The organism is Streptosporangium nanhuense, assembly GCF_059358815.1.
Window position 1 is genome coordinate 115,344 of the sequence record NZ_JCADBG010000021.1, and the last position, 57,671, is coordinate 173,014.

The following is a 57,671-nucleotide window of genomic DNA, read 5'->3' on the forward strand; positions in this document are numbered from 1 at the left end:
GTCATCGGCACGCTGATCACCATGGTCTTCCGTTTCTGGGCGTTCCGGAAGTGGGTCTTCCCCGACGAGGAGGCCCGGTCCGGCGGCGTGCGGCCGGCTCCCGCTCCCGCTCCCGATTCCACGGAAGAGGCGGCTTGATGACGGCGAAACCAGAAGCCGTTTCGGAGGTTGGACTACCCCATGCCATCGCCGCGCCCCACGGGCCCGGCTCCTCGAATGACCGACGACCAGAAGTCCCGCAAGTCCGACATCACGGAGCGTCGTCAAAGCTCACGATCATGCGGATCCGCCCGGACAGTACTCATGATCGGCCGCACTTGCCCATGGAATCGCGGATCCCGCACGTGAGCTCTAGTGAGGAGCCATGTCGACGAAACGGCTGTAGTGGCCCTGGAAGGCCACGGTGACCGTGGCGGTGGGACCGTTACGGTGCTTGGCCACGATCAGGTCGGCCTCGCCCGCCCTGGGCGACTCGCGCTCGTAGGCGTCTTCCCGGTGCAGCAGGATGACCATGTCAGCATCTTGCTCGATACTTCCGGATTCGCGCAGGTCGCTGACCATGGGCCTTTTGTCCGTACGCTGCTCGGGACCACGGTTGAGCTGGGAGATCGCGATCACCGGGACCTCCAGCTCCTTGGCGAGGAGCTTGATGGCCCGGGAGATCTCGGAGACCTCGTTCTGGCGGCTCTCGGTCTTCTTCGGCGAGGACATCAGCTGCAGGTAGTCGATGATGACGAACCGCAGGTCGTTGCGCTGCTTGAGACGGCGGCACTTGGCCCTGATCTCCATCATCGACATGTTGGGCGAGTCGTCGATGAACAGCGGGGCCTCGGCCACCTCGCCCATCCGCCGGGCCAGCTTCGCCCAGTCGTCGTCGGTCATCGTGCCCGACCGCATGGCGTGCAGGGCCACCCGCGCCTCGGCCGACAGCAGACGCATCGTGATCTCATTACGCGACATTTCCAGCGAGAACACCACAGTGGTCATACCGTGCTTGATAGCGGCAGATCTCGCGAAATCCAGGCCAAGCGTGCTGTTGTGCGTTGGAATAGAGGTCCTTCCGGCAAGGTACATATGGTCGGCACTGTCGACTTCCACGCATCTCACCGGTGTCGAGGGCACCGGCCGCACGTCGACGATGTACCGGACGAGCGTCGACGGATGGACCGTGGTCACCTGCCGGACGGCCTTGCGGGACAGGCGGAACACCTTGTCCGCCGCCATAAAGTTGATCATGTAGTAGGTGGAGGAGTCGACGTTCCTGCCCTTGACCGCCCGTGTCCTCATCGTCGCCCGGTAACCGAGACTCAGAACCAGTTCGTAGGCGTCTTCGGCAAGTCTCCTGTTGGTGACCCCGAGCTGGATCTGACCGTTGCGGCTGATGTATCCATCGGTGTCGAGGAGACCTGCGAGCAGGGCACGCCGCTGCTTCTCGGAGGCTCGCAGGTAGATCTGGGGAATGTGCTTGTCGCCGAGGACACCGAGGGTGCGCAGGATGGCCTGTACCGTGCCATGACGGTTCCGGCATGCCTGGCACTGCCTCAGACCGCTGGACGGACCACCGCAGTCGGGGCACGTGGGTGCCGGAACCGGACCCGACACCAGGCGAGCCCTTCCTCCGCAAGAGCGGCCACACGTGCGTATCTGGGATGTCTGGGGCACGAACAGGGCACCGCAGACCGCGCAGGGCCTCTCCGCCACGGGCGGCGGATGTGGCAGACCGAGTGAGTAGAGGAGATCGGAGCCCGTACGGGTGACCCGCAACCCTTCGGCTTCCAGGTTGAGAACGATCTCCGAATCGATGGTGGTGAACCGGGCACCGTCGGTGTGGCCGTCACCGAGCCATACTCCGAGGGCGTAGGCGGGCAACGGCAGATCCCGCTCGGGCAGGTCGAACGCCGCCGCGAGGGCAACCGCGTGGTTCGGCCGCTTGTCCGCCGAAGCACAACGCAATGTGCGGGCGATCTCCTCGGTCGTCACGACGTCCTTGTGGGCAGCGGTCGTGGAAGCGTTCATCGGCTGGGAGACCCGTGCGTACAGCGCTCCGAAAAGCTCCTTGCATGAGTATGCCGGGGCGTTCCACGTGTAGCGACGAACCGGGCCTGTGACGGACGTGGGCATCTTGCCCGACACGCCGATCTCCTTCTGCACGGTGTGGAGAACGTTGCGAAACTCGTCACCGAGAACCGACAGAGCCTCCCGATGCGTGATGAGCCGGTCCGGCTCCGCCATCGACGTCTCGTATACGCGCCTAACGTGCTCGATGGACGTGAGGGGCCAGTAAAGGGCTCGCTTGCTCTCGGCATCCTGGCGACGACGCGCACGCGTGGTCGTCCGCCATTGGTGCTGGGAGTCCGCGACGATCACGGTGCCGTCGCTGAACTCAACCTCGTAACAAGGTCGTCCGTGCATCACCTCGGTCGCCGCGACCACCCGTGTCGGCTTGCCGTCCGCACCGATCAGGTGGTCACCTGGCTCGACCTCTCCCATGGTCGTCCAGCCGTCGGGAGTGGGCAGCGGCGTGTCGAGCGCGAGCGCCTTGCCGATGGCGGGACGGGCCGCCACGACGATCATCTGGCCGGGGTGCAGGCCGTTGGTGAGGGAGTCGAGGTCCTGGAAGCCGGTGGGGACCCCGACCATCTGGCCGCTCCGGCCGCCGATGGCCTCCAGCTCGTCGAGGGCTCCGGGCATGATGTCGGCCAGCGGGACGTAGTCCTCGGAGGTGCGGCGCTCGGTGACCTTGTAGATCTCCGCCTGGGCGCGGTCGACGAGGTCGTCGACCTCCTCGTCCTGACCGCCGTAGCCGTAGGAGACGATGCGGGTGCCGGCCTCGATCAGGCGGCGGAGGATGGCCTGCTCGCGGACGATCCTCGCGTAGTAACCGGCGTTGGCCGCGGTCGGGACGACGGCGGTCAGCGTGTGGAGGTAGGCACCGCCGCCGATCCTGGCGACCTCGCCCCGCTTCTGCAGCTCGTCGAGGATGGTGACGGCGTCGGCGGGGTCGCCGCGGCCGTAGAGGTCGGTGATGATGTCGTAGATGATCTGGTGGGCCGGACGGTAGAAGTCGTCGGACCGCAGGATCTCGACCACGTCGGCGATGGCGTCCTTGGACAGCAGCATGCCGCCGAGGACCGACTGCTCGGCTTCGATGTTGTTCGGTGGGGTGCGCTCGAATCTCGGCTCGAAGACCGGCGGCTCCGCGATGCTCACCACACACCCCCTCTTTCGAACACAGTTACGTTATCTCTATTTGTAGCCGATCGGTGTGACAGTTTCGCGGCTCCGCGCCCGCCTGGCAACGCGGCCTGTCGACAGAGGTGTGGATAAGCTGTGCACTTCTTCCCCAGAGGTGTGGGCACCCTGGGGACAGTACTGTGGATAACTCTTGTCCACAGCTGTGGATAACCCTTTGACCAGGGAAAACGTCATCCACCGCCTGTGGAGAAAAGAAAGTTGGGGTGACACGCCGAAAGTCGCCCCAGATGGCATGTCCTGACGGGTTCATCCCGCCGGAGATCCATCCAGAGGTAAGAGGCACAATAGACAAGTGCCTCTTACTCCTCGCCCCGGTCGGTCCGGCGGGTCCGGTCGGTCCGATCGGCCCGTTGAATCCGATCGGCCCGGTGAGCCCAACCGGTCAGGTCGGCCCGTCAGGTCCGATCGGTCCGGTGAGCCCGATCGGTCCGGTGAGCCCGATCGGTCCGGTGGGTCCGGGCAGTCCGGTGGGTCAGGTCGCGATCACGACAGGCAGATCCTGCGGCTGGCGCTGCCCGCGTTCGGCGCCCTGGTGGCCGAACCGCTGTTCCTGCTGACCGACACGGTCGTCGTCGGCCGCCTGCCCGCCCCCGCGCTCGGCGCCCTGGGGGTGGCGAGCACGGTGCTGAGCTTCCTGGTGGGACTGTGCGTGTTCCTGGCGTACGGCACGACCGCGGCGGTGGCCAGGCAGATCGGGGCGGGCGAGACCGGGCGGGCGCTTCGGCAGGGGGTGGACGGCCTCTGGCTGGCCGCCGGGGTGGGACTGACGATCATCGTGGTCGTCTGGCCCCTGGCACCCACGCTGGTCCACCTGCTCGGTGCCGAGGGCGAGCTCGCCCGGCAGGCGGTGACCTACCTGCGGATCAGCCTGCTGGGCGTCCCCGCCATGCTGCTGGTGCTCGCGGGCACGGGCGTGCTGCGCGGCATGCAGGACACCGCGACCCCGCTGCTGGTCTCGGTGGGGGCCTTCGCGCTGAACGCCGTTCTCAACGTCGTGTTCGTCCTGGGACTGGGCTGGGGCGTCGCGGGCTCGGCCTGGGGAACGGTGCTGGCCCAGTCGCTCGCCGCCGCCGTCTACCTCCTCCTGATCCTCGTCCGGCACCGCGCGCCGTTCCGCCCCGACCTGGCGGGCGTGCGGGCGGCGGGCTCGGCCGGGGTCGCTCTCATCATCCGTACAGCCTGCCTCCAGCTGGTGCTCGCCGTCGCGACCGCCGCGGCCACCCGCATGGGAGAGCAGCAGATCGAGGCGCACACCGTCGCCATCAGGATCTGGACCCTGATGGCGTTCGCCCTGGACGCGATCGCCATCGCGGGGCAGGCGATCACCGGCCGCGCGCTGGGGGCCGGCGACGTGGCGGGAGCCCGCGGCGCGACCTGGAGGATGGTGGTCTGGGGAATCGGCTCGGGTGTGCTGCTCGGCCTCCTCATCGTGCTGGCCAGGCCGTTCGTGCCGGCGCTGTTCGACGCCGGCCCCGTCGTCGCCGCGGAGCTGCTCGACGTGCTCTGGGTGGTGGCCGTCCTGCAGCCCGTCGCCGGGGTGGTGTTCGTGCTGGACGGCGTGCTGATCGGTGCCGGGGACCAGCGCTACCTCGCCTGGGCGGGGGTGTGGACGACGATCGCCTACCTGCCCGCCGCGTTCCTGGTGGACCTGCGGGGCGGCGGCCTGGTGGCACTCTGGCTGGCGCTCGGGCTGTGGATGGCGGCCCGGCTGGTCACCCTGTCGACGCGGGCGTACGGCAGGGCGTGGCTGGTGGTCGGCGGCTGAAGCGGCCGAGGCGGCCGGAACAGCCGAAGCGACCGGAACGGCCAAGGCGGCCGGAGCGGCCGGAGCGGCCAAGGCGGTTGGAGCAGCCAAGCGACCGGAACAGCCGAGGCGACCGGAACAGCCGAGGCGGCCGGGCGGACACCGGGGCGGCGGGTGGTTCGCCCGTGACGGACGGTGCCCACCGGGCAGGTGATCCCGGCGTGACACGGTGGTGTCCACGACGTGACCGGATAGCCCTTGTCCGGTGCAACTCCCCTGCGGCACTGTGAAACGAGTCCAACAATATAGGGTTATCAGCCCACCACGATTGGTCACGTCGTGCCCGAAGGTGCTTCTTCGTCGATCGTTCGCCGCATGCCGCCGGGCCATGCCACAAGCCGGTTGACCGGGGCGCGCCACGGCCTGCCCACGGTCTACCGCGGGGCGGACCTCATCGTCCTCGGCGTCGGTGTCATGATCGGCGCGGGCATCTTCAGCCTCGCCGGCCGCCAGGCGGGGACCATGGCCGGACCGGGCGTGATCCTCTCATTCATGATCGCGGGAATCACCAGCCTGCTCGTGGCCTTCTGCTTCGCGGAGCTGTCCTCGGCCATGCCGAGCTCGGGAAGCGCCTACACCTTCGCCTACGTCATCTTCGGCGAGGTCTGGGCCTGGGTCGTGGGCTGGGCGCTGGTCCTGGAACTCCTGCTGGCCACCGCCGCGGTGGCCCGCGCCTGGTCCCTGTACGCCGCCCAGATGCTCACCGACCTCGGCGTGCGCCTTCCCGAGGTGATCGCGGGCATGGTCGGCCAGACCACGGGCTTCGACCTGTTCACACTGTTCATCCTGGTGGTCCTCACGGCCGTGGTGGCCCTGGGCGCCCGCGTCGGGCTGCGCACCCTGTGGGTCATCGTGATCGCCAAGCTGCTGGCCGTCGGCGCGGTCATCGTGGTCGGCGCCCTCCACTTCGACCAGCGCAACCTCGCGGCCATCCCGGTACCGGCGGTGCCGGCGGGCAAGGCCGAGGAGGCCCTGGACTCCCCGCTGCTCGGACTTCTCCTCGGCCAGACGGGCACGTTCGGCTGGTTCGGCATCTTCGCCGCCTCGGCGGCCATCACCTTCGCCTACATCGGCTTCGACGTCGTGGCCACCGCGGCAGAGGAGTCCGAGGACGCCCCGCGGTCGATCCCCAAGGGCATCATCCGCGGGCTGGTGCTCACCACGGTCATCTACATCGCGGTCGCGGTGATCATGGTCGGGATGACCCCGTACGACAAGATCGCCGCGAACGCTCCGCTCGCCAGCGCCTTCCGCGAGGCGGGCGAGGGCTTCATGGTGCACGTCATCAACATCGGGGCGGTGCTCGGTCTCACCACCGTCGTGCTGGTGCTGCTCGTCGGCCTGACCCGCGTGCTGTTCTCCATGGCGCGCGACGGGCTGATCCCGCGCTCGCTCTCCAGGATCAACCGCAGCTACCGCAGCCCGACGAGGGTCACGGTGATCATCGGCTTCCTCGCGATCCTGCTGGCCGAGTTCGTGGACGTGCTGACGCTCGAACCGCTGGTCGTGATCGGCGCCCTGTTCGTGTTCATCGCCGTGGCCGGCGGGGTGGTCAGGATGCGGCAGACGATGCCGGACCTGCCCCGGGGCTTTCGCACCCCGCTCTCTCCCGGCGTGCCGATCGCCTCGATCCTCGCCTGCCTGTGGCTCATGGTGAACCTGCAGCTCATCACCTGGCTGTACTTCATCATCTGGATGGCCTTCGGCGTGCTGGTCTACCTGGTGTACGGAAGGCGCAACAGCGTGCTCGCCGCGGCGGCGCAACCTGTCCCCGAACCCCCCGCGCCGCCGCCCCCGGGACGCTACCCCTTCGGTCCCGGGGACGGCTGGACGAGCCCGCCCGGACCGCCGGGTCCTCCCTCCGGCCCTCCCGGCCCTCCCGGCGGCCCCGGATCCGCGGCCGGGTCCCGTGGCAGGCACCGCCGCTGAGCCCCTCGGCACGCCCACCGGGGGCGGGAGAGGAGGTCAGAGGCGCCGGGCGTCGATCACGCTCTGCACGAACTCCCTGGTGCGGGGCTCGCGAGGGTCGGTGAAGATCTGCTCGGGAGTGCCCCGTTCCAGGAGCACGCCGCCGTCGAGGAAGCAGACGGTGTCGGCGATCTCGCGGCAGAAACCCATCTCGTGGGTGGTCAGGACCATGGTCATGCCCCCCTCCTTGAGCTCCCGTATGATCCCGAGCACCTCCTTGACCAGCGCCGGGTCCAGGGCCGAGGTGACCTCGTCCAGCAGCATCAGGCGGGGCTGGGTGGCCAGGGCCCTGATGATGGCGGCACGCTGCTGCTGGCCGCCGGAGAGCTGGTCGGGGTAGGCGTCCGCCTTGTCCGCGAGGCCGAACCTGGCCAGCAGGTCGCGGGCCTGCGCCTCGGCCTGTTTCCCGCCCACCTTGTGCACCTTGCGCGGCGCCAGCGTGATGTTGTCCAGCACGCTCATGTGCGGGAACAGGTTGAACGCCTGGAAGACGATGCCCATGCGCTTGCGTACGTCGTCGGGGTCGGTGCCGGTGTCGGTGATCTCCACGCCGTCCAGGGTGATCGTGCCGTCGTCGGCGGTCTCCAGCAGGTTGACGCAGCGCAGCAGGGTGGACTTCCCCGAGCCGGAGGCGCCGATCAGGCAGACCACCTCGTGCGGCTCGACCTCCAGGTCGATGCCGCGCAGCACGCTGTGGCCGCGGTAGTTCTTCCACAGGCCCTCGATGGACAGCAGGCTCATGCTCTCTCCTCCCGCGACGCCGCCGTCTCACCGGGCGGCGGGACACTGCCGTCGTACGCCCGCATCCGCCCGCTCACTGGCCCCGCCGCCGCTGCGAGCGGGCCGCCAGGTAGTCGGTGAAGCGGGCCATGGGGATGGTGAGCAGGATGAACAGCAGCGCCGCCGCCAGGTAGGGGGTGTAGTTGAAGGTGCTGGCGACGTGGATCTGCGCCTGCCGCAGCGCCTCCAGGGGACCGATCGTGGCGACGAGGGCGGTGTCCTTCTGCAGCGAGACGAAGTCGTTGAGCAGCGGCGGCACCACCCTGCGCACGGCCTGCGGCACCACCACGTGGCGCATGGTCTGACCGTGGCTCAGCCCGAGGGACCGGGCCGCGGCCCGCTGGCTGGGGTGCACCGACTCGATGCCGGCCCGGAAGACCTCCGCCACGTACGCGCCGTACGAGAGGGTGAGCGCGATGATGCCCAGCGTCGCGAGGTCCGTCGGCGTGCCCTGCAGGCCGAGCGCGGGCAGGCCGAAGCCGACGAGATAGATGACGAGGATCGTGGGCACGCCCCGGAAGACGTCGGTGTAGATCACCGCCAGGGCGCGCAGCGGGAAGAACACCGGCGCCGTGAGGTTGCGGGCCAGCGCGACGAGCATTCCCACCACGAGGATCAGCGGCTCGGCGATCAGAAAGATCTTGATGTTGAGCAGGAACCCGCTCAGCACGTCCGGCAGGGCCTCGGTGAACTGGTCGAGGTCGAAGAACGTGTCGCGGACCCGGGGCCAGCCGGGCGAGGCGGTGAAGAGCCAGAGCAGCAGGACGATCACGAGGATCGTCGAGACCGTCGCGACGGAGCCCGAACGGACCGACGACCTCCTGCGGAGCCGCTCCCTCTCGACCTGCCGCTCGCTCTTCTCCCAGCCGGCCGGGACCGGCAGGCGCTCGTCGTCCCTCATCGAACGCCGCCGCGGCGCGGGCCGTACGCGCTCCGCGCCCTCGGCGAGACCTCTTTCACGGCCCCGGCCGTGGCTGTGGCCTCGTGCGTGAGCGTGGACGACGTCGAAGGGTGGTGCTCCAGGGTCACTTCAGCTCCGGTGCGCCCGCGGCGGAGCCGAGCCACTCGGTCTCGATCTTCGCCAGCTCACCGGAGGCGGTCAGCTTGTCGATGGCCTCGTCGACGCAGCTCACCAGCGGGCTGCCCTTCTCGAAGACCGCGCCGAAGACCTCGGGCTCCCCGGAGGCCGCGCCGAACTGGCCGACGATCTTGGAGTTCTCGACCTGGGCCGCGGTCACGTAGAAGGCGGTGGGCAGGTCCACCACCACGGCGTCGACCTGCTTGTTCTTCAGCGCGTTGACGGCGTCGATCTGCTCGTTGTAGACGTTGGGGTCGGACGACGGCTTGATGACGTCCTTGACCGCCTGCAGCGAGGTGGTGCCGATCTGCACGCCGATCTTGGCGTCCTTCAGGCTCGCCAGGTCCGTGGCCGAGGCGACCTTGGAACCGTCCAGCGCGACCACGGCCTGCTTGACCGTGTAGTAGCCCTTGCTGAAGTCGACGACCTTGGCCCGGTCGGGGGTCACCGACACCTGGTTGACGTCGAAGTCGAACTGCTTGGCGCCCGGCGCGAACGCGGAGTCGAACTTCACCGTGGCCCAGGTGACGTCGTCCTTGGCGAAGCCAAGCTGTCCCGCGACGGCGTAGGCGACCGCGCTCTCGAAGCCCTTGCCGTTGGCCGGGTCGTCGTCGCTGAACCACGGGTCGTAGGCGGGCTTGTCGGTGCCGATGGTCAGCTTGCCGGGGGTCTTCAGCGCGAGGCCGTCCTTGGCGCAGGCGTCGGCGGACGTGGAGGCGCCGCCGGAGGCGCTTGACGCGGGGCTCGCCTGGGTCGTGGTTTCCGAGGCCGGCGCACAGGCCACCGCGGTCGCCGCGAGGGCACCGAGCGCGAACAGCGTCGAGGGACGGACCATGACAAAACCTCCAGGGCGAAGCAACGGTTCCCGAATTGTATGTACTCGCAGTGACCTGGGGTAATGGGGTACCAGAATATGAAATTTCCCCGGCGGAAAAGAAGGTTTTCACCGGCCTCCCGGCCCGGCCGGAGACCGGGAAGGCCGTTCTCACCGGCCTTCGGGCCCACGGAAGGCGTTCGCACCCACCTCCGAGCCCGGGGAAGATCGGGAACGCCGTTCTCAACCGGTCTCGCGGGGGTGGGAGAGAACCGGGAAGGGCGGCTACCGCCAGCCTCCCGAAAACTCGCGGGAGGGTCGGGAAAGGGCGGCTCTCGCCTCCCTTCCGAGCTCGCGGGAGGGCCGGACAAGGACAAGGGCCCCTCCCCGAGCGGGGAGGGGCCCTTGTCGCACGGGGCCTGTCAGGCCGCGACGACCTCGACATCGAGGGACGCGGAGACCTCCGGGTGCAGCTTGACGCTGACCCGGTGGGAACCGAGGCTCTTGATCGCGGAGGCGATCTCGATGCGACGGCGGTCGAGCAGGGGGCCACCGGCGGCCTTGACGGCGTCGGCGACGTCACCCGTGGTGATGGAGCCGAAGAGGCGGCCGGACTCGCCGGCCTTCGTCTTCAGGACCACCTTCAGGGCCTGCAGCTGGCCGGCGACTTCCTTGGCGGTGCCGAGGTCGCGAATCTCGCGGGCGTCACGGGCCTTCTTGATCGAGGAGATCTGCTTCTCGCCGCCGCGCGTCCAGAGGATCGCGAAGCCGCGGGGAAGCAGGTAGTTGCGGCCGTAGCCGCTCTTGACCTCGACGATGTCGCCGGGGGCGCCGAGGCCGGTGACCTCACTGGTGAGAATGAGCTTCATCTGTCCGGACCTCCTTAGCGCGCGGTGCTCATGTACGGCAGGAGCGCCATCTCACGAGCGTTCTTGATAGCGGTCGCCACGTCACGCTGGTGCTGGGTGCAGTTGCCCGTCACCCGGCGGGCACGGATCTTGCCGCGGTCGGAGATGAACTTCCGAAGCAGCGCCGTGTCCTTGTAGTCGACGTAGGAGATCTTGTCGTGGCAGAACAGGCAAACCTTCTTCTTAGGCTTGCGCAGTGCCGGCTTGGCCATCGTGGTGCTCCTTTCAGAGCCCCGCCGTCAGGCGGGAATGGTCGCTGCGGATATGGACTGGGATTTCGGGACGCGGTCGTGCCGCCCCGAAGGGGCGTCCCTAGAAAGGCGGTTCGTCGCTGAAGTCGCCGCCGCCGAAGCCGCCGCCACCCTGCTGCTGCTGCTGACCGCCGCCGCCACCGTAGTTGTTGCCACCGCCGCCGCCGAAGCCGCCACCTTGCGGTGCGGCCGGCGCCGCGGAGGCCCACGGGTCGTTGGCGGGGCCGCCACCGAAGCCGCCACCGCCGCCACCGCCCTGACGGGCGGTCTTGTTGACCTTGGCGGTCGCGTTGCGCAGGGAGGGGCCGACCTCGTCGACCTCGACCTCGTAGACGGTGCGCTTCTCGCCTTCCTTGGTCTCGTAAGACCTCTGACGGAGCCGTCCCTGAACGATGACCCGCATACCGCGCTGGAGGCTCTCGGCGGCGTTCTCCGCCGCCTGCCGCCACACGTTGCAGGTCAGGAACAGGCCTTCGCCGTCTTTCCACTCGTTGGTCGTCTTGTCGAGGAACCTCGGAGTGGACGCGATGCGAAACCGGGCCACCGCTTGCCCCGTGGGGGTGAAGCGCAGCTCCGGATCGTCGACGAGGTTGCCGACGATGGTGATCGTGGTGTCGCCTGCTGCCATGGCTAGCGCTGCCCTTCCTGCGGCCTTCGCTGGTTATCGGCTCAGAGTACGGCTGCCGTCCGACAAAATGCCGGAGATTAGTGCACGTCCGGGCGCAGGACCTTGGTGCGCAGGATTCCCTCGTTGAGGTTCATCTGCCGGTCGAGCTCCTTGACCGTGGCGGGCTCGGCGCTCAGGTCGATGACGGCGTAGATGCCCTCGGGCTTCTTCGCGATGTCGTAGGACAGCCTGCGGCGACCCCACACGTCGACCTTCTCCACGGTGCCGCCGTCGTTGCGGACGACCGTGAGGAACTGGTCGAGGGAAGGGGCGACCGTACGCTCATCGAGCGAGGGGTCAAGAATGACCATCACTTCGTAACGGCGCATGCTGACTTCCAACCTCCTCTGGACTCTTGCGGTCACGACACCGTGCCGTGACAGGAGGACGCTGACGTACTTCACCCCGGGTTCCCATTTCGGCGCTCGGGGTGGAGGGTGGGCCATGACACACCCATTCGACGTAGCCGTGCCAGCCTACCAGTCCGGCAAGGGTTGGGCCGTCACCTCGCCGGGCACGTCCCCATCAGGGAAAACGGGCACGTCCGCAGGGGAGAGGGGGCGGTGGGGATGTCACCCGCGTCCGGGAACAGGCGAAGCGGGCCCTCCCGGTTCAGGCTGAACAGCGACGGGCGGCGCCACCCCCTGGAGAACGTGCTGAGCGTCGGCACGATCCTTTGCGGGCTGATCGCCTTCGTGGCCGGGCTCATCCCCTCCGCGCACTCCGTCGCGTCGTTCCTGGGGGTGCTGGGGTTCGTCGGCGGGCTCTACTCCCAGTACGTCTCCGCGACGACGTCGGAGCGCGCGCTGAACATCGTGGGCATCGTGGCCTCGTTCGTCGGTGTGGCCTTCGGCATCCGCAATGGGGGTTTTTTCCCATAGGGTCCCGAATCTGCCGAGGGCCACACCGGCGAGGGTCCGGCCACGCGGGCCGGGGGGGCCGGGCCGGCGAGCGGCACGCGGACGGGCGACGGCTAACCGGCCAGGCGCAGGTCCACACCCAGCAGGATGAGGAACCACAGGAAGACCGCGAGCAGTGCCTCGGCGATGTCCTTCAGGAGTGCGGGGGTGATGTAGTCGTACACCCAGGCGACGTAGATGCCGATCAGGATGTAGATGAGGCCGATGAGACTGATCCCTCTGCGATAGCGAGCAGCCACTTGGAACTCCTTGGGGTTGGCCCGTGGGGGCGGGCGGTGGGGCGCGACCTGCGACTGCCCATGCCCTCGGCGTTGAAACGGCTACTCTCGGATACATGCCGCTTATCGGAGCTCATGTCGATCAGGACGACCCGCTGGCGCACGCCAGGGCGCGCGGCGCGGAGGTCGTGCAGTTCTTCCTCGGTGACCCCAAGGGGTGGAAGGCCCCGGTCATCGGCGAGAAGACGCGGGAGATCAAGGACTCGGACGTGGAGGTCTACGTCCACGCCCCGTACGTGATCAACGTGGCGACGGTCAACAACCGGGTGCGCATCCCCAGCCGCAAGCTGCTGAGCGCGCACCTCGCGGCGGCGGCCAAGCTGGGCGCCCGGGGGCTGATCGTCCACGGCGGGCACGTCGGCGCCGGGGACGACCCGCAGAAGGGCTTCGACAACTGGCGCAAGGTGTTCGAGCGCCTGGAGGAGCACGAGGTGCCCGTGCTCATCGAGAACACCGCGGGCGGCGGCAACGCGATGGCGCGCAAGCTCGAGCGGATCGCCCGGCTGTGGGACGCGCTCGACGGCTTCGACGTGGGCTTCTGCCTCGACACCTGCCACGCCCACGCGGGCGGCGAGGACCTGGCGGACGTGGTCGAGCGGGTCATGGCGATCACCGGCAGGATCGACCTGATCCACTGCAACGACTCGCGCGACGCCTTCGACTCCGGCGCCGACCGGCACGCGAGCCTCGGCGCGGGCCAGATCGACCCCGAGCTCATCCTCGGGGTCTGCCGGAGCGCGAACGCCCCGATCGTGGTGGAGACCCCCTTCGACGGTCAGGCCGAGGACATCGCCTTCCTCAGGACGAAGCTCTAGCAGGAAATCCTGGGATGCTCCGGGACGAATCCACAGCCTGTGGATAACTTCATGGGATTACTTTTCCCGAAGAGTGGGTAAGGGGGACGTCCCCGCGGCTCAGCCCACCCAGGCGCCGTCGGCGAAGATCAATACGTTGAGCGCCATCAACGGGCCCACCACCAGGGCGTAGACGATGATGATCCATCGTCGCCACGGCGCCGGCCCGCTGCTCGCCCTGGCGATCAGGATGAAGAGCGGCCACCACAGCAGCGCCGAACGCGGGACCGACAGATAGTAGGCGGAGCACAACAGGGCGCCCACCTGCAGTCCCACGTAGACCAGTTCGCTCCACCTCCGCAGGTAGAGCAGGACCAGCACGAGCACCACCCCGACGATCGCCCCCGCGATCTCCAGCCGGAACGCCCAGGCGGACCGTCCGTCCCCCATGCTCGCGTTCAAGGTCGTCATCAGCGACTCCCAGGGCCACACCATGTGACGTCCCCAGCCGGCCTCCTGCGCGGTCTTCCAGGCCAGCCAGTCGCCCGTACGGGAGTACTGGTAGGCGGAGTAGAGCGCCAGCGGCACGAACGGGAGGAGCAGCCACCCCGCCTGCCGCACGGGCTGCCTGCGGACGAGGAACTCCACGATCAGCGCGACGGCCAGGAAAAGGCCGGTGATGCGCACGCAGGAGGCGCCCGCCGCCAGGGCCGCGGCGAGCGGCCAGCGGCCCTGACGCGCCGCGAGCCAGGCGGGAACGGCGAAGGCCAGGAAGAGCGACTCGCTGTAGCCCGCGAACAGGAACACCGCCATCGGCCAGAGCAGCAGCGCCAGCACCGCGCGCCGGCCGGTTCCCTCCGGCCCCTCGAACTCGGCCAGTTTGGCGAGCGCCGCCATCGCGACGGCACCGGCCACCAGGGAGATCAGCAGACCGGCGAGCGTCCAGTCGTCGATCACGAGATGCACCGCGCGGAGCATCAGCGGCATCCCGGGGAAGAAGGCGGGCAGCCCCCTGTCGGGTTCGCTGCCCGGGACACCGTCGTAGCCGTGCTCGGCGATGGTGACGAGGAGGTTCGCGTCCCAGTTGCGCCAGCGCTCCAGGAACGGCCTCGGTACGGCGTCCCCCTCCATCAGCGCCTGGGCGCCGACGACGACCAGGACGACGATTCCCAGCCGGGAGGCCAGCCAGAGCAGCAGCCCTTCCGTCGCGGTGTCGCGCGGAGGGGTGTCGCGCGGGGGAGCTGGAGGAGTGGTCACAAGGTCGGATTGTCCCGGATCATCTCGGCGGACCGCCAGACTCGGACGCTCGCTGAACAGCCCCACTCCGCCTCCTGCCATCTCGCCGGACCCGCCGGGCGCTCGCCCCGGCCCGTTTCACCTCGGCGGACGCACCGCCGCCTCCTCCCGTCACCCCACCGGGCACGCCGGGCGCGCCGGACCCGCTCGGCGCGAACGTTTCAGCCCGGCGCTAGGCGAGCGCGAGCCGGAAGCGGTCGGGTGCCCCGTCGAAGACGCCACCCGCCTGGTCGTCGGTCCCGTCCTCGCGGATCACGTCCTTGTCCGGGACGAAGATGTCCCGTACGACGAACGCCATCATGATCAGGATGGTGATCGCGCGGGCCCACACGGCGGTGAAGTAGGTGTCACCCGCGATGCCCAGCGCCTCGTTGCCCGGCTGGATGCCGACGAGATAGAGCCAGATCGCGAAGAAGTACCAGCACTCGGCGAGCTGCCAGAGCGCGATCGGCTTCCAGCCCGGCCTGGCCAGCACCGCGAAGGGGATCAGCCAGAGCACGTACTGCGGCGACCACACCTTGTTGGTCAGCATGAACGCCGCCAGGGTGAGGAAGCACAGCTGCATCAGGCGGGGACGGGTCTTGGCCGTCAGGGTGATCACGGCGATCGCCAGGCAGAACGCGGCGAGCGAGACGACGCCCAGCTTGTCGAGGAGCTCGGAGTCGCCCAGGATCGGCCACTGCTTCTGGTTGAAGAAGTACCAGATGGAGCCCCAGTCGGCCGGGCGCTCCTGGCTGAAGACGTAGAACCGCTTCCAGCCGTCGAAGGCGAAGACCATGATCGGCACGTTGACGACGAGCCAGGCGCCCGCGACGCCGCCGACCGTCTTGAGGAACGGCATCCACCTGCCGGTGCGCAACGTCAGCAGGAACAGCGGGCCGAGGAACATCAGCGGGTAGAACTTGGTGGCGATCGCCAGGCCCAGCAGGATGCCCGCGAGCCACTGCTTCCGCTTCGACCAGGCCAGCAGCGCGCCCAGCGCGAGGGCGTTGGCCGCCAGGTCCCAGTTGATGTACGCGGTGAGGATCAGCGCGGGGGCCAGGGCGTACCATAGCGCGTCCCAGCGCCTGGCGGGACCGGCCAGCGTGGCCATCAGCAGCACGCCGACGACCAGGCAGACCGCCATGAGGATGACGGTGAGGTCGTAGAACGCCGTCCCCTGGTCGCTCATCGGGGTGACGATCCGGCGGAAGAACTCCATGATCCCGCCGATGCCGACGGGGTACTCGACCGGATAGTCGAAATAGGGGATCTTGCCCTCGTTGAGCTTCTCGTTCCACCACAGGGGATAGATGTCGGTGTAACAGAAGTTCGTGAACTGCAGGGTCCCGTGGTTCCACGCCCCGTCGACGCGGCACGGCCACTTCCAGAACCAGGCCAGGACCGCCCCCAGCCCCGCGAACAGGGCCAGGGGCACGTACGGGATGGCCCGGGTGCCGAACTCGGGCAGCGGGCTCCGCGGCGACAGGAGGTTCTTCATCAGGGACGCCGTCCGCTCGGCGAGGGTGTCGGGGCCAGGGCCGCGCCCGGGGTGCCGGGGGCGCCGAACGTGTCGGGCCCGCCGTTCTGTTCCACCTCGCCGGTCGGCGGGTCGTTGCCCGGACCGCCGTCGTCGCCGACGTCGCACGAGCCGTCCCAGGGCAGGCACTCGCGGCCCTCGGGCTCGCCCTGCTCGCCGCCGCCGTCGTTGTTGTTGTCGTCCGACCAGCCGCCGTCGTCGCCGTTCTCGTCGGGGAACGGGTTGGTGTCCTCCATCGTCGGCTCCGGGGTGGGCGTCGGCGTGGGAGTGACCAGGTTGTTCCGCGTACCGGTGTTGGCCCTCGGCGGGAACTGCAGGACCTCGTCCTTGGCGGTCACGGCCTGCATGTAGTCGTGCCAGATCTGGGTCGGGGTGCCGCCACCGCCGATGAACTCGGGCATCGGCTGTTCTTTCCAGAGGATCTGCTCGTCCTTGAGCTTCTTGCTCGGCAGGCCGTACTTGTTGACCTTGAGCTTGCGCGTCCCGGCCCTGTTGTAGGGCACGTCGTTGGACATTCCGACCGCGGTGACGATCTGCGGGGTGAAGCCGACGAACCAGGCGTCCTTGTAGCCGTTGTTCGTGCCGGTCTTGCCGGCCACCGGCCGCGTGCCGAGGTTGGCGGCGCCGCCGGTGCCGCCCCTGACGACCTGCTGCAGCGCGACAGTCGTGTCGGCGGCGGTCTCGGGCGTGATGACCTGCTTCTCGACGACCTGCTCGGAGAGCACGACGTCGCCTTCGACCGTGGTCACCTTGGTGACGGTGTGCCAGTCGAAGTGCTTGCCCTCGTTGGCGAAGATCCCGTAGCCGGCGGCCTGCTCGACCGCGGTGACCGAGGCGCTGCCGATGGTGACCTGGTACTTCTGCTCCGCGACCGCGTAGTCGACCGCGTTCTTGCCCCCGTAGGAGGGGTTGTACTTGGCCGTCTCGCCGACGCCCGCCTCCTTGGCGATCCTCGCCACCTCCTCGAGGGTCACCTCCTCGCCCATCTGCACGAAGACGGTGTTGACCGAGCTGGCCATGGCCCTGACCATGTCGATCGGCCCGAACGCCTGGTTCCCCGAGTTGCTGATCGGGGTGGTGCCGGGCATCTTGATCGTCTTCATGCCGTCGACGAGGCTGTCGAGCGACTTGTCGTTCTCCAGCCAGGCCGCGAGCACGTAGGGCTTGAACGCCGACGCCGCCTGCTTGGTGGAGTCGAACGCGCGGTTGTTGAAGTCGTTGACGAAGTCGTCGCCGCTGTAGAAGGCGAGCACCCGTCCGTTCTTCGGGTCCACCGAGGCGAGCCTGGCGTGGATGGTCCGCTCCAGGCCGGCGGTGCGGGCCTTCACCGCCTTCTGCGCCTGCTCCATCATCTTCTCGTCGAAGGTGGTGTAGACCTTGTAGCCCTCGGTGTCGAGGTCCTCCCGCTCGATGCCCCGCGCCTTGAGCTCCCGGAGGACGATGTTGAGCATGTAGCCCTTGAGGCCCTTGTAGGTGTTGGCGGTCGACCTCTCCTTGAACTTCAGGTCCTCGAAGGGGCTCGCCGCGTACTTGCCGTACGCGGCGGGGTCCATCTCCGCCATGTTCTTGAGCGCGGCGCCGAACCGCCACTTGATCGCGGAGTAGTCCTTGGCCTGCTCCTGGACGTCGAAGGCGTTCGGGTTCTGGACCCGGGCGGCCAGGTAGGCGCCCTCCGGCACGGTCAGCTGGCCGACGTTCTTGTTGAAGAACGTCTTCGCGGCCGCCTGGATGCCGTACGCGCCGCGACCGAAGTAGATGAGGTTGAAGTACTCCTCCAGGATCTCGTCCTTGGTCTTCTCCTTGCTCAGCTTGACCGAGACGAAGATCTCCTTGATCTTGCGCTGGATCGAGACCTCCTGGCTGAGACCCTCGTAGTAGCCGCGCGCCATCTGCTGGGTGATGGTCGAGGCGCCCTGGAGCTGGGTGCCGCTCACGGTGCTCCAGACCGAGCGGGCCATGCCCGCGAGGTCGATGCCGCTGTCGGTGCGGAAGGTCTGGTTCTCCAGGGCGATCGCCGCGTCCTGGACGTGCATGGGGATCTGCTTGAGCTTCACCGGGACGCGCTGGACGCCGAGTCGCGCGATCGGGGTCTTCTTGTCGCGGTAGTAGATCACGCTGCCCCGGTCGTCCGCGCTGGCCTGCGTGGTCGAGGGAATGGGCGTGTTGGCGTAGGCGACCGCGATCATGCCGAAGACGCCGGCGCTGAGCACCACGAAGCTGGCCATGACGATCTTCCAGTTGGGCAGGAAGCGCGTCCACCTCCTGGCCTGGGGCTCGTCGTCGTCATCGGGGCCGTCTCCCCCGGGTCCTCCGGGGCCCTCGGGGCCCCCCGGTCCGCCCGGGACGGGACCGCCCGCGCCGCGCCCGCGGCGCCTGCGTCCGCCGTCGCCCGGCCTCGAACCGGCGGAACGCCCGCCGCCCGCCTGGGCGGCGAGCATCGACTGGGTGTCCTCGAAGGCGGCCTCGGCGCGGCGGCCGGTCGGGTCGGTGTCGCGGCGGCGCGTCTCGCCGGGGGCGCCGGGGGCGCCGGGGCCGCGCTGGGGCGTCCCGCCGGGCCCCCCGGGGCCACCGGGGCCGCGCGCAGGCATGCTCCCAGGGCCGCCGGGGGCGCCCGCGTCGCGCCGGGGCGGTCCGCCGGGCTGCTGGGACGCGCCGCCGGAATAGGGCATCCCGCCCTGCTGGGGCATCATCGCGGTCCGGGGATCGGCTCCCGCCCGCGGCGGCCCGGCCTGCTGGGAAGAATCCCAGCTCGCACCGGTTTGGGGATTTTGCGGAGGGGGAACTGCACGGGGAGCGGCTCCTGGGCTTGAGCGACGGCGCCGCCCCTGACGAGCCGACCCGTCGGCGCCCTCATGGCGCCCGTCCGGCTCCGGGTCATTGCTGTGGCTGTAACTCACGCGTCCTCGTTCGGTCATCGGGGTCTACGACGGCGTGCAGGCGGGCGAGACTACATCCTGATCACCGGAGATCCCGCCGCCTTGGCTCACTGGTAGCCGGCCTATTCGGGTGGATCTCCATTCCCGGCGACGAACGAGATCGTCGGGTGGTTCCGGCAACAACCTTGGCAGACCTCTCCCAGGTTGACGCGGGATTCCGGGTATTGGAAAGCGGTCCACGCCGCGCGAGGACCGTGTCCCACGACCGCCTGCTGTGACCACATACGCGCCAGACTACGGCCTTTTTGTCGTTTGCTCCCAACCACTTGGGAAAGTCGCTGATTGCAGCCTTATGTTGGATGGACGTATCCTGTCGATGTATCGGTTCGATACATCGACGCGAGAGGTGGTGGTTTCCAGTGGCCGGCGGACGAGGCGGCGTGCTGGAGCTGGCCGTGCTCGGGTCGTTGCACGAGACCCCGCTACACGGCTATGAGCTGCGCAAACGGCTCAACGCGCTGCTCGGCATGTTCCGGGCGTTCTCCTACGGCTCCCTCTACCCGTGCCTCCGTCAGTTGCTCACCGACGGGCTGATCGTCGAAGACGGCGACGCCGCCGCGGCCACCACGGCCGCCGACAGCGCCATCGTGCTCCCCGGCCGCCGTTCGAAGATCGTCTACAAGCTGACAGCGGAGGGCAAGGAACGCCTCCAGGAACTCCTCACCCAGGCCGGTCCTTCCGCCTGGGAGGACGAGAGCTTCGGCGTCCACTTCGCCTTCTTCAGGCACACCGAGGCCGAGGTGCGCCTGCGCATCCTCGAAGGTCGACGCAGCCGGCTCGAGGAGCGGCTGGACGCCGTGCGCACGGCACTCGCCCGTACGCGCGAACGGCTGGACAGCTACACCCTCGAGCTCCAGCGTCACGGTCTGGAGTCGGTCGAACGCGAAGTGCGCTGGTTGAATGAGCTGATCGCCACCGAACGGCGAGCATCGCCGCCGGAGGGGGAACGCCGGCCCGCGCGAGATGAGACGTCCAGGGCGCCCGCGCCAGGGACGGGCACGACGGGGCGGCACGCCACCCCGGAAGAGAACTGACCACTGAGACAACAAAGGGGAGCGAGTGCCATGGGTTCGGTGCGCGTAGCCATTGTCGGTGTAGGCAACTGTGCCACGTCGCTCATTCAGGGCGTGCACTACTACCGGGACGCCGACCCCGGTGCCCGGGTGCCGGGCCTGATGCACGTCAAGTTCGGCGACTACCACGTCGGTGACGTGGAGTTCGTCGCGGCGTTCGACGTGGACGCCAAGAAGGTCGGGCGCGACCTGTCCGAGGCGATCGTGGCCTCGGAGAACAACACGATCAAGATCTGTGACGTGCCGCCGCTCGGCGTCACGGTGCAGCGCGGCCCCACCTACGACGGTCTGGGCGAGTACTACCGGGAGATGGTGGAGGAGTCCGACGAGACCCCGGTCGACGTCGTCCAGGTGCTCAAGGACAGCAAGGTCGACGTGCTCGTCTCCTACCTGCCCGTGGGCTCGGAGGAGGCCGACCGCTTCTACGCCCAGTGCGCCCTCGACGCGAAGGTCGCGTTCGTCAACGCGCTGCCGGTGTTCATCGCCTCCGACCCCACGTGGGCCCAGAAGTTCGTCGACGCCGGCGTCCCGATCGTCGGTGACGACATCAAGTCGCAGGTCGGCGCGACCATCACGCACCGCGTGATGGCCAAGCTGTTCGAGGACCGCGGCGTCGAGCTGCTCCGCACGTACCAGCTGAACTTCGGCGGCAACATGGACTTCATGAACATGCTGGAGCGCAAGCGCCTGCAGTCCAAGAAGATCTCCAAGACCCAGTCGGTCACCTCGCAGATCCCGCACGAGATGCAGAAGGCCGACGTGCACATCGGCCCGTCGGACCACGTGCCGTGGCTCGACGACCGCAAGTGGGCGTACGTGCGCCTGGAGGGCAGGTCCTTCGGCGACACTCCCCTCAACCTGGAGTACAAGCTCGAGGTCTGGGACTCCCCCAACTCCGCCGGCATCATCATCGACGCGGTGCGCGCCGCCAAGATCGCGCTTGACCGGGGCATCTCCGGCCCGATCCTGTCCGCCTCCTCGTACTTCATGAAGTCGCCGCCGGAGCAGTACTCCGACGACGAGGCGCGCGACTACGTGGAGAAGTTCATCCGCGGCGAGGTCGAGCGCTGACCCGGCGACGCCGGACGTCAGGTTCAGACGGGGAGAGCCCCCGGCCCGTGTCGGGCCGGGGGCTCTCCGCGTGTCGGAGGCCGCGGGGCGCCAGACCCGCACGTCGTACGATCAGCGAGCGGGTCAGCGGTCAGCGGGCGGCGGGTGGGAGATCGGCCGGGTCGGCGGCCCGCCAGGTGAGCGGGTCGGCGCCGAGCTCGACCAGCTGGGGGACCTGCTCGCGGCACCAGGGGGAGATCGCCAGGCGGTCGCCGAGCACCCCGTCGGTGAACTCCTTCCACGGCATCCAGCGGACGTCGTCGACCTCGTCGGCGTTGGGCACCGCCTCCGCGGTCACGAGCACCCGGTAGACCGGGCACAGCTCCCGCTCGACGGTGCCGTTGTCCATGACCGCGCGGTAGGAGAAGCGGGGCAGGAGGAGATCGACCTGGCCGGCCGCGAGGCCCAGCTCGTGGGAGAGCCTGCGGGTCACCGCCTCGGGAAGCGGCTCGCCGGGCAGGGGGTGGCCGCAACAGCTGTTGGTCCACACCCCCGGCCAGGTGATCTTGTGCAGTGCGCGGCGGGAGAGGAGGACCCGCCCCTGCTCGTCGAACACGTAACTGGAGAAGGCCAGGTGGAGGGGAGTGTCGAGACCGTGCACCGTGGCCTTGGCCGCCGTGCCGATCGCGTTTCCCTCGGTGTCGACGAGCACAACGTGTTCATCAGGTGTCACTCGACCGAGGGTACGTGATCATGTCGGTTTACCGCGCCCCCTAAGCGATACGTAGGCAAAGGTACTAAATGTCCATTTAGCTAATCAGGGATGTACCCGATGCCCGCCCATGGCGGTCGCACATAGGCTGAGCGCGTGTCATTCGTATCCGATCTACGCGTGGTCCTGGAAGGTCGGGACTTCCGGAGGCTGTACGCGACCCGCCTGGTCTCGCAGTTCTCCGACGGGATCTTCCAGTTCGCCGTGGCCGGGTTCGCGTTCTTCAGCCCGGAGAAGAGCACGAGCGCGGTGGAGATCGCCGCCGGGCTGGCCGTGCTGCTGCTCCCGTACTCGATCCTCGGCCCCTTCGTCGGGGTGTTCATCGACCGCTGGTCACGGCGGCAGATCCTGGTGATCGCGCCGCTGGTCCGCGGGGCGCTGCTGCTCGCCGCGGCGGCGCTCGTCGCCGCGGACGCCCCCGACGGGGTCTTCTACGCCGCCGCGCTCGGCGTGCTCGGGGTGAACCGCTTCTTCCTGTCCGCGCTGGGGGCCTCGCTCCCGCACGTCGTGCCCGCCGACCGGCTGATGGTGGCCAACGCCGTCACCCCGACCTCCGGCACCGTGCTCACCTTCGTGGGCATCGGCGCCGGCTACCTGCTCCGGGCGGTCTTCGGCTCCGACCACCGGGGCACCGCGGTGCTGCTGGTCGTCTCAGGTCTCGTCTTCGGGCTCAGCGCGCTCATCTCCATGACCATGGGCAGGCGGCTGCTCGGTCCCGCCTACGACCCCGCCCGGCCGCAGGCCCGCGAGGCAGTACGCCACGTGCTGACCGGCCTGGCCGACGGCGCGCGGCACCTCGCCCGGCACCGCGCCGCCGCCGCGGCGATGGGCGCGATGGCGACCCACCGGTTCATGTACGGCATGTGCACGGCCATGCTCGTGCTGCTGTCGCGCTACTACTTCGCCGAGAACGCCGAGGACGCGCTGAACGCGGTCTCCATCGTGGTCGCCACCTCGGGGGTCGGCTACTTCCTGGCCATCCTGGTCACGCCGTGGGCCACCGAGCGCTTCGGCATCGAGCGGTGGGTCCCGGCCATGCTGGTCACCGCCGGGGTGCTGACGCTGGCGCTCTGCGCGCCGTTCCAGCAGTGGGGGTTCGCGGTCGCGGGCCTCGTCCTCGGCATCGCCGGGCAGAGCATCAAGATCTGCGCCGACACCGCCGTCCAGCGGGACCTCCAGGACGCCTACCTGGGCCGGGCCTTCTCCATCTACGACATGCTCTTCAACGGCAGCTACGTGCTGGCCGCCGCCCTGGCCGCGGCGCTGCTCCCGCCGGACGGCAGGTCGCTGCTCGTGCTGGCGGTCATCGCCGCCGGATACGTCGCGGGCGCGGTGATCTACCGGGTCGTCACACCGGCCCGGGTGATCGAGCCGCTGCCGTCGTCGCCCTCACAGTGACAGGGTCGTCCCGGTCATTGTGATCACCACGGTGACCGGGCCGCCGCCGTCACCGCCGCCCGGTCCTCACAGCGAGCCGTCCGCCGCCGTCCGACGCCCGGTCCTCACAGGGACCGGGCCGCCGCCTTCATCGCCGTCGTGACCCTCTCCAGGTCGCCGTCGCCGATCGAGTAGGGCGGCATCGCGTAGATCAGCCGTCCGAACGGGCGGAGCCAGACGCCGTGCCGCATGACGAGGTCCTGGACGGCGGGGACGTCGACGGGCTCGTGGGTCTCGATCACCCCGATCGCGCCGAGGACCCGCACGTCCCGCACCCCGGGAGCCCCCGAGGCCCCGGCCAGGCCCGCGAGGAGGCCCGCCTCGATCCGGGCCACCTCCTCGCGCCACGGGCGCTCCCGCAGCAGCTCCAGGGAGGCGTTCGCGACGGCCGCGGCCAGCGGGTTGCCCATGAACGTCGGCCCGTGCATCAGCACGCCGACGCCCTCGGCCACCCGCTCGGTGCACAGCGTCGCGGCCATCGACATGTATCCGCCGGTCAGGGCCTTGCCCAGGCACATGATGTCGGGCCTGATCCCGGCGTGGTCGCAGCCGAACAGCTCCCCGGTCCTGCCGAACCCGGTGGCGATCTCGTCGGCGATCAGCAGGACGCCGTGCTCGTCGGCCAGCTCGCGGAGCAGCCGCAGGTAGGCCGGGTGGTAGAAGTGCATGCCGCCCGCCCCCTGGACGACCGGCTCCACGATGATCGCGGCCAGCTCGCCGGCGTGCCGGGCCACCAGGTCCGCCAGCCGGGCCGCGTGGCCCTCGTCGTACTCGCGCGGCGGCCGGTCGGCGAACACGTGCTCGGGCAGCACGCCGGAGAACAGGTGGTGCATGCCGTTGACCGGGTCGCAGACCGACATCGCCCCGAAGGTGTCGCCGTGGTAGCCGCCCCGCACCGTGAGCAGCCGTCCCCTGCCGGTGAGCTGGAACGCCATCTTGATCGCGACCTCGACGGCGACCGACCCCGAGTCGGCGAGGAACACCTTCGGCAGCCCTGTCATGGCGGCGAGCGTGGAGGCCAGCCGCACGGCCGGCTCGTGGGTGAGCCCGCCGAACATGACGTGCGCCATGTCCTCCAGCTGGTCCTTCAGCGCCCGGTTGAGCCGGGGGTGGTTGTAGCCGTGGATGGCCGCCCACCAGGACGACATGCCGTCGACCAGCTCGCGGCCGTCGGCGAGCGTCAGCCGCACCCCGTCCGCGCGGGAGACCACGTGCGGCGCCACCGGCTGGGGCGTGGCCGCGTAGGGGTGCCACACGTGCTCACGGTCGAGCAGCGCGATCTCCGCGCCCCCGGGGTCAGGAGGCCCGCTCAGGGTCCACCTCGCCGCTGACCTCGCCGCTGACCTCGCCGTTGGCGTCGCCCGCCCGGCCGTCCACCCCGTCCGCCCGCGCCCACTCGCGGAGGGCCTCCGCGGCGGCCTCCTTGCCGAGGACGCCCCGGTCGAGGCGCATCTCCAGCAGGAACCGGTAGGCGCGGCCCACGACCGGGCCCGGCGGGACGCCGAGGAGCTCCTGGATCTCGTTGCCGTCGAGCTCGGGACGGATCTTGCCGAGCTCCTCCTCCTCGGCCAGCCGGGCGATGCGCTCCTCCAGCTGGTCGTAGGTCTGCGACAGGGCCTGGGCCTTGCGCCGGTTGCGGGTGGTGCAGTCGGCGCGGGTCAGCTTGTGCAGGCGCTCCAGCAGGTGCCCGGCGTCGCGGACGTAGCGGCGCACGGCCGAGTCGGTCCACTCGCCCGTGCCGTACCCGTGGAAGCGCAGGTGCAGCTCCACCAGGCGGGAGACGTCGGCCACCACGTCCTTGGGGAACTTCAGCTCCGCCATGCGCTTCTTGGCGAGCTGGGCGCCGACCACCTCGTGGTGGTGGAAGGAGACCCGGCCGCCTGGCTCGTGACGGCGGGTCTTCGGCTTGCCCACGTCGTGCAGGAGGGCCGCCCAGCGCAGGATCCGGTCGGGGCCGCTCTCCTCCAGGTCGATCGCCTGCTCCAGCACGATCAGCGAGTGCTCGTAGACGTCCTTGTGCCGGTGGTGCTCATCGATCTCCAGACGGAGCTTGGGCACCTCGGGCAGCACGTGGTCGGCGAGCCCGGACTCGACGAGGAGCCGCAGGCCCTCGCGGGGGTGGTCGCCGCCGATGAGCTTGTCCAGCTCGTCGCGGATGCGCTCGGCGGAGACGATGTCGATCCTGTCGGCCATCGCGCCCATCGCGGCGAGCGCCGCCGGGTCGACGGCGAAGCCGAGCTGGCTGGCGAACCTGGCGGCGCGGAGCATCCGCAGGGGGTCGTCGCCGAAGGAGCGCTCGGGGGGCCCCGGGGTTCGCAGCACCCTGGCGTGCAGGTCGTCGAGGCCGCCGTGCGGGTCGACGAACTCGCGGGAGGGCAGGCGCAGCGCCATCGCGTTGACCGCGAAGTCGCGCCGGGCCAGGTCGCCCTCCAGCGTGTCGCCGTAGGCCACGTCGGGCTTGCGCGACTTGGGGTCGTACGACTCGCTGCGGTAGGTGGTGATCTCCAGGAGCCATCCGCCCTTGCGGACGCCGACGGTGCCGAAGTCGATGCCGATCGTCCAGACGGAGTCGGCCCAGTCGCGGACGAGCTCCAGGACCGTCTCGGGCCTCGCGTCCGTGGTCAGGTCGAGATCGTTGCCGATCCTGCCCAGGAAGACGTCGCGTACGGAGCCGCCGACGAGGGCGATCTGGTAACCCCTGGCGGCGAAGAGCTCGCCGAGCTCGTCCGCCACGGGTGCGATCTTCCGGAACAGCTCGCTCATGCCGTGGCGCTGGCTCTGGGTCAGATTTGAAAGGGACAAGCCGGGTAGGTCCTTCGGTTACGGAACATGTTCCCCTGCGGGGATACACCTGAAGCGATCACAAGGTTACGGTCGGTCAGGGAACCTCGGGGACTGTGCGTCGAGGCAAGGAGCACACACATGAAGGATGCGCTCGCGATCCACCGCTGGCTCCTCGCACACCAGGTCCATCATGAGATCGTACGCCTTCCGCGCGCGATGACATGCTCGGACGAACTCCCCGAGGTGCTGTCGGCGAGTCCCGAGATCTGCCTGGGAGTCACGGTCCTGGAGGTCACGACGCGAATCGGCCGCGAGCCCGTGGCGGTCCTCACCTCCGTCGGCTCCCCGCCGCGCCCGGGCGTGATCGGCGGCATCCTGAAGGCCCGGCGGGTCCGGCAGGCCTCGGCCTTCACCGTCAACTCCGCGACCGACTACGCCTCGGGCCTGGTCTGCCCGCTGCTGCTGCCCGCCACGCTCACCGTGCTGGTGGACGAGCGGCTCACCCGCACCGCCACACCCGTTTACGTGCCCACCGGAGAGCGTCGTACGGCACTCCTGATACGTGCCGACCATCTGCTCACACTGGTGTCGGGAAGGGTCGTCGACCTGACCCGGAACGGCTCCCGCAGAGAACCGGCGACCTTTCCCCTCGCCGGTTAGGCCATAGCATTACCGGCGTGCGCCGTACTCGACCCCTGGCCGGCACGTGATCAACAAGGCCGCGATCCTCGCCCTCCTCGCCACCACGCTGCTCGTTCCCGCGGCCGTGGTCGCTCCGGGTACGGCGAACGCCCGGACGACCTCGGCCCCGGTCTCGGCGAGCCGGGCGGGCCTCCAGGTCGTGCTGGAGGCGATCGGCCCCGACGCCCCGCGTGACCCGAACACCGAGATCAAACTTTCCGGCTCCCTCGTCAACTCCGGCACCGAGCCCCTGAGCGGGCTGCGCATCCAGATGCTCTACTCGTCGCAGCCGTTCGCCAGGCGCGCCGACATGGAGGCGTACCTGGCGGGGCAGACCCTCCCGAGCTCGTGGCGCTCCCAGAGCTTCGTCCAGACTCCGATCGCGCCCGCGGGCAAGCTGCCGTGGGAGTTCTCCTTCAAGCCGGAGGACCTGAGGTTCTCGGGCTTCGGCGTCTACCCGGTCATGGTCGAGGTGCTCGACTCCCTCGGGCAGCAGGCCGGCAGCCTGCGCACCACGGTGGCCTACATGCCCAGGGAGACCAAGGTGGCCCGCACCCGGCTCGCCACGGTGCTGCCCATCGTCGACCAGCCCCGCCGCGCCGCCGACTCCACGTTCGTCGACGAGGGCCTGCCCGCGGCCATGGCCCCCGGCAAGCGCCTGGGCGACCTGCTCAAGATCGCCCAGGACACGTCCTCCGCCAAGGGCCTCACCTGGATCGTCGACCCCGCCCTGCTCGACGACGCGCGGGCCATGGGCGAGCCGCACGCGGTCAGGTCCAAGGACCGCGCCCAGCAGCGCCCCGCGACCCCCGAGACCGCCCAGTGGCTGAACGACTTCCGCGAGGCCGTCGCCGACCACCCGGTGGTGGCCACCCCGTACGGCGACCCCGACGTGGCGGCCCTCGCCCACAACGGCGTCGACGACGCCACCCGGACCGGGATCGCCGCGGCCGCGATCGTCGCCAGGGAGACCCTCGGCCGCGACGTGATCACCAACGTGAACTGGCCGGTGGGCGGCCTGATCGACTACGACGGCCTGGACCTGCTGGCCACCGGCGGCGTCGACACCGTGCTGCTGAACGTGCTGAACCTGCCGCCGGCGACCCCTCCGGTCACCACCCCCGACGCCTCGGCGACCCTGGAGAGCGTGAACGGCCCGCTCACCGCCCTGGTCGCCGACGCGGCGCTGAGCGAGACGGTCGGCGCCGACACCTCCGCCCCCGGCGCGGCGCTGGTGAACCGCCAGCGGTTCATCGCGGAGACGGCGATGATCGGTTCGGAGCCCGGCACCTCGGCCAGGACCGTGATCGCCGTCCCGCACCGCCGCTGGGACCCCGACCCCGAGTACGTGACCGACCTGATCGAGACGGCCGCCGACCTGCCCTGGCTGGCACCCGTCACGCTCGACGCGATCAAGCGCGCCAAGGGCGCCCAGGTCCCGCGGGCCGGCCTGACCTACACCGACCAGGACAGGAAGCCGGAGCTGTCCAAGCAGTACCTCACGGGCGTCAAGAAGGTCGGCGCCCGCGCCGACCTCACCGCCGCGATCACCATCGCCCAGGACCTCGACGTCTTCGACCTGGCGCTGCTGCGCCTGACCTCCTCGGCGTGGCGGGGCAGGACCGGCGCCGCCGCTCCGTACGTCCAGCAGGTCGCCGAGGCGGTCGACGGCCGGATCGCCATGGTCAACATCACCGGCAGCGAGCAGTCGCGGCTGCGCACCCTGGCCGGCAGCAACGGCGACGTGCCGATCAGCGTGCGCAACGGGCTGAGCGGCGAGGACAGCAAGGTCGCGGTCCGGCTCAGGGTGACCTCCGACCAGCCCGACCTGCTCAAGATCGAGCCGTACGACGACAAGCTGGAGATCTTCGGCGGCCAGAACCAGACCATCCGCATCCCGATGACCTCCACGGAGAGCGGCCAGTCGACCGTGACGGTCCAGCTCACCACGGAGGACAACCGCAAGTACGGCAGGCCGATCGAGCTGACCGTGCGGACCACCGGCTACACCGGGGTCGCGCTGGTGATCGTGGGGGCGGCGCTCGTGGTGATGCTGGCGGCCGTCGTCCTGCGCGTCCTGCGCCGCCGGGGAGGCCGCCGTCCCGCCGCCGCCCCGCCGCCGAAGCGCGAGCGCGAGCCCGCGGGCACCGAGTCGTGAGCGCCCCGCGCTCCGAGCACCTAGCGAAGGAAAGCGCATGAGCAGGGTCCTGCGCGCGAGCGCGATCATGGCCGCGGGGACGATGGTCTCCCGCGTCACCGGCTTCGTCCGGACGGCGGTGCTCGCGGCGGCCATCGGCACCTTCGCGCTGGGCGAGGCCTACAACGTGGCCTACACGATCCCGCTCATCCTGTTCGACCTGCTCATCGGCGGGATCCTGAGCAGCGTCGTGGTCCCGATGATCATCAAGCGGCAGAAGTCCGACCCCGATGGCGGCCGGGCTTACGAGCAGCGCCTGATGACCCTCGGGATCGTCGCGCTGACGCTGATGGCGCTGGTCGCGGTGGCGCTGGCCGGGCCGCTGATCGGCCTCTACAGCACCGGCTGGGACGCCCGGCAGGCCGAGGTGGCGGTCAGGCTCGCCCAGTTCATCCTGCCCATGATCGCTTTCTTCGGGATAGGCGCGATCGCGGGCGCGATCCTCAACACCCGCGACAGGTTCGCCGCGCCCATGTGGGCGCCCGTGTTGAACAACGTCGTGATGATCGGCGTCGCGGTCGTCTACTACGTGAAGCTGGGCAGGGCGGGGGTGGACGTCACCACGGTCACGGACGCCGACCTGGCGCTGCTCGGGCTCGGCACCACCGCCGGCATCGTGGCGCAGTGCGTGGTGCTGGTCGTCGCGCTGCACCGCGCCGGCTTCCGCTTCCGGCCCCGGTTCGACATGCGCAACGCCGGTCTCGGCGAGATGGGCCGGATGGCGTCCTGGACCCTCGCCTACGTCGGCATCAGCCAGCTCGGCTTCCTGGTCACCACCAACCTGGCGACCGGCGCCGGAGAGCGGGCGCCGGGGGCGGGAATCGCCGCTTACTCCTACGCCTACCAGTTCTTCCAGCTCCCGTACGGGATCATCGCGGTCTCGGTGATCACCGCGATGCTGCCCAGGATGAGCCGGGGGGTGGCCGACGGGCAGCTCGACACGGTCCGCGAGGAGTTCGCGTCGGGGGTGAGGCTGGTGTCGGTGCTGCTGGTGCCCGCCGGGCTGCTGCTGATGGTGCTGGGCCCCGCTGTGACCGTGCTGATCTTCTCGTGGGGCAACATGACCGTCGACTCGGCGGTCTACATCGGCAACGTGCTGCAGGTCTTCGGGCTGGCGCTGGTGCCGTTCTCGATCTTCCAGCTGCTGCTGCGGGTCTTCTACTCCTTCGGCGACACGCGCACCCCGGTGTTCCTCGCCCTCGGCAACGTGGCGGTGAACGCCACTCTCGGCCTCGTGGCCTACCACACACTGCCTCCCCGGTACATCGTGATGGGCCTGGCATTCGCGTTCACCGTCGCCTACGTGGTCGGCGCCGCGGTCGCCTGGATCATGGCGGCGCGCCGCGTGGGGGGCCTGGCGGGGCGCAGGGTGGCCGCCGGGCTGTCCCGGATGTACCTGGCGGCCCTCCCGGCCGCGGCGCTCGCGCTTGGCGTCCTGTGGCTCACACAGGAGCTCACCGGGTTGGACGCGCTGAGCGCGGCCATCATGCTGGCGGCGGGCGGCGGACTCGGTATGGTTCTTTACTTGGCGATCGCCCACCGGATGCGCATCCCCGAGGTGAGTTCGATCGTTGGAATGGTGGCAGGACGGGTAGGCCGGTAACCCAAAGACTTGTCTCAAACGTCTGACAAGAGGAACACGGGCGGAACCGGCGCGGGACTACCATGGTGCGACGCGTGTGGTGACATGCGGCTAATGGAAGCAGGAGGGCGTGGGCGGATCCACCCAGCATCATGTGATGTGTCGTGATGGGCTGACCGGGCATGGTGCTGTCGTGTTCTCAGGTACGGGGTCCTCGTGAGTTCCCCCGCCGTCGAGCCCGGCACCAAGCTGGCCGAGCGTTTCAGGCTTGAGGACCGCGTCCACGAGTCGGGCGGGGCCACGTTGTGGAAGGCCATCGACGAGGTGCTCGCCAGGCCCGTCGCCGTCCACACCTTCGATCCCGACTTCCCCCGCCTGAACGAGGTCGTCACGGCGGCCAGGGTGGCCAGCCGGCTGACCGACCCCCGTCTCACCCAGGTCTTCGACGCGACCGAGGACGACGGCCACTCCTACGTCGTCAGCGAGTGGGTGAGCGGCGAGTCCTTCGGCGACATGATCGCCGGCGGCCCGCTCGACCCCGAGCGCGCCGCCGCGATGGTCGCCGAGGCCGCGGAGGCGCTGGCCCACGCGCACGAGGCGAGCCTCGCCCACCTCTGCCTCACCCCCGACCACCTGGTGTGGACGGCGGGCGGCACGGTCAAGCTGCTCGGCCTGGGAGTCGACGCCGTCCTGGACGACGTGACGAGCGACGACCCCGCCCGCGAGGACGCCGAGGGTCTCGGCCGCCTGCTGTACGCCGGGCTGACCGGCCACTGGCCGGGCGACGAGCGCGACGGCGGCGGCCTGCCCGTCGCGCCCATGGGTGACGGGCACTTCTGCACGCCACGCCAGGTCACCGCGGGCGTTCCCGGCTACCTGGACGCCATCGTCTGCCGGGCGCTGCTGCCGGAGACCAGGCGCGGGCTCGAACCGCTCACCACGCCCGCCGAGGTCGCCGAGGCCCTCGCCTCGGTGTCGCGGCCCAGTCCCCTGCCGATGCCGACGCCGATGCCCATGACGACGCTGCCGGTGGCGGCCTCCCGCTCCGAGGGCATCGACACGGCGGCGCCCCAGCGCCACACGCCGCCTCCCCAGCACCACCACCAGAGCCAGCACCGCCCGATGCCCCGCCAGTCGGGCGGCATGGTCAACAAGGTCGCCATGACCGTCGTCGTGCTGCTGGTGATGGTGGCCGTCGGCCTGGGCGCCTGGACCCTCGGCCGCAGCATCGGCAACGCCGGCACCCCGGCCCCCGGCGAGGAGAGCACCACGCCCACGCCGACCGCGGCCGCTGGCACCCGGGAGGTGAAGCCCTCCTCGGTCACCGGCTTCGACCCGCTGGGCGACAACGAGGAGCGCGGCGAGCTGGCCATCAACGCGACCGACGGCAGGGAGTCCACCGACTGGCACTCCGAGTCGTACGACTCGGCCGACTTCGGCCGGCTCAAGGCCGGGGTGGGCCTCCTGCTGGACATGGGCGAGAGCGTCCCGGTCAAGCAGGTGACGGCCAACTTCGGCAGCACCTCCGGCGGCACCGTGGAACTCCGGGTCGGCGACTCCCCCCAGCTGGACGACCTGTCGGTCCTGCAGAAGATCAACGGAGTCTCCGGCAAGAAGACGTTCACCGCGGAGACCCCGAAGAAGGGTCGCTACGTGCTCGTCTGGTTCACCAAGATGCCCACCTACCAGGGGAAGTACCGCGGCCAGGTGCTGGACATGAAGGTCCTCACGACCAAGTGACACCGCTCCGATTTGATCTGTTTTACATGGCTTCTTGCAGATCATCGGAGAATCCGTGGCACCATCTATCCCGTAGAGGTGTTCTCCCCGGATCGGTATAGCAGGACTCTCCTTGTGAATTCCCCACCCGAGACCCCGCCAGCGGCGGACGAGCAGACGGCGAAGGCCCCCGTGTCCGACGCCGACCTGCTCACCCGGCACATCGCCGGGGATCCGCACGCCTTCAGTGAAATAGTCAAGCGACATCGAGACCGCATGTGGGCGGTCGCCCTGCGCACGCTGGGCGATCCCGACGAGGCGGCCGACGCCGTTCAGGACGCCTTCGTCTCGGCCTACCGCAAGGCCGGGAGCTTCCGCGGCGAGGCCGCGGTGACCACGTGGCTGCACCGCATCGTGGTCAACGCCTGCCTCGACCGCATGCGCAGGAAATCGGTGCGCCCGGTGGCCGACGACGAGCTCGTCGAGGCCGCGGAGCGCGAGACCCCGGTGCTCGACCAGACGGCCGAGCGCGAGGTGTCCATGGAGGTCTCGGCGGCCCTGAAGCTGCTGCCCTCCGACCAGCGCGCCGCGCTGGTCCTGGTTGACATGATGGGCTACTCGGTCGAGGACGCGGCCCAGGTCCTGGAGGTGCCGAGCGGCACGGTGAAGAGCCGGTGCGCGCGCGGAAGGGCGAAACTCGCCCCGATTCTTTCCCATTTACGGAACCGATCAGACCTGTCTCGCGTCTCATCCGCGAAGGGAGCAGAACTTCGTGACGGGTGATACGCACTACGACCTGGAGATCTTGGCCGAACTGGCCGAGGGGCTCCTCGACGCCGCCACGGCCATGCGGGTACGCGAGCATCTCGCGATCTGCGATCCCTGTGGTGAGAGCCTCGCCGACCTCGCGGCAGTTCGCGAGGTGCTGGCGGCGACTCCTACACCGGCGATGCCGATGGGAGTCGCGCTGAGGATCGACCGCGCGCTGGCCGCTGAGGCAGACAGCTTCCGTGGAGGTGGAGTGGGCCTGGTGGAAGCACCGGCCTGGGACGACATAATGCGCGACGCGCCGTGGGAGACGTCCTCTCCCGCAGAACCGGCACCATGGGAGACGACCCCGCAGAGGGCTCCGCTCCCGGAGCGGGAGCCGGAGTTCGAGCCGGTGCGGCTGGGGGTCGTCGGCGACGACGGCACCGTGGTCCCGGCCAGGCGCCGCGGCGCGAACCGGCGGCGGCGGTGGGCGATGCCCGCCGCGGCGGCGGGCGTGGCGGCGGCGGTGATCGGCGCGACGGCGCTGGCGACCGGGACGCTGACGGCGTCCGGTCCCGACCGCGTGCCGGTGATCGCTCAGCCCGTGCCGGTGGACACGATCCAGTACACACTGACCGACAGCAACTACAACTACACCGACGCCGAGCTGCGCGGCTCGCTGCTCGACTACATCGGGCCCGGGACCATCGCCAGCACGACCGAGAAGTCGGGGATCGACAAGTGCGTCCGGCAGGTCTCGGCGCAGGTCGGCCTCTCGCCCTTCGCCGTGGACCAGGGGTTCTACAACGGGCAGGAGGCCAACATCCTGCTGTTCTGGCAGAACCAGGCCAGGAACACGGTGCGCGTCCACGTGGTGGGCCCGCAGTGTGACGACGTGCGCAAGCCAGGCCTCGCGCGCTGGAAGTGACCGCACGCCGGAAGTGACCGGGAGCGCCCCGGGGTGGCCCAGACGGGCCCCCGGGGCGGCCTCGGCGGAACAACCCGGGATGACCGGTGAAGGTGTCCCGGGGTGATCCGTGGCGGGTAATCCGCTGCAAAAAGCCTCATCCCCGCCGTGGGTGCCCGGCATGGATTCGTCCGTGCCGGGCTTTCCGGTTCCACCGGGGATCCGTCACCGCGCCGGGAGGGAATCACCGGCGCCTAGGATCTGTTGACGCCGGTGGCATCGACAAAGGGAGAGGCGCGAGCACTGATGGACGTCCGGAATGTGATCATCATCGGGTCGGGTCCCGCAGGTTACACGGCGGCCGTGTACTCCGCGCGTGCCGAGCTGAATCCGCTGGTCTTCGAGGGGTCGGTCACCGCCGGTGGCGCCCTGATGAACACCACCGAGGTGGAGAACTTCCCCGGCTTTCCCGGCGGCATCATGGGCCCGGACCTGATGGACGGGATGCGCAAGCAGGCCGAGCGGTTCGGTGCCGAGCTGGTCGCCGACGACGTGGTCGAGGTCGACCTGGCCGCCACCCCGAAGGTCGTCAAGACCGCCACCGACACCTACTACGCCACGTCCGTCATCCTGTCGATGGGCTCGGGCTACCGCGAGCTGGGCGTGCCCAACGAGAAGCGCCTGTCGGGCCACGGGGTCTCGTGGTGCGCCACCTGTGACGGGTTCTTCTTCCGCGGCCAGGACATCGTGGTCGTCGGCGGCGGTGACACCGCGATGGAGGAGGCGATCTTCCTGACCCGGTTCGCCGCCTCGGTGACGGTGGTGCACCGCCGTGACGAGCTGCGCGCGAGCAAGATCATGCAGGACCGGGCGTTCGCGAACGAGAAGATCCACTTCCTGTGGGACAGCGAGGTCGTCGACGTTCTGGGCGAGACCAAGGTGAGCGGGGTGCGGGTGCGCAACCTCAAGACCGGCGCCGAGGCGGAGCTGGCGGCCACCGGCCTGTTCATCGCGATCGGGCACGACCCGCGCACCGAGCTGGTCAAGGGCCAGATCGATCTGGACGACGAGGGCTACATCAAGGTCGACGCGCCCTCCACGCGCACGAACCTGGACGGCGTCTTCGCCGCGGGCGACGTCGTCGACCACACCTACCGGCAGGCGATCACCGCCGCCGGCACCGGTTGCGCCGCCTCGCTCGACTCCGAGCGCTGGCTGGCCGAGCACCACGGCGCGTGACGACGGCGCGTGACGCGCCCCCGCGAGGCGGGCCTCGCGGGGGCGCCACCTCGCGCGCACCGGTCACCCATCGGCAACGCCATCAGGAACAGCCCTCCGACGAGAGGGCAAGAGGGAGAGCAGGAACCTTGGGCACCATCAAGCACGTGACCGACGCCAGCTTCGAGGCGGACGTCCTCAAGAGCGACAAGCCCGTGATCGTCGACTTCTGGGCCGAGTGGTGCGGCCCGTGCCGCCAGGTCGCGCCCATCCTGGAGGAGATCGCCGACGAGAACGCCAAGAGCATCACCGTCGTCAAGCTGAACGTCGACGAGAATCCGGCAACGGCGACAAACTACGGCGTACTCCAGATTCCCACCCTGAACGTCTATAAGAACGGAGAGGTTGTGAAGCAGATCATCGGCGCCAAGCCGAAGGCCATGCTGCTTCGCGAGCTCGAGGGCATCATCTAGGCCCCCTGCGGCCGGCCGCCCCCCACGGCGCCCGCCCGTATCACCCGCTTCCGAGCGGCACACCCACCCACACCGAAAGCCCCCCGTCTCACCGCGGGGGGCTTTCGACATTCCCGGGGCCGCCGGGGCCCACGGGTCTCGTTCGGTCCTGGAGCGTGCCGTACGGGGGCTCCAGAGGGCCTCAGACGGGTCGCAGCGCTCTCTCCGGACTCATCGACCCGAGCAGCCTCTCCAGTGCCACCTCGACGTCCTCACGCCACGAGACGGCGTTCTTGAGCTCCAGGCGGAGACGGGGGAAGCGCAGGTGCGGGCGGACCGTCTTGAACCCCACGGAGAGCAGGTAGTCGGCGGGCATCAGGCAGGCGCCCGGCTGCTCCCACTTCAGGTCGCCGAACGCCTCGATCGCCCGTACGCCGCGCCGGGTCAGGTCCTTGGCCACGCCCTGGACCAGCATCCGGCCCAGACCGCCCCCGGAGAACTCCGGGATGATGTGCGCGGTCATCAGCAGCACCGCGTCGGCGCTGACCGGGGAGGTCGGGAAGGCCACCGAGCGGGGCACGTAGTGCGGCGGCGCGTAGAGCACGAAGCCGGCCGCCACCCCGTCCACATAGACGATCTTGCCGCAGCTTCCCCACTCCAGCAGGGTGGAGGAGATCCAGGCCTCCTTCTCCAGCCCCGGGTCCCCGGCCTTCACGGCGCGGTCCGCGTTGACGGGATCGAGCTCCCAGAAGACGCACCGGCGGCAGCGGCGCGGCAGGTCGTCGAGATTGTCGAGGGTGACGTTTGCCAGCCGACGCGACACCTGTTGGCCCCAATCCTGGCGAGACGAGTGCAAGCCATGGCGAAAAACGCGCGAAAACGGCGTCTCCAGCTGGCATCGTAGCCCAGTGGGGGTCCTGGTTTCAGGAGGTCCCGTTCCCACACGCAGGCGGCCACAGCCCCTGACGTAACCTGGTTTCTCTAGCATGAGCGTTTTATGCTCCACACAATCTAGGAGGTGGACCGTGCCCCAGAACAACGATCACGGTCAGGCCATCGCCCCGTCCCAGGGCTCGCGCATCGACGCCTATGTCGACCGGTACGCGGCACGGGCAACCGGGATGGTCGCCTCCGAGGTCCGAGCTCTCTTCTCCGTCGCGTCGAGGCCCGAGGTGGTCTCGCTCGCCGGCGGCATGCCGTACGTCACCGCGCTGCCCCTGGACGTGGTGGGGGAGCTGGTCGCCGACCTGATCGCCAAGCGCGGCCCGGTCGCGCTCCAGTACGGCTCGGGGCAGGGCGACCCGCACCTGCGCGAGCAGATCTGCGACGTCATGCGGATGGAGGGCATCGAGGCCAACCCCGACGACGTCGTCGTGACCGTCGGCTCCCAGCAGGCCCTCGACCTGATCACCCGCATCTTCATCGACCCCGGTGACGTCGTGCTCGCCGAGGGGCCCTCCTACGTCGGGGCCCTGGGCACGTTCTCCGCCTACCAGGCCAAGGTCATCCACATCGCGATGGACAGCGAGGGGATCATCCCCGAGTCGCTGGCCCAGACCATCTACGCCCTCAAGAGCGCGGGCAACCGGATCAAGTTCCTCTACACGATCCCCACCTTCCAGAACCCCGCCGGAGTGACGCTCAGCGTCGCGCGCAGGCAGCAGGTCCTGGAGATCTGCCAGCGGGCCGACGTGCTGATCGTCGAGGACAACCCGTACGGCATGCTGCGCTTCGACGGCGACCTCATGCGGACGCTGCGCGCCGACAACGCCGACGGCGTCGTCTATCTCGGCTCGTTCTCCAAGACCCTGGCCCCGGGCTTCCGGGTCGGCTGGGCCCTCGCCCCGCACGCCATCCGCGAGAAGCTGGTGCTGGCGATGGAGTCCGCGGTGCTCTCGCACTCCTCCTTCACGCAGCTGGCCGTCGGCCAGTATCTCGCCACCCAGCCCTGGCGCGAGCAGATCAAGACGTTCGGGGAGCTCTACCGCGAGCGCCGCGACACCATGCTCGCCTCGCTGGAGGCCCTGATGCCCGACGGCGTCACCTGGACCCGCCCCGACGGCGGGTTCTTCGTCTGGGCCACCCTCCCCGAGGGGCTCGACTCCAAGGCGCTCCTGCCGCGCGCGGTCGCGGAGCGGGTGGCCTTCGTGCCGGGCACCGGTTTCTTCGCCGACGGGAGCGGCGCGCGGCACATGCGGCTCTCCTACTGCTACCCCGAGCCCGACCGCATCCGCGAGGGCGTCCGCCGCCTGGCCGGGGTGATCGGGCAGGAGCTCCGCGTCCGCGACACCTTCGGGACCGGCTCGCCCTCCGAGCGCGCCGGGATCGACACTCCGGGCCCCGACCTCGCGTAACCCCGCTGTCCGGGGGCGCCCCGCGTCACGGGGCGCCTCCGGCATGAGCTCCTCCCCGCCGGTACCAGTACGGTGACTTCCTGCGCCGGTGCGCGGTGATCGATCCGGTTCGCCGGGACAGCCGGACCGCGTGTGACCAGAGCGACAGGACAGGCTCCGGAGCGAGCCTTGACGAGAGGTATGTCGGATGAGTGACCTGGGCCATGTGCTCGTCCTGGCGGGCGGGCTCTCCTACGAGCGGGAGGTCTCGCTGCGTTCGGGCCGGCGGGTGAGCGAGGTGCTGCGAGGCGTGGGCATCTCCGTGGAGACCCGCGACACCGACGCGTCACTGGTTCCCGCCGTGCTCGCGGATCCGCCGGACGCGGTCTTCGTCACCCTGCACGGCGGGGCGGGCGAGGACGGCGCCATCCGCTCGGTCCTGGAACTCCTCTCCGTCCCGTACGTCGGCGCCGACCCCGACGCCTGCCGGGTCGCCTACGACAAGCCCACCGCCAAGACCGTCGTCCGCTCCTTCGGGCTGCGCACCCCCGAGTCGGTGACGCTGCCCAAGGAGACCTTCCACGACCTCGGCGCCGCCGCGGTGCTGGCCCGCATCGTGGAGCGCCTCGGCCTTCCCCTGTTCGTCAAGCCGTCCCGGGGCGGCTCGGCGCTCGGCGCGTCGATCGTCCGCAGCGCCGAGGAGTTCCCCGCCGCCATGGTCGGCTGCTTCGCCTACGGCGACACCGCGCTGATCGAGCGCTGCGTCGAGGGGGTCGAGGTCGCCGTCTCCGTGGTCGACCTCGGGAGCGGGCCGGTGGCCCTGCCTCCCGTGGAGATCGTCGCCAACGAGGGCGTGTACGACTACGCGGCCCGCTACACCGCCGGGCACACCGAGTTCTTCGCCCCGGCGCGCCTGTCGCCCGAGGCGTCGGCGGCCTGCGCCGCGATGGCCGTGACCGCGCACACCGCCCTCGGTCTGCGGGACGTCTCCCGCACCGACCTGATCGTCGACGCGGACGGCCTGCCCCACTTCCTCGAGGTGAACGTCGCCCCCGGGATGACGGAGACGTCCCTCCTCCCCATGGCCGCGGAGGCCGCGGGGGACGACCTCGGCACCCTCTGCCGCGTTCTCCTGGAGCAGGCCGCCGCCCGCGGCGCCTGACACCTTCGCCCGGCTCCCCCGCGTGAACCACGCCTCGCGCCCGGTGGCAGGCCTGCCACCGGGCCACCGGGCGATCCGCCCCGGTGGCACAGCCGGACCTGTAGGCAGGGACCGGTAGCGGGCCCGGCGGGCCGGCGGGCACGACGGCGCCCCGGCCGCCGGTGAGCGGGCCGGACCCGGTAAGCGAGCCTGGCCGGTGAACCGGCCCCTGTAAGCGAGCCGAGCCTGGCCGGTAAGCCGGCCCCTGTAAGCGAGACGAGCCTGGCCGGTGAGCCGAGCCTGGTCAGTGGGTGAGCCGAGCCTGGTCGGTGGGTGGGCCGGGCCTCCCCCTACGCTGGCCGTGTGCTGACCTCGACCCCATTTCCCAAGAGCTTCGCCAGCGACAATCACGCGGGCGTGCACCCTGCGGTTCTCACCGCCATCCTCGAAGCGAACACCGGCGACGCCCCCGCCTACGGCGGGGACGCCTGGACCACCGCGGCGCAGGACGCCTTCCGTGCCGAGTTCGGCTCACGCGCCACCGCCTACCCGATGTTCAACGGCACCGGCGCCAACGTGGTGGGCCTCGGACTCGTGCTACGGGCGTACGACGCGGTGCTCTGTCCGGCCACCGCCCACATCCACACCAGCGAGTGCGGTGCCGCGGAGCGCGTGCTGGGCGCCAAGCTGATCCCCCTTCCCACGGAGGACGGCAAGATCTCCGTGGACGACGTCCGCAGCCAGCTGTCCGCGCTGGGGGACGAGCACCACTCCCAGCCCAGGGTCATCTCCATCTCCCAGGTGACCGAGTGCGGCACCTGCTACACCGCCGACGAGATCGCCGAGCTCGCGGATTTCGCGCACGCGCACGGCCTCTTCCTCCACATGGACGGCGCCCGGCTGGCCAACGCGGCGGCCGAGCTCGGCTGCTCGCTCCGCTCCCTCACCACGGACGCGGGCGTGGACCTGCTCAGCTTCGGGGGCACCAAGAACGGCGCCATGGGCGCCGAGGCGCTCGTGATCCTCCGCCCGGAGCTGGACTCCCCGGCACTGTTCCTGCGCAAGCAGGGGATGCAGCTCGCCTCCAAGATGCGCTTCGTCTCCGCCCAGCTGACCGCGCTGCTCACCGATGACCTCTGGCGCGAGAACGCCGCCCACGCCAACGCCATGGCCCATCGCCTGGCCGACGGCATCGCCGATCTCCCGGGCGTCTCCCTGCGCTACCCCGTGCAGTCCAACGCCGTCTTCCCCGCCCTCCCCGAGAAGGCCGTCGCGGAACTGCAGCAGCGCTACCTCTTCCACATCTGGGACGCGGCCGAGAACGTGGTCCGCTGGGTGACCGCCTTCGACACCACCCCCGAGCACGTCGACGCCTTCCTCTCCGACATCCGTCTCGTCGTCCAGGAGACCGCCGACTCCTGAGCGGCATCCGTTTCACGTGAAACAGTGCGCCTTCAGGGACGCCGGCCTGTTTCACGTGAAACACCGATCGCCGTCTCCCGCCCCTCTTCTTCGCCGCTCTCCCTCCGCGAGCCGATCCCTCCCACCGCCCGGCTCCTGCCGGAGGGCACCCGCACCTCACCAAGTTCCGGCCCTCGCGTCCCACCGGTTCATGTTTCACGTGAAACGGCCGCGCTTCCGCAACGGCGACAGCGAGAGGAAGGCTCCCCGTCCGGGCGCGCCCTCCTTTCACGACGGTCGCACCAAAGCAGAACGTACGGCCCTGAAATCGCGCATACGTACACGCGAGACCCTCCAGACGGCAGGGGGAGCCCACCGTTCACCGCGACGCTGTACGGCGATCACAGGGCGGCGAACGGATGGCGGAGCCCGAGGGAAGACCCATGAACGGGCGGGACAGCGGGCGCGAAGGGGCGGGAGGGCGAGAGCCCGAAACGGGAAAGGCCGACCGGGCCGGGGGAGGCGGAGTCTCGGCAGGGACGGCTTGACGGCGCGAGAGAGCGGGGCTGCCGAAGAGGCGCGGCAGGGAAGCCCGGGAAGCGCGGCCGGGAGAACGCGAACGGCCTCCCTGTTTCACGTGAAACAGGGAGGCCGTTCAGCGTCGGGGAACCGTCCGGGAAGGTCGGCCGCCGGGGGTCATCCCGGAAGGCAGCCACCCCGGAAGGGGCCCCGGGGGAGATTCACCGGCCCGGCGAGAGCGCCACGGGCTCGCCTGCCCGAGCCTCCGGAGCCGGTGCGGATCATCCTTCCATCGCCTGAAGCGACCCGGGAGCCATCGTGCCGATGATGCGCTCCAGATCGTCGATGGTCGCGAACTCCACCACGATGCGTCCCTTGCGGCGGCCGAAGTCGACCTTCACCCGGGTCTCGAAGCGGTCGGAGAGACGGTCGGCCAGGTGCCGGAGGGCCGGCTCCTCGTCGGGCTTCGCCCGGGGGGCGCGCGGAGCCGGAGCCGGGGCGGCCTTGGCGTCGCCCACCGCGACGATCTCCTCGACCGCGCGGACCGACAGCAGCTCGGCCGCGATCCGGCCGGCCAGATGCTCCTGGGCGGCGGGGTCGTCCAGGCGGAGCAGGGCCCGGGCGTGGCCCGCGCTGATCGTTCCGGCGGCGACCTTGCGCTGCACCGACGGCGGCAGCTTCAGCAGACGCACCGTGTTGGTCACGTGCGAGCGGGAACGGCCGATCCGGGTGGCGAGCTGCTCGTGGGTCGCGCCGAAGTCGCTGAGCAGCTGCTGGTAGGCCGCCGCCTCCTCCAGGGCGTTGAGCTGCTCGCGCTGGAGGTTCTCGATGAGCGCGTCGAGCAGGAGCTTGTCCTCCTGGGTCTCCCGCACGATCGCGGGGATCTCGGAGAGCCCGGCGAGCTTGGAAGCGCGCAGGCGGCGCTCGCCCATGATCAGCTCGTAGCGCCCGTCACCCGTGGCGCGCACCACGATCGGCTGGAGCAGGCCCACCTCGCCGATCGAGGTGGCGAGCTCCTTCAGGGCCTCGTCGTCGAAGATGTCCCGGGGCTGGCGCGGGTTGGGCGCGATGTCCTTGACGGGGATCTCAAGGAAGTAGGCGCCCGCGACCGGCGCGGGGCCGGGCTGCTCCGGCACCACCGGCTCGGGGGCGACCATGGTCACGGTCATCGACACGGGCGTCTCCGTGACGACGGCCGGACCCGTGGGGATGAGCGCCCCCAGCCCCCGGCCCAGCCCTCTCGGCTGCTTACTCACTGCCCCTCCCGAGACTCAAGGTGTCGCCCGTGGCCGCCGCCACGGGGTTCCCGGTGCTCATACGGCCGCGCCGCGATAGGCGATCTCGCGGGCGGCGTCCATGTAGGCCATCGCGCCGCTGGAGCCCGGGTCGTACGTCATGACCGACTGACCGTAACTCGGCGCCTCGGAGACGCGCACGCTCCGGGGGATCAGAGTGCTCAGCACCGTCGCGCCGAAGTGGGAGCGGACCTCGTCCGCCACCTGGGAGGCGAGGCGGGTGCGCCCGTCGTACATCGTCATGAGGATGGTGGAGAGGTCGAGCGTGGGGTTCAGGTGGGCCCGGACCAGATCCACGTTCCTCAGCAGCTGGCCGAGACCCTCCAGCGCGTAGTACTCGCACTGGATGGGGATCAGCAGCTCGTTCGCGGCCATCAGCGCGTTGACCGTCAGCAGGCCGAGCGAGGGAGGGCAGTCGATGAGGATGTAGTCGAACTCGACGGCGTCGTACGCGGTCAGCGCGCGCTGCAGGCGGGCCTCGCGGGCGACCATGGAGACCAGTTCGATCTCGGCACCGGCCAGATCGATCGTGGCGGGAGCGCAGTAGAGGCCCGGCATGTCCGGGACCTCCTTCACGACCTCCGCGAGCGGCAGGTCCTCCACGAGTACCTTGTACATGTCCGGCACGTCGCCGCGGTGCTCGACGGCGAGGGCCGTCGAGGCGTTGCCCTGCGGGTCGAGGTCGACCACGAGCACCCGCTGGCCGTGCATGGACAGCGCCGCCGCCAGGTTGACCGACGTGGTGGACGGTGAAGATCCGGGTCTTGGCGGGGCGGGGCCAGTCACCGTCCCGGACCCCGGTGGAGCCTCCGGGAGCGGCGGCGGTCTTCTGGGCCGATGTTTCACGTGAAACCACTGAGCTGAGTGCCTCTCGTACCAGCGGCGAGTCGCCGGGATTAAGGGGGGTCTGGGTCACGGTCGTCTTCCTTTCAACCGGCCTGACTACGGCACCGGGTGCCGATGCCGGCCAGCCCAGACCGGAAAGGCGTCCATGGGGCAGAGCGGCGGGAACCTCGGGCCAGCCGAGACCGCTCCTCGCGCTGGCGATCGCACTCGAACGGTCGTTCACTGGCCTCGTACTCGCTTTGCTCGGTTTACCTGATGGCCTCGCGCTCACCTGCCTCGCGAGGCACGATCCTTCCGGCGAGAGGCCTTCCGCGCTCCTTCGGGAGCCCGACCGGCGACCACCCGGATGAGAGTTGCGGGCGGCTCGACCTTACCGTGCCCGACCGATGCGAGCTCGGCGGTTTGCACCCCACTCGACCGTAATTGCGGCTCGGCGTCCGCCAGCTCCTCCGCGGCGCGCTCGCCCTTCATGGCCAGCAGCTCGCCTCCCTCGCGCAGGAGGGGGAGCGACCATTTCAGCAGGCGGTCGAGCGGCGCCACCGCGCGGGCGGAGGCGACGTCGAACTCCCGCCTGCCCGCGAACTCCTCGGCCCTGCCGCGCAGCACCTCGACGTTGTCGAGTTTCAACGACTCCACGCACTCCTCCAGGAAGACCGTCCGGCGAAGGAGCGGCTCCAGGAGGGTGACCGTGATGTCGGGCCGTACGATCGCCAGCACCAGGCCCGGCAGGCCGGCACCGGAACCGATGTCGACCAGGCGCACGTCGGCGGGCACAACCTCGGCGATCACCGCGCAGTTGAGCAGGTGCCGGTCCCAGATGCGCGGCACCTCCCGAGGGCCGAGCAGCCCGCGCACCACCCCGGGGCCGGCCAGCAGCTCCGCGAAGGCCTCCGCTCTGGCCCAGGCGTCGCCGGTGAACACCTCGCGCGCGACCTCGGGCGGTTCGGGGATCTGGTCACTCACTCGATGCTCACTCTTCCCTCGGAGATATCGGGGTCAGGCCGATCTCAAGGCTAACGGCCCGTCTCCACGCCGTCGTACAGCGCGGGGTGGCGACACCCGGACACGGCACCGCGGAGGACAGCCGCGGTGGCGACACCCGGACACGGCACCGCGGAGGACGGCCGCAGTGGCGACATCCGCGCGCGGCACCGCTGAGGACGGCCGCGGTGGAGACGCCGCCTCGGGATCCACCACTTCGCGTACGGGATGGGACAACCCCCGCAGGGTGGGCGGGCACGAAAAAAGCCGCCGTCCCCGGGGAGCCGGGGACGGCGGCCACTGTCGGCTCGTGCCGCCGCTCGGAGGTACTAGACGGGAAGGACCACCACGAAACGGCGGGGCTCCTCGCCCTCGGACTCGCTCCGCAGGCCCGCCGCGGCGACGGCGTCGTGCACGATCTTCCGCTCGAACGGGGTCATCGGCTGCAGCGACTTGGGCTCGCCGTTCCGCTTGACGTCCGCCGCGATCTTGGTGCCGAGCTCGCTCAGCTCGCTCCTGCGGCGGTCGCGGTAGCCGCCGATGTCGAGCATCAGGCGCGACCGCTCGCCCGTCTGGCGGTGGACCGCCAGGCGGGTCAGCTCCTGGATCGCCTCCAGCACCTCGCCGTTGGGGCCGACCAGGTCGCCGCCCTTGATATCGACGACCGACACCACGGCGCGATCACCCTCGACATCCATGTCGATGTCACCGTCGATGTCGGCGATGTCGAGCAGACCCTCGACGTAGTCCGCCGCGATCTCGCCTTCCTGCTCCAGGGCGGCGAGATCGGGAGCCGCCTTCGCGGGCTCCTTCTCGGCCTCGGCCTCGGTCACGTCCGGCCACTCCTTCGTGCTGTCGGGATGAGACGTCAGGACTTCTTGCTACCGGTCCGCTTGCTGCGGGGCTGGCGGGTGGGCTGCTGCCGGACCACCTTGACCTCCGGCTCGGGCGGCGCCTCGGGCTCGGGAGCGGTCTTCTTGACCTTGCTCAGCAGGCCCGGCTTGGGCTCGGGAGTCGTGATGTTGCCCTTGGCGTCGACCACCGGGGTGGGGTTGCGGCTGTAGAACCAGTGCTGCTGGCCGAGGGTCCAGACGTTCGTGGTGACCCAGTAGAGGATCAGGCCGAGGGGGAAGTTCAGCGAGAAGATCGCGAACAGCGGCGAGACGTACATCAGGATCTTCTGCTGCTGCGCCATCGGGTTGTCCGGCATCTGGGCGATCGAGCGGGTCACGCTCTGCCGGACGGTGAGGAAGGTCGTCAGCGAGCTGACGGCCACGAAGATGGCGAGCACGACCTTGGTGACGATCGGGTCGGCGTCCAGCTTGATGATGTCGGCCGAGCTCGTGAAGAACGTCGCGGGGATGGGGGCGCCGAAGATGTGCGCGGCCCGGGCGCTGTTGACGAGGTCCTGCGACATCCCGAACTTGGCGTGGCCCGCGGCCATGGCCTGCAGCACGGTGAACATCGAGATGAAGATCGGGAACTGCGCCAGGATCGGGAGGCAGCCACCCAGCGGGTTGGCCCCCTGTCCCTGGTACAGCGCCATGACCTCCTGGTTCATGCGCTGCTTGTCGTTCTTGTAGCGCTTGCGGATCTCCTGGACCTTGGGCGCCAGCTCCTGCATCTTCTTCGACGAGCGCATCTGCTTGAGGAAGAGCGGGAAGATCAGCAGCCGCATCAGCACGGTGAGCGTGATGATGGTCAGCGCCCAGTTGAGCCCGTTGTCCTTCGGGATGAAGGTGCTGTAGCCCTGGTGAATCCAGGTGATTACATGGGCGACGGCTGTGTACAGCCAGTTCAGCCAGGACAGCTCCACCGAGCTAGCTCCCTTGCGTTTCGTCGGACCGGCCCGGGCGCGGGGGCACCGGGTCAAAGCCTCCGGGATGGAATGGGTGGCAACGCCCGATTCTCCGGATCGTCAACCATGTGCCGCGCAGCGCGCCGTGAACGGCCACGGCTTCCAGGCCGTAGGCACTGCACGAGGGGTGGAAGCGGCAACGGGGACCCAGCAGAGGACTCACGAAGGACCGGTAGAACCGGATCGGAGCCATCAGGATCCTGGCAGCCGGAGAAATTCCAGCGGTCTGCTGCGCCGTCATCATCGCCCATCCATGTGAGCCCCGGGGGGCTCTCGCCGCCTGAGTAAACGATCCAGCGCGACGTCGAGTTCGGCGGCGATGCGCTCGCTTCGCGCGGACGCGGCCGGTGGATTGGCGCGTACCACCAGCAGGCTACCTCTCGGAAGCCGGTCGAGACGGTCTCGCATGAGGTGTCTCAACTGACGTTTGACCCGATTTCTGATGACCGCGCCTCCTACGGCACGGCTCACCACGAATCCGACCAGGGGGGGAGTGTCCCTGTCGGAGCGCATGCCAAGGTGCGCGACCAGGGTGGGGCGGCCTGCTCGGCCTCCCTTTCTGATCGCGCCGGCGAACTCGTCGCCCCGGCGCATGCGGGACCCGGACGGCAGCACGAGAGATCTTGGTGACCCTGGGCAGGTACGCCCGTCGCCCGCCGACAGCGATGCCGGCGGGCGACGAGGTTACTGCCTAGGCCCGGCGAACCGGGCGCAACGGATGCGTCAGGCGGAGATCTCGGCGCGGCCCTTGCGACGGCGAGCGGCAAGGATGGCGCGGCCGGCGCGGGTGCGCATGCGGAGCCGGAAGCCGTGGGTCTTCGCACGACGGCGGTTGTTCGGCTGGAAAGTACGCTTGCTCACGAGTGGGCTCCAGGCTCAAGACGCATCCCCAGCACATGGGGACGCTCGACAATGGCTGGCCTGCCGAAGGCGGGGCATGCGAAATAGCCGCCGCATGGCAAGCCGACCTTCGTACGCTACGGGCCAGGCATGTCCCAGGTCAAACCGGAGAGCGCTCCGAAGCACGCCCACCCAGGTTATCCACGTTTCCACAGGCACGTTATCCACCGGCGCCTCGCCGTCCACAGGATGTGCGCTCCGTCCCCCCCGTACGCCACTAGGCTGTGGACAACGTCTTGTACACAGCTGTGGACAGGGCTACTGTCGGCCCTTCCAGACCCTCTCTCCGCTGCGAGGACGCGTCGGACCGCAGGTAACGGGCTGTGCACAGCCTGTGGATTCGATGTGGATTTCGTATGGCGCCCACGACGGGGCCACGGGACCCCCGGCATGTGGACAACGACGAGATCCGGTGCGCCCGGCGGCCACCATTGTGGATAAACAGATCGCGGTAGGCCAGCGGGGCCGCGTCGGGAGGAGGGGAGCCGGACCATGGACGGAACGGACCTCAGCGCGGTCTGGGCGAGGGCCCTGGAGAACTCGCTGAACGAGAACGTCCCGTCCCAGCAGCGGGTCTGGCTCAACATGACCCGGCCCTTCGGCCTGATGAACGACACCGTGGTGCTCGCCGCCCCCACGGATTTCGCCAGAGATGTCCTGGAGAACAAGCTTCGTCCGCTCATCAGCCAGGCGCTCTCCCAGGAGTTCGGCCGCCCGATGCGGGTGGCGGTCATGGTCGACCCCAGCGCGGCGGGCCCCGAGTCCGGGCTCACCCCCCGCCAGGACGCTTATCCCCAGGCGCAGCCGCCAGGTTATGCACAGGGCGGCGGGGCCCCACAGGGTTATGCACAGCCCGCTCAGGGCCAGCACCACGGGGGTTCCGGGCTCCAGCACCCCTATCCGGGCAACAACCAGGCCGCGCAGCCGTCCACCGACTATCCACAGGCTCAGCCGTTCTCCTACCCGTACCAGCAGGTCGAGGAGTCCCCCCAGACCTACCTCCCGGCGGAGCCGTCGCAGGCCCCCTCGCAGGGGGAGCAGAACCCCGGATACGGCCGCGGCTACACCCCGCAGCCGTCGCCACCGCGCCCCGAGCCCGACTCCTTCGAGCGCGGCGCGCCCCCGGTGCCCGCCGCGGGCGGCGCCGGCGGAGTGCAGAACAGGTGGGACGGGCGCGGGAGCCGCACGCCGGGGGAGCCGGCCCGGCTGAACCCCAAGTACACCTTCGACACCTTCGTGATCGGCTCCAGCAACCGGTTCGCCCACGCGGCGGCGGTCGCGGTCGCCGAGGCGCCGGCCAAGGCGTACAACCCCCTGTTCATCTACGGTGACTCGGGCCTGGGCAAGACCCACCTGCTGCACGCGATCGGCCACTACGCCCAGAGCCTCTACGACGGCGCGCGGGTGAGATACGTGAGCTCGGAGGAGTTCACCAACGACTTCATCAACTCCATCCGCGACCACAAGGCCGACAACTTCCGGGGCCGCTACCGGGCCGTGGACATCCTGCTGGTGGACGACATCCAGTTCCTGGAGGGCAAGGAGCAGACGCAGGAGGAGTTCTTCCACACCTTCAACACGCTGCACAACTCCAACAAGCAGATCGTCATCTCCAGCGACCGGGCGCCGAAACAGCTGGTCACGCTGGAAGACCGGTTGCGCAACCGGTTCGAGTGGGGCCTGATCACCGACGTCCAGCCGCCCGAGCTGGAGACCCGGATCGCGATCCTGCGCAAGAAGGCGATCCAGGAGGGCCTGGCCGCGCCGCCCGAGGTGCTCGAATACATCGCCAGCCGTATCTCCACCAACATCCGCGAGCTGGAGGGCGCCCTGATCAGGGTGACCGCGTTCGCGAGCCTGAACCGGCAGTCGGTGGACCTGCAGCTCACCGAGGTGGTGCTCAAGGACCTGATCACCGAGGACGCGGGCTCGGAGATCACGGTCGCCACGATCATGGCGTCCACCGCGGCCTACTTCGGGCTGTCGATCGACGACCTGTGCGGCGGGTCGCGCTCGCGGGTGCTGGTGACCGCCCGCCAGATCGCGATGTATCTGTGCCGGGAGCTGACCGACATGTCGCTGCCGAAGATCGGCCAGCAGTTCGGCGGCCGCGACCACACCACGGTGATGCACGCCGACCGCAAGATCCGCTCGCTGATGGCCGAGCGGCGCTCGATCTACAACCAGGTCAACGAGCTGACGACCCGGATCAAGCAGCAGTCCCGCAATGGATGATGAGGTTTCTCACCCCGTGATGCACAGGCTGTGGAAAACCTTGTGGATCAACGGTTCGCGGGGGTCCGGGAGGCTCCAATGCGTCAAACCATGACCAAACGGAAAGCCGCTGGTCCGAACGCGGTTCGGCGCATGTGGACAACTCTGGGGAGAACTTGGGGACAACCTGGGGACAACTCGTGGATAACCTGGGGACGCCCTGTGGGGAGAGTTTTCCACAAGGACAAAACGACCTCCTACCCCGTGGATAACCTGGGGAAACCTCGTGGAAAACTTGGGGACAGAGGGCACCGATTCTGGGGACGGCCTGTGTGTACTCCGAGGTTCTCCCCAGCCCCAAGAGTTGTCCACAGTCTCCGCCCACAGCCCCAGTGGATGAAAAAACAGCACTTGACCTGCGGAAACAATGGCTTTCCACAGTATCCACAGCCCCTAATACGAAGGCCACTTGTATCTCTAACTAGGAAACCCAAGAGCCATAAGAGGGGTTCCGAGGGAGCGCAGGTGCGCGACAGTGAACACTTGAACCCCAGGCACCGAGCGGATGGCGCTCGACACACAGGAGGCAGATCCACGTGATGTTCCGGGTCGACCGAGACGTGCTCGCTGAGGCGGTCGCATGGACGGCGCGCAGCCTGCCGGCGCGTCCCTCCGTGCCGGTGCTGGCCGGCATGCGTCTTGAGGTCACGGAGAGCGGGCAGCTCAAGCTCTCGGGCTTCGACTACGAGGTCTCCGCCGAGGTGACCCTCGAACTGCAGACGGGCGAGGCGGGCGTGGTGCTCGTCTCCGGCAGGCTTCTGGCCGAGATCACCAGGGCGCTTCCCGCGCAGCCTGTGGATTTCGTGGTGGAGGGCGCCAAGGCGGTCGTCACCTGTGGCAGCGCCCGGTTCACCCTGCTCACCATGCCTGTGGAGGACTACCCCTCCCTGCCGACCATGCCCCCCGCCGCCGGCCGGGTGGGCAGCGACGTGTTCGCCTCGGCCGTCGGCCAGGTCGCCGTGGCCGCGGGCAAGGACGACACCCTGCCGATGCTCACCGGCGTGCGCGTGGAGATCGAGGGCGACACGGTCACGCTCGCGGCGACCGACCGCTACCGCCTGGCCGTACGGGAGCTGAAGTGGCAGCCGGGCCAGCCCGACTTCTCGGCGATCGCGATGATCCCGGGCAGGACCCTCGCCGACACGGCCAAGGCCCTGGGCGGCACCGGCGCCGAGGTCGAGATCGCGATGAGCTCGGTCGGCGGCACCGGTGAGGGCATGATCGGCTTCTCCAGCGCCGGTCGCCGCACCACCACCCGGCTGCTCGACCCCGAGTTCCCCAAGTACCGCTCGCTGCTGCCGACGGAGTTCTCCGCCCGCGCGGAGCTGCCGACGGCCGCCTTCGTCGAGGCCGTCAAGCGCGTGGCCCTGGTCGCCGAGCGCAACACCCCCGTGCGGCTGGCCTTCCGCGGCGACGAGGTCGTCCTGGAGGCGGGCAGCGGCGACGAGGCGCAGGCGGTCGAGGTGCTGCCCGTCGAGTTCGAGGGCGACGACATCAACATCGCCTTCAACCACCAGTTCCTGCTGGAGGGCCTCGGCGCCATCGACTCCGACGTGGCCCGCCTGCAGATGACCACGTCCACCAAGCCCGCCATCCTCACCGGGGGCAAGCCCGCGGACGACGGCGGCGTCCCCGACTACCGCTACCTGATCATGCCCATCCGCCTGTCCAGCTGATGACGGCCCCGCGACGGCCCGGCGCGGCGGATCCCCCGGCGAGTCCTCCGGTGGATCCCGTGCCGGGCCCGGAACGCGGTCTCGCGGCAGGCTCGGTGACCGGCCCCGACGGGAATCTCGTGGAGCTCGCGTCGGGAACGGCCGTCCACAGGGCTGCCGAGACGCGCGGAGTGGCGAGCGGCGGGGCCGCGCGGGGAGCGACGTGGCTCAAGGCGTGCCTGAACGGCGCCAGGAGGCCCGGCGACCACCCGGCACTCCCCCTGACCCCCCTGGAGCTCGCTGAGGCGGCCCGTGAGGCGCGTGGGGCGGGTGCGGACGCCGTTCACATGCATCCGCGCGACGAGGCGGGCAGCGAGTCGCTCAGCGCCGCCCACATCGGGGCGGCCGTGCGCGCCGTGCGCGAGGCCTGCCCCGGCCTCCCCGTCGGAGTGAGCACAGGGCTGTGGATGACCGGCTGGGACGAGGCCGCGCGGCGCGAGGCCGTCCGCGGCTGGGCCGCGCTCTCCCCCGGCGAGCTGCCGGACTTCGCGTCGGTGAACCTCTGCGAACCCGGCTTCGAGGCCCTGTGGCAGGATCTGCGACGGCTCGGCGTTCAGGTTGAGGCCGGAGTCTGGTCGGTGGAGGACGCCGACGCGCTCGCCGCGACCGGCCTCGAGTGCGTGCGGGTGCTCGTCGAGATCATCGGCGGTCCGCCGGACACGGCGCTCCCCCGGGCGCGCGCCGTCCTGGACCGCCTCGCCGAGCTCGGCGTCCCCGGTCCGAGGCTGCTCCACGGAGAGGGGGACCCCACGTGGATTCTCCTGGACGAGGCCGGGCAGTCTGGACTGGCCACGCGCATCGGCCTGGAGGACGTCCTCCACAGCCCTGTGGGTGACCCTGTCGGCGGGAACGCCGAGCTGGTAAGGCTTGCGCGGGCACGCCTGGCGTAGGTGAATGATGAAACCCTGAAGGGGGTGCTCGTATGCAGATCGGCATGGTCGGGCTGGGCAAGATGGGCGGCAACATGGCCGAGCGCCTGCGCCGCGGAGGTCACGACGTCGTCGGGTACGACCGCGACCCCGCGGTCAGTGACGTCGCCGGCCTGGAGGAGCTCGTGGAGCGGCTCCAGGCGCCGCGCACCGTGTGGGTGATGGTGCCCTCCGGCGACCCGACCCGGGCGACGGTCAAGGCTCTCGGCGACCTGCTGTCGCCCGGCGACATCCTCGTCGACGGCGGCAACTCGCACTACGTCGACGACCAGAAGCACGGCGCCGAGCTCGCCGCCAAGGGCATCGGCTTCGTCGACTGCGGCGTGAGCGGCGGCGTCTGGGGGCTGCAGAACGGCTACGCGCTCATGGTCGGCGGCGAGAAGGCCGACGTCGAGCGGGTCATGCCGATCTTCGAGACCCTCAAGCCCGAGGGCGAGGACGGCTTCGTGCACGCCGGCACGGTCGGCGCCGGCCACTTCGCCAAGATGGTCCACAACGGCATCGAGTACGGCATGATGCAGGCCTTCGCCGAGGGCTGGGAGCTGCTCGAGGCCTCCGACATCGTGACCGACGTGGCGGGCTCCTTCAAGAGCTGGCGCCAGGGCACGGTCATCCGCTCCTGGCTGCTCGACCTGATGGTCCGCGCGCTCGACGAGGACCCGTCGCTGGCGGAGCTGGAGGGCTACGCGCAGGACTCGGGCGAGGGCCGCTGGGCGGTGCAGGCCGCCGTCGAGCACGCGGTCCCGCTGCCGGTCATCACCGCCGCCCTGTACGCCAGGTTCGCCTCCCGCCAGGACGACTCGCCGGCGATGAAGGTCGTCGCGGCCCTGCGCAACCAGTTCGGCGGCCACGCGGTCACCTCCAAGGCGGGCGCCGCGGAGAAGGGCGCCGACTCCCCCGGCGCCGACGTCACCCCGCCGGTCGAGGCGGCCGGCTGACCCACCGTCCCGCGCGGCTCGCGCCATGCCTTTTCCACAGGGCGCGAGCCGTACGGACGTGGGGGCCCCGGTGACGGGCGGGGCCGACTAATCTTCCTGGGGTGCATGTCGCCCATCTCTCCCTGACCGACTTCCGGTCCTACGAAACCGTCGACCTCGGCATGGAGCCGGGGGTCACGGCCTTCGTCGGGCCCAACGGCATGGGAAAGACCAACCTGGTCGAGGCGCTGGGTTACGTGGCGACGCAGGCCAGCCACCGGGTCGCCAACGACGGGCCGCTGGTCCGGCAGGGCGCGGCGCGCGCGATCGTCCGCTCGTCGGTGGTGCGCGACGACCGGCGCGCGCTGATCGAGCTGGAGATCAACCCGGGCCGGGCCAACCGGGCCAGGCTGAACCGCTCGCCCGTCTCCCGTCCCCGCGAGGTCGTCGGCCTGCTGCGCACGGTCCTGTTCGCCCCCGAGGACCTCGCCATGGTCAAGGGCGACCCCTCCGAGAGGCGCCGGTTCCTCGACGACCTCCTAGTGGCCAGGACGCCCAGGTTCGCGGGGGTGCGCGCCGACTACGACCGGGTGCTCAAGCAGCGCGGAGCCCTGCTGCGCACCGCCGCGCAGGCCCGGCGGGGCCGGGGCAGGAGCCCCCGGCGGGCCGAGAGCGAGGCGGCGTTCGCCGAGGCGGGGGCGGGAGACCCGCTGAGCACCCTGGAGGTCTGGGACGCCCACCTGGCCACGCACGGCGCCGAGCTGCTCGCGGCCAGGCTGGAGCTGGTCGAGACGCTGCGCCCGCTGGTCGCCGCCTCGTACGCCTCCCTCGCGCCCGACTCCGCCCCCGCCGGGCTGGAGTACCGCGGCACCCTGCCCCCGGACGCCGGGACCGACCGCGCGGAGCTGGCGGCGCGGCTGCGGGCCTGCCTGCTGGAGGTCCGCGCCTCCGAGCTCGAACGGGGCGTGACCCTCGTCGGGCCGCACCGCGACGACCTGTTCCTCGGTCTGGGCGAGCTGCCCGCGCGCGGCTACGCCAGCCACGGCGAGTCGTGGTCGTTCGCGCTGGCGCTCAGGCTCGCCGCCTACGACCTGCTCAGGGCCGACGGCGGCGACCCGGTCCTGATCCTGGACGACGTCTTCGCCGAGCTCGACAACAGGCGCAGGCGCCGCCTGGCCGAGATGGTCGCCCCCGCGGAGCAGGTGCTGATCACCGCCGCGGTCCCCGACGACGTGCCGGGGGAGCTGGCCGGGAGCCGCTTCGACGTGACCGAGGGGGGCGTGGCCCGTGTCCGATGACGCCGGAGAGGGCGTGAGGGGTCCCGAGCCGGGCGGTGCGCCTGTGGACGGCGTGGCGGAGGCCGGTTCGGCGAGGAGCGCGGCCGCCAAGGGGGCCGCGATGGCCAGGGAGAAGCTGGCCCAGGCCAAGTCGGACGCCGCCAAACGGGGGCAGCTGCCCCGCCGCGAGCCGCGGCGCAGGGCCTCGGGGGCGCGCAGGGACGCGGGCGACCCCCAGCTCTTCGGCAGGGCCATCGCCGACCTGCTGTCCGACCGGGGCTGGGAGCAGCCCGCCGCGATCGGCGGGGTTTTCGGTCGCTGGCACGAGATCGTCGGCGCCGACATGGCGGCCCACACCAAGCCGGAGACCTTCGCCGACGGCGAGGTCGTGGTGATCGCCGACTCCACCGCCTGGGCCACCCAGGTCCGCCTGCTGGCGAGGACGCTCGTCAGGAGGTTGAACGAGGAACTCGGTGACGGAACAGTGCAAAAGGTAAAAGTTCGGGGGCCGCAGAACGGGCCCCGCTCCAGCGGCGGCCTGCGTGTCACCGGAAGCCGCGGCCCGGGCGACACCTACGGCTGATCCGGGGCTCGAAAACGGATCAGCGGCCCTTCTGGCGCGGCGAACCCCGTCCCCGTAGGGGGATGTCCAAGACGATGATCGTCGCGCGACAGGCCATTCCAGAGGCCGTCAATGCCACATGATGTGCTCTGAGCCGCTAGAATGAAATCGAATTCCGGACACGTCCGTTTGCGTGTCACCCCCGGCGCGCATGCCGGCTCCCCTGGGTGAACGCATCGGGGCATTCACGACGGTGACGGGCACGGCGGGGCTACATGTTGTCTCCCTGCCGCGTGTCCGCGGCAGGAGGATTTCGCACTTGTCCTACGACGCTAGCTCAATCACCGTTCTCGAAGGGCTCGAGGCGGTCCGTAAGCGCCCAGGCATGTACATCGGCTCCACCGGCGAGCGCGGTCTGCACCACCTCGTCTACGAGGTCGTGGACAACTCCGTCGACGAGGCGCTGGCCGGGCACGCCGACCGGATCGAGGTCACCCTGCTCGCCGACAACGGCGTGCGGGTCGTCGACAACGGCCGAGGCATCCCCGTCGGCATCGTCCCAGGTGAGAACCGTCCCGCGGTCGAGGTCGTCCTGACCGTGCTGCACGCGGGCGGCAAGTTCGACGACAAGTCGTACGCGGTCTCCGGCGGCCTGCACGGCGTGGGCGTCTCCGTCGTCAACGCGCTGTCCAGCAAGCTCGACGTGGAGATCCGCACCGAGGGCCACCACTGGCGCCAGAGTTACGTCGAGAGCAGGCCCACCGCCCCGCTGGCCAAGGGCGAGAAGAGCGACGAGACCGGCACCTCGATCACCTTCTGGGCCGACGAGACCATCTTCGAGACCACGACCTGGCACTTCGAGACCCTCGCGCGCCGCTTCCAGGAGATGGCCTTCCTCAACAAGGGCCTGACGATCTCCATCAGGGACGAGCGCCCCGACTTCGCCGAGGGCGAGGAGGGCGAGCCCAGGGAGGCCACCTTCTACTACGAGGGCGGCCTGTCCGACTTCGTCAAGCACCTCAACTCCAAGAAGGAGCCGGCCCACCTCTCGGTGATCGACTTCGAGGAGCAGGGCGAGGGCATCGCCGTCGAGATCGCGATGCAGTGGAACAACTCCTACAGCGAGTCCGTCTACACCTTCGCCAACACGATCAACACGGCCGAGGGCGGCACCCACGAGGAGGGCTTCCGCGCGGCGCTGACGTCCATCGTCAACCGCTACGCGCGCGAGCAGAAGTTCCTCAAGGAGGGCAAGGACGACAACCTCGCCGGAGAGGACATCCGCGAGGGTCTCACCGCGATCATCTCGGTGAAGCTGACCGACCCGCAGTTCGAGGGCCAGACCAAGACCAAGCTGGGCAACACCGAGGCGAAGTCGTTCGTCCAGAAGGCGTGCAACGACCACCTGCGCGACTGGTTCGAGCGCAACCCCGGCGAGGCCAAGGACATCATCACGAAGTCCCTGCAGGCCTCCCGCGCCCGCCTCGCGGCCCGCCAGGCCCGCGACCTGACCCGGCGCAAGTCGCTGCTGGAGTCGGGCTCCGGGCTGCCGGGCAAGCTGGCCGACTGCCAGTGGAGCGACCCGGAGAAGTGCGAGCTGTACATCGTCGAGGGTGACTCGGCGGGCGGCTCCGCCAAGGGCGGCCGTGACTCCAAGTTCCAGGCGATCCTCCCGATCCGCGGCAAGATCCTCAACGTCGAGAAGGCCCGGATCGACAAGGTCCTGCAGAACAACGAGGTCCAGGCGCTGATCACCGCCATGGGCACCGGCGTGCACGACGAGTTCGACATCTCCAAGCTCCGCTACCACAAGCTCATCCTGATGGCGGACGCCGACGTCGACGGCCAGCACATCACCACGCTGCTGCTGACCCTGCTGTTCCGCTTCATGCGGCCGCTGATCGAGGCGGGGCACGTCTACCTCTCCCAGCCGCCCCTCTACAAGATCAAGTGGGACCGGAAGGGCGAGGACGCCTCCTACGCCTACTCCGACCGCGAGCGCGACGTGGTCATCCAGGCCGGCATCGACGCGGGCAAGCCCGACCCCCGGCCGCGCGACAACGTGCAGCGCTTCAAGGGACTGGGCGAGATGAACGCCAACCAGCTCTGGGACACGACCATGAACCCCGACACCCGCCTTCTCCTCCAGGTCACCCTCGACGACGCGGCCCAGGCCGACGAGCTGTTCAGCGTGCTCATGGGTGAGGACGTCGAAGCCCGCCGCTCCTTCATCATCAGGAACGCCCGGGACGTCCGTTTCCTCGACGTGTAGCGGTTAGCCGTACCAGAAAAGGATCTTGACCTGTGACGGAAGTCAACACTCCGCCCGGCCCTCCGACCGACCGCGTCGAGCCGGTCGACATCCAGTCCGAGATGCAGCGCAGCTACATGGACTACGCGATGTCGGTCATCGTCTCGCGCGCGCTGCCGGACGTCCGCGACGGCCTCAAGCCGGTGCACCGCCGCGTGCTGTACGCCATGTACGACGGCGGCTACCGGCCCGACCGCGGCTACTTCAAGTGCTCCCGCGTCGTCGGCGACGTCATGGGCTCCTACCACCCGCACGGTGACACGTCGATCTACGCCACCGTCGTGCGGATGGCCCAGCCCTGGTCGCTGCGCTACACGCTGGTCGACGGGCAGGGCAACTTCGGCTCGCCGGGCAACGACCCGCCGGCCGCGATGCGCTACACCGAGTGCAAGCTCGCGCCCATCGCGATGGAGATGCTGCGCGACATCGACAAGGACACCGTCGATCTCGTCCCCAACTACGACGGGCGCTCCCAGGAGCCCCTCGTCCTGCCCTCGCGCTTCCCCAACCTGCTGGTCAACG

General features: G+C 69.8%; 51 protein-coding genes (2 of these 51 cut by a window edge). 27 read left to right on the top strand and 24 right to left on the bottom strand.

The window, feature by feature from the left end; translation table 11 throughout:
* On the top strand, window positions 1-138 hold the end of the coding sequence (locus tag AC5L38_RS33225; protein ID WP_495246763.1) for a GtrA family protein. The gene continues 414 nt to the left of window position 1, outside the view; the window shows 138 of its 552 coding nt (coding positions 415-552); its start codon lies off the left edge, out of view; the stop codon is at window positions 136-138.
* Window positions 139-351: 213 nt separating this feature from the next.
* Here AC5L38_RS33225 and dnaB read toward each other — a convergent pair whose 3' ends face one another.
* Window positions 352-3,210, bottom strand: coding sequence for a replicative DNA helicase (gene dnaB / locus AC5L38_RS33230; RefSeq protein WP_495246764.1), 2,859 nt, complete (start codon window positions 3,208-3,210; stop codon window positions 352-354).
* A 541-nt stretch (window positions 3,211-3,751) separates the two neighbouring features.
* On the opposite strand from dnaB, the gene AC5L38_RS33235 reads away from it, so the two are divergent.
* A complete protein-coding gene (locus AC5L38_RS33235) occupies window positions 3,752-5,020 on the top strand; it encodes an MATE family efflux transporter (RefSeq protein WP_495246808.1) in 1,269 nt (422 codons plus the stop codon).
* 354 nt (window positions 5,021-5,374) lie between these two features.
* A complete protein-coding gene (locus AC5L38_RS33240) occupies window positions 5,375-6,988 on the top strand; it encodes an APC family permease (protein WP_495246765.1) in 1,614 nt (537 codons plus the stop codon).
* A gap of 36 nt (window positions 6,989-7,024) precedes the next feature.
* Here AC5L38_RS33240 and AC5L38_RS33245 read toward each other — a convergent pair whose 3' ends face one another.
* The 7 genes from AC5L38_RS33245 to rpsF form a co-directional block, all read right to left on the bottom strand.
* The gene (locus tag AC5L38_RS33245) at window positions 7,025-7,768 is read right to left on the bottom strand and encodes an amino acid ABC transporter ATP-binding protein (RefSeq protein WP_495246766.1); all 744 of its coding nucleotides are present in this window, start codon (window positions 7,766-7,768) and stop codon (window positions 7,025-7,027) included.
* A gap of 73 nt (window positions 7,769-7,841) precedes the next feature.
* Window positions 7,842-8,708 (bottom strand): amino acid ABC transporter permease, encoded by an 867-nt coding sequence (locus AC5L38_RS33250; RefSeq protein ID WP_495246767.1) that lies wholly within the window; start codon window positions 8,706-8,708, stop codon window positions 7,842-7,844.
* Between the two features lie 124 nt (window positions 8,709-8,832).
* Complete coding sequence (locus AC5L38_RS33255; RefSeq protein WP_495246768.1) at window positions 8,833-9,720, bottom strand: ABC transporter substrate-binding protein; 888 nt, start codon at window positions 9,718-9,720, stop codon at window positions 8,833-8,835.
* Between the two features lie 401 nt (window positions 9,721-10,121).
* Complete coding sequence (rplI, locus tag AC5L38_RS33260) at window positions 10,122-10,568, bottom strand: 50S ribosomal protein L9 (RefSeq protein WP_389908772.1); 447 nt, start codon at window positions 10,566-10,568, stop codon at window positions 10,122-10,124.
* A 14-nt stretch (window positions 10,569-10,582) separates the two neighbouring features.
* The gene (rpsR, locus tag AC5L38_RS33265; protein WP_012895699.1) at window positions 10,583-10,819 is read right to left on the bottom strand and encodes a 30S ribosomal protein S18; all 237 of its coding nucleotides are present in this window, start codon (window positions 10,817-10,819) and stop codon (window positions 10,583-10,585) included.
* A 100-nt stretch (window positions 10,820-10,919) separates the two neighbouring features.
* Window positions 10,920-11,486 (bottom strand): single-stranded DNA-binding protein, encoded by a 567-nt coding sequence (locus tag AC5L38_RS33270; RefSeq protein WP_495246769.1) that lies wholly within the window; start codon window positions 11,484-11,486, stop codon window positions 10,920-10,922.
* A gap of 77 nt (window positions 11,487-11,563) precedes the next feature.
* Window positions 11,564-11,854 carry a 30S ribosomal protein S6 gene (rpsF, locus tag AC5L38_RS33275; RefSeq protein WP_030919721.1) on the bottom strand — a complete coding sequence of 97 codons (291 nt, stop codon included), beginning with the start codon at window positions 11,852-11,854 and terminating at the stop codon, window positions 11,564-11,566.
* A 240-nt stretch (window positions 11,855-12,094) separates the two neighbouring features.
* Here rpsF and AC5L38_RS33280 point away from each other — a divergent pair, with 240 nt between their 5' ends.
* A complete protein-coding gene (locus AC5L38_RS33280; RefSeq protein ID WP_495246770.1) occupies window positions 12,095-12,406 on the top strand; it encodes a hypothetical protein in 312 nt (103 codons plus the stop codon).
* Window positions 12,407-12,498: 92 nt separating this feature from the next.
* Here the strand turns inward: AC5L38_RS33280 and AC5L38_RS33285 are convergent, their stop codons facing one another.
* Window positions 12,499-12,684, bottom strand: coding sequence for a hypothetical protein (locus AC5L38_RS33285; protein WP_329088054.1), 186 nt, complete (start codon window positions 12,682-12,684; stop codon window positions 12,499-12,501).
* Between the two features lie 95 nt (window positions 12,685-12,779).
* On the opposite strand from AC5L38_RS33285, the gene AC5L38_RS33290 reads away from it, so the two are divergent.
* Entirely contained in the window at window positions 12,780-13,538 is a 759-nt protein-coding gene (locus AC5L38_RS33290; RefSeq protein ID WP_495246771.1) for a deoxyribonuclease IV, read from the top strand.
* Between the two features lie 99 nt (window positions 13,539-13,637).
* Here the strand turns inward: AC5L38_RS33290 and AC5L38_RS33295 are convergent, their stop codons facing one another.
* The 3 genes from AC5L38_RS33295 to AC5L38_RS33305 form a co-directional block, all read right to left on the bottom strand.
* Window positions 13,638-14,774, bottom strand: a complete 1,137-nt coding sequence (locus AC5L38_RS33295; RefSeq protein WP_495246772.1) for a putative hexosyltransferase — start codon at window positions 14,772-14,774, stop codon at window positions 13,638-13,640.
* Window positions 14,775-14,985: 211 nt separating this feature from the next.
* Entirely contained in the window at window positions 14,986-16,293 is a 1,308-nt protein-coding gene (locus AC5L38_RS33300; protein ID WP_495246773.1) for a glycosyltransferase family 87 protein, read from the bottom strand.
* The gene (locus AC5L38_RS33305; RefSeq protein ID WP_495246774.1) at window positions 16,293-18,920 is read right to left on the bottom strand and encodes a transglycosylase domain-containing protein; all 2,628 of its coding nucleotides are present in this window, start codon (window positions 18,918-18,920) and stop codon (window positions 16,293-16,295) included. The genes AC5L38_RS33300 and AC5L38_RS33305 overlap by 1 nt, the downstream gene beginning before the upstream one ends.
* Window positions 18,921-19,627: 707 nt before the next feature.
* On the opposite strand from AC5L38_RS33305, the gene AC5L38_RS33310 reads away from it, so the two are divergent.
* Together AC5L38_RS33310 and AC5L38_RS33315 are read left to right on the top strand one after the other, a co-directional pair.
* Window positions 19,628-20,302, top strand: coding sequence for a PadR family transcriptional regulator (locus AC5L38_RS33310; protein ID WP_344744221.1), 675 nt, complete (start codon window positions 19,628-19,630; stop codon window positions 20,300-20,302).
* A gap of 30 nt (window positions 20,303-20,332) precedes the next feature.
* Complete coding sequence (locus AC5L38_RS33315; protein WP_495246775.1) at window positions 20,333-21,412, top strand: inositol-3-phosphate synthase; 1,080 nt, start codon at window positions 20,333-20,335, stop codon at window positions 21,410-21,412.
* A gap of 130 nt (window positions 21,413-21,542) precedes the next feature.
* Here AC5L38_RS33315 and idi read toward each other — a convergent pair whose 3' ends face one another.
* The gene (gene idi / locus AC5L38_RS33320; protein ID WP_495246776.1) at window positions 21,543-22,124 is read right to left on the bottom strand and encodes an isopentenyl-diphosphate Delta-isomerase; all 582 of its coding nucleotides are present in this window, start codon (window positions 22,122-22,124) and stop codon (window positions 21,543-21,545) included.
* Between the two features lie 135 nt (window positions 22,125-22,259).
* Between idi and AC5L38_RS33325 the strand changes: the two genes are divergently transcribed.
* Window positions 22,260-23,561, top strand: coding sequence for an MFS transporter (locus tag AC5L38_RS33325; RefSeq protein ID WP_495246777.1), 1,302 nt, complete (start codon window positions 22,260-22,262; stop codon window positions 23,559-23,561).
* Window positions 23,562-23,665: 104 nt separating this feature from the next.
* Here AC5L38_RS33325 and AC5L38_RS33330 read toward each other — a convergent pair whose 3' ends face one another.
* Both AC5L38_RS33330 and AC5L38_RS33335 read right to left on the bottom strand, forming a co-directional pair.
* Window positions 23,666-24,880, bottom strand: a complete 1,215-nt coding sequence (locus AC5L38_RS33330; protein ID WP_495246809.1) for an adenosylmethionine--8-amino-7-oxononanoate transaminase — start codon at window positions 24,878-24,880, stop codon at window positions 23,666-23,668.
* Between the two features lie 16 nt (window positions 24,881-24,896).
* Window positions 24,897-26,363: a CCA tRNA nucleotidyltransferase gene (locus AC5L38_RS33335; RefSeq protein WP_495246810.1), complete on the bottom strand. Its 1,467-nt coding sequence runs from the start codon at window positions 26,361-26,363 to the stop codon at window positions 24,897-24,899.
* A gap of 159 nt (window positions 26,364-26,522) precedes the next feature.
* Between AC5L38_RS33335 and AC5L38_RS33340 the strand changes: the two genes are divergently transcribed.
* The 8 genes from AC5L38_RS33340 to trxA all read left to right on the top strand — a co-directional run bounded on the left by AC5L38_RS33340 (window position 26,523) and on the right by trxA (window position 35,911).
* The gene (locus tag AC5L38_RS33340) at window positions 26,523-27,044 is read left to right on the top strand and encodes an aminoacyl-tRNA deacylase (RefSeq protein ID WP_495246778.1); all 522 of its coding nucleotides are present in this window, start codon (window positions 26,523-26,525) and stop codon (window positions 27,042-27,044) included.
* A gap of 46 nt (window positions 27,045-27,090) precedes the next feature.
* Window positions 27,091-29,223 (top strand): DUF6049 family protein, encoded by a 2,133-nt coding sequence (locus AC5L38_RS33345; protein WP_495246779.1) that lies wholly within the window; start codon window positions 27,091-27,093, stop codon window positions 29,221-29,223.
* A gap of 37 nt (window positions 29,224-29,260) precedes the next feature.
* The gene (gene murJ, locus AC5L38_RS33350; RefSeq protein WP_495246780.1) at window positions 29,261-30,865 is read left to right on the top strand and encodes a murein biosynthesis integral membrane protein MurJ; all 1,605 of its coding nucleotides are present in this window, start codon (window positions 29,261-29,263) and stop codon (window positions 30,863-30,865) included.
* 195 nt (window positions 30,866-31,060) lie between these two features.
* The gene (locus AC5L38_RS33355) at window positions 31,061-32,584 is read left to right on the top strand and encodes a protein kinase family protein (protein WP_495246781.1); all 1,524 of its coding nucleotides are present in this window, start codon (window positions 31,061-31,063) and stop codon (window positions 32,582-32,584) included.
* Window positions 32,585-32,755: 171 nt separating this feature from the next.
* Window positions 32,756-33,346: an RNA polymerase sigma factor SigM gene (gene sigM, locus AC5L38_RS33360; protein ID WP_495246782.1), complete on the top strand. Its 591-nt coding sequence runs from the start codon at window positions 32,756-32,758 to the stop codon at window positions 33,344-33,346.
* Window positions 33,336-34,241 (top strand): RsmA family anti-sigma factor, encoded by a 906-nt coding sequence (locus tag AC5L38_RS33365; RefSeq protein WP_495246783.1) that lies wholly within the window; start codon window positions 33,336-33,338, stop codon window positions 34,239-34,241. Before sigM ends, AC5L38_RS33365 begins: the two co-directional genes overlap by 11 nt.
* Before the next feature lie 282 nt (window positions 34,242-34,523).
* Complete coding sequence (trxB, locus tag AC5L38_RS33370; protein WP_495246811.1) at window positions 34,524-35,459, top strand: thioredoxin-disulfide reductase; 936 nt, start codon at window positions 34,524-34,526, stop codon at window positions 35,457-35,459.
* Window positions 35,460-35,587: 128 nt separating this feature from the next.
* Window positions 35,588-35,911, top strand: coding sequence for a thioredoxin (trxA, locus tag AC5L38_RS33375; protein ID WP_495246784.1), 324 nt, complete (start codon window positions 35,588-35,590; stop codon window positions 35,909-35,911).
* Window positions 35,912-36,092: 181 nt separating this feature from the next.
* Here the strand turns inward: trxA and AC5L38_RS33380 are convergent, their stop codons facing one another.
* Window positions 36,093-36,713 (bottom strand): GNAT family N-acetyltransferase, encoded by a 621-nt coding sequence (locus AC5L38_RS33380; protein ID WP_326646217.1) that lies wholly within the window; start codon window positions 36,711-36,713, stop codon window positions 36,093-36,095.
* Window positions 36,714-36,876: 163 nt separating this feature from the next.
* Between AC5L38_RS33380 and AC5L38_RS33385 the strand changes: the two genes are divergently transcribed.
* The 3 genes from AC5L38_RS33385 to AC5L38_RS33395 all read left to right on the top strand — a co-directional run bounded on the left by AC5L38_RS33385 (window position 36,877) and on the right by AC5L38_RS33395 (window position 40,786).
* Entirely contained in the window at window positions 36,877-38,244 is a 1,368-nt protein-coding gene (locus AC5L38_RS33385; protein ID WP_495246785.1) for an aminotransferase-like domain-containing protein, read from the top strand.
* Between the two features lie 187 nt (window positions 38,245-38,431).
* The gene (locus AC5L38_RS33390) at window positions 38,432-39,385 is read left to right on the top strand and encodes a D-alanine--D-alanine ligase family protein (RefSeq protein WP_495246786.1); all 954 of its coding nucleotides are present in this window, start codon (window positions 38,432-38,434) and stop codon (window positions 39,383-39,385) included.
* 342 nt (window positions 39,386-39,727) lie between these two features.
* Window positions 39,728-40,786, top strand: a complete 1,059-nt coding sequence (locus AC5L38_RS33395; RefSeq protein ID WP_495246787.1) for a threonine aldolase family protein — start codon at window positions 39,728-39,730, stop codon at window positions 40,784-40,786.
* A gap of 779 nt (window positions 40,787-41,565) precedes the next feature.
* On the opposite strand, the gene AC5L38_RS33400 is transcribed toward AC5L38_RS33395, so the two are convergent.
* The 8 genes from AC5L38_RS33400 to rpmH form a co-directional block, all read right to left on the bottom strand.
* Window positions 41,566-42,540, bottom strand: coding sequence for a ParB/RepB/Spo0J family partition protein (locus tag AC5L38_RS33400; protein WP_495246788.1), 975 nt, complete (start codon window positions 42,538-42,540; stop codon window positions 41,566-41,568).
* A gap of 57 nt (window positions 42,541-42,597) precedes the next feature.
* On the bottom strand, window positions 42,598-43,365 hold the full coding sequence (locus AC5L38_RS33405) for a ParA family protein (RefSeq protein WP_495246789.1): 768 nt from the start codon (window positions 43,363-43,365) through the stop codon (window positions 42,598-42,600).
* Between the two features lie 327 nt (window positions 43,366-43,692).
* The gene (rsmG, locus tag AC5L38_RS33410; protein ID WP_495246790.1) at window positions 43,693-44,388 is read right to left on the bottom strand and encodes a 16S rRNA (guanine(527)-N(7))-methyltransferase RsmG; all 696 of its coding nucleotides are present in this window, start codon (window positions 44,386-44,388) and stop codon (window positions 43,693-43,695) included.
* A 347-nt stretch (window positions 44,389-44,735) separates the two neighbouring features.
* Window positions 44,736-45,239: a Jag family protein gene (locus tag AC5L38_RS33415; RefSeq protein WP_350968643.1), complete on the bottom strand. Its 504-nt coding sequence runs from the start codon at window positions 45,237-45,239 to the stop codon at window positions 44,736-44,738.
* A 35-nt stretch (window positions 45,240-45,274) separates the two neighbouring features.
* Entirely contained in the window at window positions 45,275-46,222 is a 948-nt protein-coding gene (gene yidC, locus AC5L38_RS33420; protein WP_495246791.1) for a membrane protein insertase YidC, read from the bottom strand.
* A gap of 4 nt (window positions 46,223-46,226) precedes the next feature.
* On the bottom strand, window positions 46,227-46,508 hold the full coding sequence (yidD, locus tag AC5L38_RS33425) for a membrane protein insertion efficiency factor YidD (protein ID WP_425582575.1): 282 nt from the start codon (window positions 46,506-46,508) through the stop codon (window positions 46,227-46,229).
* Window positions 46,505-46,879, bottom strand: coding sequence for a ribonuclease P protein component (rnpA, locus tag AC5L38_RS33430; RefSeq protein ID WP_495246792.1), 375 nt, complete (start codon window positions 46,877-46,879; stop codon window positions 46,505-46,507). The genes yidD and rnpA overlap by 4 nt, the downstream gene beginning before the upstream one ends.
* A 108-nt stretch (window positions 46,880-46,987) precedes the next feature.
* Window positions 46,988-47,125 carry a 50S ribosomal protein L34 gene (rpmH, locus tag AC5L38_RS33435; protein WP_329088117.1) on the bottom strand — a complete coding sequence of 46 codons (138 nt, stop codon included), beginning with the start codon at window positions 47,123-47,125 and terminating at the stop codon, window positions 46,988-46,990.
* A gap of 531 nt (window positions 47,126-47,656) precedes the next feature.
* On the opposite strand from rpmH, the gene dnaA reads away from it, so the two are divergent.
* From dnaA to gyrA, 8 genes are all read left to right on the top strand, one after another.
* Window positions 47,657-49,399, top strand: coding sequence for a chromosomal replication initiator protein DnaA (gene dnaA, locus AC5L38_RS33440; RefSeq protein WP_495246793.1), 1,743 nt, complete (start codon window positions 47,657-47,659; stop codon window positions 49,397-49,399).
* A gap of 575 nt (window positions 49,400-49,974) precedes the next feature.
* Complete coding sequence (dnaN, locus tag AC5L38_RS33445; RefSeq protein WP_495246794.1) at window positions 49,975-51,114, top strand: DNA polymerase III subunit beta; 1,140 nt, start codon at window positions 49,975-49,977, stop codon at window positions 51,112-51,114.
* Window positions 51,115-51,164: 50 nt separating this feature from the next.
* Window positions 51,165-52,043 carry a 3-keto-5-aminohexanoate cleavage protein gene (locus AC5L38_RS33450; RefSeq protein ID WP_495246795.1) on the top strand — a complete coding sequence of 293 codons (879 nt, stop codon included), beginning with the start codon at window positions 51,165-51,167 and terminating at the stop codon, window positions 52,041-52,043.
* A gap of 32 nt (window positions 52,044-52,075) precedes the next feature.
* The gene (gene gnd, locus AC5L38_RS33455; RefSeq protein WP_495246796.1) at window positions 52,076-53,020 is read left to right on the top strand and encodes a phosphogluconate dehydrogenase (NAD(+)-dependent, decarboxylating); all 945 of its coding nucleotides are present in this window, start codon (window positions 52,076-52,078) and stop codon (window positions 53,018-53,020) included.
* A gap of 101 nt (window positions 53,021-53,121) precedes the next feature.
* Window positions 53,122-54,297, top strand: a complete 1,176-nt coding sequence (recF, locus tag AC5L38_RS33460) for a DNA replication/repair protein RecF (RefSeq protein WP_495246797.1) — start codon at window positions 53,122-53,124, stop codon at window positions 54,295-54,297.
* Between the two features lie 43 nt (window positions 54,298-54,340).
* On the top strand, window positions 54,341-54,859 hold the full coding sequence (locus tag AC5L38_RS33465) for a DciA family protein (RefSeq protein ID WP_495246798.1): 519 nt from the start codon (window positions 54,341-54,343) through the stop codon (window positions 54,857-54,859).
* Between the two features lie 298 nt (window positions 54,860-55,157).
* A complete protein-coding gene (gyrB, locus tag AC5L38_RS33470) occupies window positions 55,158-57,110 on the top strand; it encodes a DNA topoisomerase (ATP-hydrolyzing) subunit B (RefSeq protein ID WP_495246799.1) in 1,953 nt (650 codons plus the stop codon).
* Between the two features lie 32 nt (window positions 57,111-57,142).
* Window positions 57,143-57,671: the beginning of a DNA gyrase subunit A gene (gene gyrA / locus AC5L38_RS33475; protein WP_495246800.1), read on the top strand. It continues 2,021 nt past the right edge of the window; the window shows 529 of its 2,550 coding nt (coding positions 1-529); the start codon lies at window positions 57,143-57,145; the stop codon falls past the right edge of the window.

Bases quoted from the DNA above. Each gene is read 5' to 3' on its own strand.
- AC5L38_RS33240 (WP_495246765.1), top strand. From the start codon at position 5,375: ATGCCGCCGGGCCATGCCACAAGCCGGTTGACCGGGGCGCGCCACGGC.
- AC5L38_RS33245 (WP_495246766.1), bottom strand. From the start codon at position 7,768: ATGAGCCTGCTGTCCATCGAGGGCCTGTGGAAGAACTACCGCGGCCAC.
- AC5L38_RS33250 (WP_495246767.1), bottom strand. From the start codon at position 8,708: ATGAGGGACGACGAGCGCCTGCCGGTCCCGGCCGGCTGGGAGAAGAGC.
- AC5L38_RS33255 (WP_495246768.1), bottom strand. From the start codon at position 9,720: ATGGTCCGTCCCTCGACGCTGTTCGCGCTCGGTGCCCTCGCGGCGACC.
- rplI (WP_389908772.1), bottom strand. From the start codon at position 10,568: ATGAAGCTCATTCTCACCAGTGAGGTCACCGGCCTCGGCGCCCCCGGC.
- rpsR (WP_012895699.1), bottom strand. From the start codon at position 10,819: ATGGCCAAGCCGGCACTGCGCAAGCCTAAGAAGAAGGTTTGCCTGTTC.
- AC5L38_RS33270 (WP_495246769.1), bottom strand. From the start codon at position 11,486: ATGGCAGCAGGCGACACCACGATCACCATCGTCGGCAACCTCGTCGAC.
- rpsF (WP_030919721.1), bottom strand. From the start codon at position 11,854: ATGCGCCGTTACGAAGTGATGGTCATTCTTGACCCCTCGCTCGATGAG.
- AC5L38_RS33280 (WP_495246770.1), top strand. From the start codon at position 12,095: ATGTCACCCGCGTCCGGGAACAGGCGAAGCGGGCCCTCCCGGTTCAGG.
- AC5L38_RS33290 (WP_495246771.1), top strand. From the start codon at position 12,780: ATGCCGCTTATCGGAGCTCATGTCGATCAGGACGACCCGCTGGCGCAC.
- AC5L38_RS33300 (WP_495246773.1), bottom strand. From the start codon at position 16,293: ATGAAGAACCTCCTGTCGCCGCGGAGCCCGCTGCCCGAGTTCGGCACC.
- AC5L38_RS33305 (WP_495246774.1), bottom strand. From the start codon at position 18,920: ATGCCTGCGCGCGGCCCCGGTGGCCCCGGGGGGCCCGGCGGGACGCCC.
- AC5L38_RS33315 (WP_495246775.1), top strand. From the start codon at position 20,333: ATGGGTTCGGTGCGCGTAGCCATTGTCGGTGTAGGCAACTGTGCCACG.
- AC5L38_RS33335 (WP_495246810.1), bottom strand. From the start codon at position 26,363: ATGAGCGAGCTGTTCCGGAAGATCGCACCCGTGGCGGACGAGCTCGGC.
- AC5L38_RS33340 (WP_495246778.1), top strand. From the start codon at position 26,523: ATGAAGGATGCGCTCGCGATCCACCGCTGGCTCCTCGCACACCAGGTC.
- murJ (WP_495246780.1), top strand. From the start codon at position 29,261: ATGAGCAGGGTCCTGCGCGCGAGCGCGATCATGGCCGCGGGGACGATG.
- AC5L38_RS33385 (WP_495246785.1), top strand. From the start codon at position 36,877: ATGAGCGTTTTATGCTCCACACAATCTAGGAGGTGGACCGTGCCCCAG.
- AC5L38_RS33390 (WP_495246786.1), top strand. From the start codon at position 38,432: ATGAGTGACCTGGGCCATGTGCTCGTCCTGGCGGGCGGGCTCTCCTAC.
- yidD (WP_425582575.1), bottom strand. From the start codon at position 46,508: ATGATGACGGCGCAGCAGACCGCTGGAATTTCTCCGGCTGCCAGGATC.
- dnaA (WP_495246793.1), top strand. From the start codon at position 47,657: ATGGACGGAACGGACCTCAGCGCGGTCTGGGCGAGGGCCCTGGAGAAC.
- gnd (WP_495246796.1), top strand. From the start codon at position 52,076: ATGCAGATCGGCATGGTCGGGCTGGGCAAGATGGGCGGCAACATGGCC.